This is a genomic window from Leclercia sp. AS011 (assembly GCF_037152535.1).
GTDB lineage: Bacteria > Pseudomonadota > Gammaproteobacteria > Enterobacterales > Enterobacteriaceae > Enterobacter.
This window is the reverse complement of sequence record NZ_JBBCMA010000005.1, coordinates 1-57,671: the sequence shown is the minus strand read 5'-3', so window position 1 is coordinate 57,671 and position 57,671 is coordinate 1. Positions and strand designations below refer to the sequence as shown.

52 protein-coding genes, 1 rRNA gene and 1 pseudogene (1 of these 54 running past the window's edge) are annotated in these 57,671 nt (G+C 55.3%); 24 read left to right on the top strand and 30 right to left on the bottom strand.

Annotated elements, in window-relative coordinates; genetic code table 11:
* The 3 genes in view from recF to dnaA are tightly spaced (at most 4 nt apart) and all read right to left on the bottom strand, a layout consistent with a single transcriptional unit that may run on beyond the window.
* On the bottom strand, positions 1-67 hold the 5' end (the start) of the coding sequence (recF, locus tag WFO70_RS17765; RefSeq protein WP_337017983.1) for a DNA replication/repair protein RecF. 1,007 nt of this gene lie to the left of the window's left edge; 67 of the gene's 1,074 nt are visible here — the first part of the coding sequence; the start codon lies at positions 65-67; its stop codon lies off the left edge, out of view.
* On the bottom strand, positions 67-1,170 hold the full coding sequence (gene dnaN / locus WFO70_RS17760) for a DNA polymerase III subunit beta (RefSeq protein WP_032615539.1): 1,104 nt from the start codon (positions 1,168-1,170) through the stop codon (positions 67-69). The genes recF and dnaN overlap by 1 nt, the downstream gene beginning before the upstream one ends.
* Positions 1,171-1,174: 4 nt before the next feature.
* Complete coding sequence (dnaA, locus tag WFO70_RS17755; protein WP_337017981.1) at positions 1,175-2,575, bottom strand: chromosomal replication initiator protein DnaA; 1,401 nt, start codon at positions 2,573-2,575, stop codon at positions 1,175-1,177.
* 320 nt (positions 2,576-2,895) lie between these two features.
* Between dnaA and WFO70_RS22550 the strand changes: the two are divergent.
* From WFO70_RS22550 to WFO70_RS17700, 13 genes and pseudogenes are all read left to right on the top strand, one after another.
* Positions 2,896-2,946, top strand: a pseudogene (locus WFO70_RS22550) (hypothetical protein); the annotation flags it as partial.
* A 230-nt stretch (positions 2,947-3,176) separates the two neighbouring features.
* Positions 3,177-3,317: a 50S ribosomal protein L34 gene (gene rpmH / locus WFO70_RS17750; RefSeq protein WP_000831330.1), complete on the top strand. Its 141-nt coding sequence runs from the start codon at positions 3,177-3,179 to the stop codon at positions 3,315-3,317.
* A 16-nt stretch (positions 3,318-3,333) separates the two neighbouring features.
* The gene (gene rnpA, locus WFO70_RS17745) at positions 3,334-3,693 is read left to right on the top strand and encodes a ribonuclease P protein component (protein WP_014072458.1); all 360 of its coding nucleotides are present in this window, start codon (positions 3,334-3,336) and stop codon (positions 3,691-3,693) included.
* Complete coding sequence (gene yidD, locus WFO70_RS17740; protein WP_015585463.1) at positions 3,657-3,914, top strand: membrane protein insertion efficiency factor YidD; 258 nt, start codon at positions 3,657-3,659, stop codon at positions 3,912-3,914. The genes rnpA and yidD overlap by 37 nt, the downstream gene beginning before the upstream one ends.
* A 2-nt stretch (positions 3,915-3,916) precedes the next feature.
* Positions 3,917-5,557: a membrane protein insertase YidC gene (yidC, locus tag WFO70_RS17735; RefSeq protein WP_337017979.1), complete on the top strand. Its 1,641-nt coding sequence runs from the start codon at positions 3,917-3,919 to the stop codon at positions 5,555-5,557.
* A 103-nt stretch (positions 5,558-5,660) separates the two neighbouring features.
* Positions 5,661-7,025 carry a tRNA uridine-5-carboxymethylaminomethyl(34) synthesis GTPase MnmE gene (gene mnmE, locus WFO70_RS17730; protein WP_337017977.1) on the top strand — a complete coding sequence of 455 codons (1,365 nt, stop codon included), beginning with the start codon at positions 5,661-5,663 and terminating at the stop codon, positions 7,023-7,025.
* A gap of 194 nt (positions 7,026-7,219) precedes the next feature.
* Positions 7,220-7,297: a tryptophanase leader peptide gene (tnaC, locus tag WFO70_RS22545; RefSeq protein ID WP_442913401.1), complete on the top strand. Its 78-nt coding sequence runs from the start codon at positions 7,220-7,222 to the stop codon at positions 7,295-7,297.
* 229 nt (positions 7,298-7,526) lie between these two features.
* Positions 7,527-8,942: a tryptophanase gene (gene tnaA, locus WFO70_RS17725; protein ID WP_337017975.1), complete on the top strand. Its 1,416-nt coding sequence runs from the start codon at positions 7,527-7,529 to the stop codon at positions 8,940-8,942.
* 89 nt (positions 8,943-9,031) lie between these two features.
* Positions 9,032-10,288, top strand: coding sequence for a low affinity tryptophan permease TnaB (gene tnaB / locus WFO70_RS17720; RefSeq protein WP_337017973.1), 1,257 nt, complete (start codon positions 9,032-9,034; stop codon positions 10,286-10,288).
* A gap of 111 nt (positions 10,289-10,399) precedes the next feature.
* Positions 10,400-11,575 (top strand): MFS transporter, encoded by a 1,176-nt coding sequence (locus WFO70_RS17715; protein WP_337017971.1) that lies wholly within the window; start codon positions 10,400-10,402, stop codon positions 11,573-11,575.
* A complete protein-coding gene (yidZ, locus tag WFO70_RS17710; RefSeq protein ID WP_337017969.1) occupies positions 11,544-12,506 on the top strand; it encodes an HTH-type transcriptional regulator YidZ in 963 nt (320 codons plus the stop codon). Before WFO70_RS17715 ends, yidZ begins: the two co-directional genes overlap by 32 nt.
* 143 nt (positions 12,507-12,649) lie before the next feature.
* Positions 12,650-13,396 (top strand): 4'-phosphopantetheinyl transferase family protein, encoded by a 747-nt coding sequence (locus WFO70_RS17705; protein ID WP_337017967.1) that lies wholly within the window; start codon positions 12,650-12,652, stop codon positions 13,394-13,396.
* Between the two features lie 20 nt (positions 13,397-13,416).
* Positions 13,417-13,983, top strand: coding sequence for an NADPH-dependent FMN reductase (locus tag WFO70_RS17700; protein WP_333852478.1), 567 nt, complete (start codon positions 13,417-13,419; stop codon positions 13,981-13,983).
* A 44-nt stretch (positions 13,984-14,027) separates the two neighbouring features.
* Here the strand turns inward: WFO70_RS17700 and WFO70_RS17695 are convergent, their stop codons facing one another.
* A complete protein-coding gene (locus WFO70_RS17695) occupies positions 14,028-15,362 on the bottom strand; it encodes an NCS2 family permease (RefSeq protein WP_141242333.1) in 1,335 nt (444 codons plus the stop codon).
* 168 nt (positions 15,363-15,530) lie between these two features.
* Between WFO70_RS17695 and yieH the strand changes: the two genes are divergently transcribed.
* Positions 15,531-16,196 carry a 6-phosphogluconate phosphatase gene (yieH, locus tag WFO70_RS17690; RefSeq protein WP_337017964.1) on the top strand — a complete coding sequence of 222 codons (666 nt, stop codon included), beginning with the start codon at positions 15,531-15,533 and terminating at the stop codon, positions 16,194-16,196.
* A 40-nt stretch (positions 16,197-16,236) separates the two neighbouring features.
* Here the strand turns inward: yieH and WFO70_RS17685 are convergent, their stop codons facing one another.
* From WFO70_RS17685 to glmU, 9 genes are all read right to left on the bottom strand, one after another.
* Positions 16,237-17,406, bottom strand: a complete 1,170-nt coding sequence (locus WFO70_RS17685; protein WP_442913399.1) for an alpha/beta hydrolase-fold protein — start codon at positions 17,404-17,406, stop codon at positions 16,237-16,239.
* Positions 17,407-17,431: 25 nt separating this feature from the next.
* Positions 17,432-18,970 carry a carbohydrate porin gene (locus WFO70_RS17680; protein ID WP_337017962.1) on the bottom strand — a complete coding sequence of 513 codons (1,539 nt, stop codon included), beginning with the start codon at positions 18,968-18,970 and terminating at the stop codon, positions 17,432-17,434.
* Between the two features lie 328 nt (positions 18,971-19,298).
* Positions 19,299-20,024 (bottom strand): phosphate signaling complex protein PhoU, encoded by a 726-nt coding sequence (gene phoU, locus WFO70_RS17675; protein ID WP_103177617.1) that lies wholly within the window; start codon positions 20,022-20,024, stop codon positions 19,299-19,301.
* 14 nt (positions 20,025-20,038) lie between these two features.
* Complete coding sequence (pstB, locus tag WFO70_RS17670; protein ID WP_337017960.1) at positions 20,039-20,812, bottom strand: phosphate ABC transporter ATP-binding protein PstB; 774 nt, start codon at positions 20,810-20,812, stop codon at positions 20,039-20,041.
* Between the two features lie 47 nt (positions 20,813-20,859).
* Positions 20,860-21,750, bottom strand: a complete 891-nt coding sequence (gene pstA / locus WFO70_RS17665; protein ID WP_142487648.1) for a phosphate ABC transporter permease PstA — start codon at positions 21,748-21,750, stop codon at positions 20,860-20,862.
* Positions 21,750-22,709 carry a phosphate ABC transporter permease PstC gene (pstC, locus tag WFO70_RS17660; RefSeq protein WP_032615515.1) on the bottom strand — a complete coding sequence of 320 codons (960 nt, stop codon included), beginning with the start codon at positions 22,707-22,709 and terminating at the stop codon, positions 21,750-21,752. The genes pstA and pstC overlap by 1 nt, the downstream gene beginning before the upstream one ends.
* 81 nt (positions 22,710-22,790) lie before the next feature.
* The gene (gene pstS, locus WFO70_RS17655; RefSeq protein WP_337017957.1) at positions 22,791-23,831 is read right to left on the bottom strand and encodes a phosphate ABC transporter substrate-binding protein PstS; all 1,041 of its coding nucleotides are present in this window, start codon (positions 23,829-23,831) and stop codon (positions 22,791-22,793) included.
* A gap of 290 nt (positions 23,832-24,121) precedes the next feature.
* Positions 24,122-25,951 carry a glutamine--fructose-6-phosphate transaminase (isomerizing) gene (glmS, locus tag WFO70_RS17650; protein WP_337017955.1) on the bottom strand — a complete coding sequence of 610 codons (1,830 nt, stop codon included), beginning with the start codon at positions 25,949-25,951 and terminating at the stop codon, positions 24,122-24,124.
* Positions 25,952-26,229: 278 nt separating this feature from the next.
* Positions 26,230-27,597: a bifunctional UDP-N-acetylglucosamine diphosphorylase/glucosamine-1-phosphate N-acetyltransferase GlmU gene (gene glmU / locus WFO70_RS17645; RefSeq protein WP_337017953.1), complete on the bottom strand. Its 1,368-nt coding sequence runs from the start codon at positions 27,595-27,597 to the stop codon at positions 26,230-26,232.
* 343 nt (positions 27,598-27,940) lie between these two features.
* On the opposite strand from glmU, the gene WFO70_RS17640 reads away from it, so the two are divergent.
* Positions 27,941-30,034: a right-handed parallel beta-helix repeat-containing protein gene (locus tag WFO70_RS17640; RefSeq protein WP_337017951.1), complete on the top strand. Its 2,094-nt coding sequence runs from the start codon at positions 27,941-27,943 to the stop codon at positions 30,032-30,034.
* Positions 30,035-30,372: 338 nt separating this feature from the next.
* On the opposite strand, the gene WFO70_RS17635 is transcribed toward WFO70_RS17640, so the two are convergent.
* The 13 genes from WFO70_RS17635 to asnC all read right to left on the bottom strand — a co-directional run bounded on the left by WFO70_RS17635 (position 30,373) and on the right by asnC (position 41,860).
* A complete protein-coding gene (locus WFO70_RS17635) occupies positions 30,373-30,792 on the bottom strand; it encodes a F0F1 ATP synthase subunit epsilon (RefSeq protein ID WP_039032217.1) in 420 nt (139 codons plus the stop codon).
* Positions 30,793-30,812: 20 nt separating this feature from the next.
* Positions 30,813-32,195, bottom strand: coding sequence for a F0F1 ATP synthase subunit beta (atpD, locus tag WFO70_RS17630; RefSeq protein ID WP_032615506.1), 1,383 nt, complete (start codon positions 32,193-32,195; stop codon positions 30,813-30,815).
* A gap of 26 nt (positions 32,196-32,221) precedes the next feature.
* Positions 32,222-33,085: a F0F1 ATP synthase subunit gamma gene (atpG, locus tag WFO70_RS17625; protein ID WP_250586703.1), complete on the bottom strand. Its 864-nt coding sequence runs from the start codon at positions 33,083-33,085 to the stop codon at positions 32,222-32,224.
* Positions 33,086-33,135: 50 nt separating this feature from the next.
* Positions 33,136-34,677 carry a F0F1 ATP synthase subunit alpha gene (gene atpA, locus WFO70_RS17620; protein WP_106995538.1) on the bottom strand — a complete coding sequence of 514 codons (1,542 nt, stop codon included), beginning with the start codon at positions 34,675-34,677 and terminating at the stop codon, positions 33,136-33,138.
* 12 nt (positions 34,678-34,689) lie between these two features.
* Positions 34,690-35,223, bottom strand: a complete 534-nt coding sequence (atpH, locus tag WFO70_RS17615; RefSeq protein ID WP_032615500.1) for a F0F1 ATP synthase subunit delta — start codon at positions 35,221-35,223, stop codon at positions 34,690-34,692.
* A 14-nt stretch (positions 35,224-35,237) separates the two neighbouring features.
* Positions 35,238-35,708: a F0F1 ATP synthase subunit B gene (gene atpF / locus WFO70_RS17610; protein ID WP_032615498.1), complete on the bottom strand. Its 471-nt coding sequence runs from the start codon at positions 35,706-35,708 to the stop codon at positions 35,238-35,240.
* A gap of 53 nt (positions 35,709-35,761) precedes the next feature.
* Complete coding sequence (gene atpE / locus WFO70_RS17605; RefSeq protein ID WP_000429386.1) at positions 35,762-36,001, bottom strand: F0F1 ATP synthase subunit C; 240 nt, start codon at positions 35,999-36,001, stop codon at positions 35,762-35,764.
* Positions 36,002-36,050: 49 nt separating this feature from the next.
* Positions 36,051-36,866, bottom strand: a complete 816-nt coding sequence (gene atpB / locus WFO70_RS17600; RefSeq protein WP_142487639.1) for a F0F1 ATP synthase subunit A — start codon at positions 36,864-36,866, stop codon at positions 36,051-36,053.
* Positions 36,867-36,874: 8 nt separating this feature from the next.
* The gene (atpI, locus tag WFO70_RS17595) at positions 36,875-37,255 is read right to left on the bottom strand and encodes a F0F1 ATP synthase subunit I (protein ID WP_271266132.1); all 381 of its coding nucleotides are present in this window, start codon (positions 37,253-37,255) and stop codon (positions 36,875-36,877) included.
* A gap of 615 nt (positions 37,256-37,870) precedes the next feature.
* Positions 37,871-38,494 (bottom strand): 16S rRNA (guanine(527)-N(7))-methyltransferase RsmG, encoded by a 624-nt coding sequence (rsmG, locus tag WFO70_RS17590; protein WP_337017945.1) that lies wholly within the window; start codon positions 38,492-38,494, stop codon positions 37,871-37,873.
* Between the two features lie 105 nt (positions 38,495-38,599).
* Positions 38,600-40,489 carry a tRNA uridine-5-carboxymethylaminomethyl(34) synthesis enzyme MnmG gene (mnmG, locus tag WFO70_RS17585; protein ID WP_337017943.1) on the bottom strand — a complete coding sequence of 630 codons (1,890 nt, stop codon included), beginning with the start codon at positions 40,487-40,489 and terminating at the stop codon, positions 38,600-38,602.
* Positions 40,490-40,862: 373 nt separating this feature from the next.
* The gene (mioC, locus tag WFO70_RS17580) at positions 40,863-41,312 is read right to left on the bottom strand and encodes an FMN-binding protein MioC (protein WP_337017941.1); all 450 of its coding nucleotides are present in this window, start codon (positions 41,310-41,312) and stop codon (positions 40,863-40,865) included.
* A gap of 89 nt (positions 41,313-41,401) precedes the next feature.
* Positions 41,402-41,860 (bottom strand): transcriptional regulator AsnC, encoded by a 459-nt coding sequence (gene asnC, locus WFO70_RS17575; protein ID WP_032615488.1) that lies wholly within the window; start codon positions 41,858-41,860, stop codon positions 41,402-41,404.
* 150 nt (positions 41,861-42,010) lie between these two features.
* Between asnC and asnA the strand changes: the two genes are divergently transcribed.
* A complete protein-coding gene (gene asnA / locus WFO70_RS17570) occupies positions 42,011-43,003 on the top strand; it encodes an aspartate--ammonia ligase (RefSeq protein WP_337017939.1) in 993 nt (330 codons plus the stop codon).
* Here asnA and viaA read toward each other — a convergent pair whose 3' ends face one another.
* Entirely contained in the window at positions 43,004-44,455 is a 1,452-nt protein-coding gene (viaA, locus tag WFO70_RS17565) for an ATPase RavA stimulator ViaA (RefSeq protein WP_337017937.1), read from the bottom strand.
* Positions 44,449-45,945: an ATPase RavA gene (ravA, locus tag WFO70_RS17560; RefSeq protein WP_337017935.1), complete on the bottom strand. Its 1,497-nt coding sequence runs from the start codon at positions 45,943-45,945 to the stop codon at positions 44,449-44,451. Before ravA ends, viaA begins: the two co-directional genes overlap by 7 nt.
* 222 nt (positions 45,946-46,167) lie before the next feature.
* On the opposite strand from ravA, the gene kup reads away from it, so the two are divergent.
* From kup to rbsR, 7 genes are all read left to right on the top strand, one after another.
* Entirely contained in the window at positions 46,168-48,036 is a 1,869-nt protein-coding gene (kup, locus tag WFO70_RS17555) for a low affinity potassium transporter Kup (RefSeq protein ID WP_337017934.1), read from the top strand.
* A 211-nt stretch (positions 48,037-48,247) separates the two neighbouring features.
* Positions 48,248-48,667, top strand: a complete 420-nt coding sequence (gene rbsD, locus WFO70_RS17550; protein WP_337017932.1) for a D-ribose pyranase — start codon at positions 48,248-48,250, stop codon at positions 48,665-48,667.
* Positions 48,668-48,674: 7 nt separating this feature from the next.
* Positions 48,675-50,180, top strand: a complete 1,506-nt coding sequence (rbsA, locus tag WFO70_RS17545) for a ribose ABC transporter ATP-binding protein RbsA (protein ID WP_337018284.1) — start codon at positions 48,675-48,677, stop codon at positions 50,178-50,180.
* Between the two features lie 4 nt (positions 50,181-50,184).
* On the top strand, positions 50,185-51,150 hold the full coding sequence (gene rbsC / locus WFO70_RS17540) for a ribose ABC transporter permease (RefSeq protein WP_337017930.1): 966 nt from the start codon (positions 50,185-50,187) through the stop codon (positions 51,148-51,150).
* A gap of 27 nt (positions 51,151-51,177) precedes the next feature.
* Positions 51,178-52,068 (top strand): ribose ABC transporter substrate-binding protein RbsB, encoded by an 891-nt coding sequence (gene rbsB / locus WFO70_RS17535; RefSeq protein ID WP_032615470.1) that lies wholly within the window; start codon positions 51,178-51,180, stop codon positions 52,066-52,068.
* Between the two features lie 107 nt (positions 52,069-52,175).
* On the top strand, positions 52,176-53,105 hold the full coding sequence (gene rbsK, locus WFO70_RS17530) for a ribokinase (RefSeq protein WP_337018283.1): 930 nt from the start codon (positions 52,176-52,178) through the stop codon (positions 53,103-53,105).
* Positions 53,106-53,108: 3 nt separating this feature from the next.
* Complete coding sequence (gene rbsR, locus WFO70_RS17525; protein WP_337017927.1) at positions 53,109-54,101, top strand: ribose operon transcriptional repressor RbsR; 993 nt, start codon at positions 53,109-53,111, stop codon at positions 54,099-54,101.
* Here rbsR and mdtD read toward each other — a convergent pair.
* A complete protein-coding gene (gene mdtD / locus WFO70_RS17520; protein WP_337017925.1) occupies positions 54,067-55,494 on the bottom strand; it encodes a multidrug transporter subunit MdtD in 1,428 nt (475 codons plus the stop codon). The two genes, rbsR and mdtD, sit on opposite strands and share 35 nt — an antisense overlap.
* 21 nt (positions 55,495-55,515) lie before the next feature.
* Positions 55,516-56,208: a FadR/GntR family transcriptional regulator gene (locus WFO70_RS17515; RefSeq protein WP_337017923.1), complete on the bottom strand. Its 693-nt coding sequence runs from the start codon at positions 56,206-56,208 to the stop codon at positions 55,516-55,518.
* 457 nt (positions 56,209-56,665) lie between these two features.
* Between WFO70_RS17515 and WFO70_RS17510 the strand changes: the two genes are divergently transcribed.
* Positions 56,666-57,671 (top strand): 16S ribosomal RNA (locus WFO70_RS17510); the annotation flags it as partial.

Here is a 57,671-nt window from a genome sequence, read left to right as displayed (position 1 = left end):
GGGATAAAGCGAGATCCGCGCTTTCGATATTGCGAAAGTCGCGGATCAACAGGCGGGTGAGCGACATTACAGTCTCATTGGCATGACAACGTAGGCTGCCGACTGTGATGCGGCATCTTCAATCTGTACGCTCGACACGGAGTCCGTCAGCAGAATGCGCACGTTCTCGCACTTCAGCGCGTTCAGCACATCCAGCACGTAACTGACGTTAAAGCCGATTTCCATTTCGGTGCCCGCTGCATAGGTGACATCGAGGATCTCTTCGGCCTCTTCCTGCTCCGGGTTGTTCGCCGTGATCTTCAGCTGATTTTCGCTGACATACAGGCGCACGCCGCGGAACTTCTCGTTAGAGAGGATCGCCGCACGGGCAAAGGCCTGCTTCAGGATATCGCAGCCCGCTTCCAGCGTTTTGTCCGGGTTCTTCGGCAAGACGCGACGATAGTCCGGGAAACGACCATCCACCAGTTTGGAGGTAAAGATGAAATCACCGACGTGGGCACGGATATTGTTGCTGCCGATCTGCACGCGCAGCGGGGTTTCGCCGCCGTCGAGCATACGCATCAGCTCAATCACGCCTTTACGCGGGACGATCACCGAATGGTTCGGCAGGCTCACGCCAATCGGCATGGAGCAGACCGCCAGGCGGTGGCCGTCGGTGGCCACGGTACGCAGCTCTTCCCCTTCGGTTTCGAACAGCATGCCGTTCAGGTAGTAACGAACGTCCTGATGCGCCATCGAGAACTGGGTGGCTTCAATCAGGCGCTTCATGGTCGCCTGCGGCAGGGTGAATTCAACTTCGCTCTGCCAGTCATCGAGGTTCGGGAAGTCGATAGCCGGGAGCGTGGAGAGCGAGAAGCGGCTGCGGCCAGAGCGCACCAGCATACGGTCGCCCTCCAGCTGCACGGCGATCTCTGCCCCTTCAGGCAGGCCACGGCAGATATCAAAGAACTTACGCGCCGGAACGGTGGTTGCGCCCGCTTCGTGAGGCTGAGAAAGCGTCACGCGTGCGACCATTTCCATCTCGAGATCGGTGCCGGTCAAAGACAGGGTGCCGTCCGCGACCTGCAGCAGCAGGTTACCGAGAATAGGCAGCGTCGGGCGGCCGCCTAAGGGGCCACTCACCTGTTGCAGCGGTTTTAATAAGTGTTCACGTTCAACGGTAAATTTCATAGCGTCACGAAGATAATGTTCTGATTAAATTGGAGAAGTCTTCTTTTATGTCGTGGCTTTCTTCACGCAGCTGCTCGATCTTACGACAGGCGTGCAGCACGGTAGTATGGTCACGGCCACCAAACGCATCGCCGATTTCCGGCAGGCTGTGGTTGGTCAGTTCCTTTGCCAGCGCCATCGCCATCTGGCGCGGTCTCGCTACCGAGCGGGAACGGCGTTTAGACAGCAAGTCCGCCACTTTAATTTTGTAGTACTCCGCCACCGTCTTCTGAATATTGTCGATGGTGACCAGTTTTTCCTGCAATGCCAGCAAATCGCGCAGCGCTTCACGCACGAAATCGATGGTGATCGCCCGTCCGGTAAAGTTGGCGTTAGCGATGACGCGGTTCAGTGCCCCTTCCAGCTCACGAACGTTGGAACGCAGGCGCTTGGCAATAAAGAACGCCACCTCGCCCGGCAGACGAATGTCGTTCTCGTCGGCCTTTTTCATCAGGATCGCCACGCGGGTTTCCAGCTCTGGCGGTTCGATCGCCACGGTCAGGCCCCAGCCGAAGCGGGATTTCAAACGATCCTCAACCCCGTTGATCTCTTTCGGATAGCGATCCGAGGTCAAGATGATCTGCTGATTGCCTTCCAGCAGGGCATTAAAGGTGTGGAAAAACTCTTCCTGGGATCGTTCTTTATTGGCAAAGAATTGAATGTCATCGATCAGCAGCGCATCAACGGAGCGGTAGTAGCGTTTAAACTCTTCGATCGCGTTGTTTTGCAGGGCTTTAACCATATCCTGAACGAAGCGCTCGGAGTGCATATACACCACTTTGGCATTTGGCTTGCGCGCCATGATGCCATTGCCGACCGCATGCAGCAGGTGCGTTTTACCCAGACCGGTGCCGCCATAAAGGAACAGCGGGTTATAGGCACCGCCCGGGTTATCCGCGACCTGGCGGGCCGCCGCGCGCGCCAGCTGGTTCGATTTACCTTCAACGAAGTTATCAAAGGTGTGTTTGACGTTAACGTTAGAGCGGTATGTCGGCTCTGCCGGAGCCGGGACGTTATCCCAGCCTGAGCGCGGCGCAGGGGCGACGCGCGGCATCTGAACCTGCGTGGTTTGCGCGGGCGCAGCAGCGACGTTAACGGTCTCTCTGAGGGTTTGGGTGACCGGTTTAGTGCCCACTTCGAAACGCAGCTGTGGGGCATCGGCACCGCAAAATTCGTTTAGCAGTCCATTGATGTTATTGAGGTATTTGTCCCTGACCCAATCGAGCACAAAACGGTTTGGCGCATACAAAGCCAGCGTGTTATCGCTCAGTTCCGCCTGCAACGGGCGGATCCACATACTGAATTCTGTGGCTGGTAACTCATCCTGCAATCGGGCAAGACACTGCTGCCAAAGCGAAAGTGACACGGCGGACTCCACTCGAACATAAAAAGAAAGCTATTGAATAGTCATGATTGTAGACACACGTCGAAAAGACCCGGCGTTTAAGGGGGACGTGCGAACCGCTCTTTGCGGTTTTAGTCCGACCAGGATCCTGGGATCCGATCGGGACCGCGGATCATAGCCTAAACTGAGCCAGAGATCTTCTGTTTCTCACAGTTTCTTCCCGATTTATCCACAGGAGGATCGAAACGGGGTAAGTGTAAACGATCCTGACGGAGCGCCCCCACGATTTAGGCCGCATATTGGAAAAATTAATGAGTAAAGACGATTTTTTGCTGAAATGATCTAACGAAGATCCTGGACGATCCTTGCGATTTACCCTGGAGCCCGTATAATTCCCCACCCGTCGCGTGGGACTCGAACACCTGCGTCTGACGCTGCTCAATTTGCACCCTAAAAACGTGCGGAAAGACGCGGGAAATAAGGAAAGAGAATTGACTCCGGAGTGTACAATTATTACAATCCGGCCTCTTTAATCACCCATGGCTTCGGCGTCCAGTGTTCGTTATTCGTTCGGACTCCATAAAAAGTCATTGAATTTATTCAAGTTTAGGTAGAAATCGCCATGAAACGCACTTTTCAACCGTCTGTACTGAAGCGCAACCGTTCTCACGGCTTCCGTGCTCGTATGGCTACTAAAAATGGTCGTCAGGTTCTGGCACGTCGTCGTGCTAAAGGCCGCGCTCGTCTGACCGTTTCCAAGTAATAAAGCTAACCCCTGCGTGGTTAAGCTAGCATTTCCCAGGGAGTTACGTTTGTTAACTCCCACTCATTTCACTTTCGTCTTCCAGCAGCCACAACGGGCTGGCACGCCGCAAATCACCATCCTCGGCCGCCAAAATTCGCTGGGGCATCCCCGTATCGGTCTTACTGTCGCCAAGAAAAACGTTAAGCGTGCGCATGAACGTAACCGGATTAAACGTCTGACGCGTGAAAGCTTCCGTTTACGTCAACATGAACTGCCTTCAATGGATTTCGTGGTGGTGGCTAAAAAAGGGGTTGCCGACCTCGATAACCGTGCTCTCTCGGAAGCGTTGGAAAAATTATGGCGCCGCCACTGTCGCCTGGCTCACGGGTCCTGATCGGCCTTATCCGGGTCTATCAACGCCTGATTAGTCCGCTACTCGGGCCACACTGCCGTTTCACACCGACATGCTCAAGCTACGGAATTGAGGCATTGCGCAGGTTTGGTGTGATAAAAGGCAGTTGGTTGACGGTGAAACGCGTATTAAAATGCCACCCTTTACACCCAGGTGGAGACGATCCCGTCCCTCCAGGACCTTTTGATACCAGAGAACACTAACGATGGATTCGCAACGCAATCTTCTTATCATCGCTTTGTTGTTCGTGTCTTTCATGATCTTCCAGGCTTGGGAGCAGGACAAAAATCCTCAACCTCAGCAGCAGGTCACGCAGACAACGACCACCGCAGCGGGTAGCGCCGCCGACCAGGGCGTACCGGCCAGTGGCCAGGGTAAACTGATTACGGTTAAGACCGATGTGCTTGAGCTGACTATCAACACCCGTGGTGGTGATGTTGAGCAAGCGCTGCTGGTAACTTACCCGAAAGAGCTCGGTTCTAACGAGCCGTTCCAGTTACTGGAAACCACGCCGCAGTTTATCTATCAGGCACAGAGCGGCCTGACCGGTCGTGATGGCCCGGATAACCCGGCTAATGGCGCACGTCCACTGTATAACGTCGATAAAGATGCGTTTGTCCTGGCTGATGGCCAGAACGAAATCGCGATCCCGATGACTTACACCGATGCAGCGGGCAACACCTTCACCAAAACCTTCACCCTGAAACGCGGTGAGTTTGCGGTGAACGTGGGCTATAGCGTGCAGAACACCAGCGAGAAACCGCTGGAGATCTCCACCTTTGGTCAGCTGAAGCAAACCATCAATCTGCCGACGCACCGTGACACCGGAAGCAACAACTTCGCGTTGCATACCTTCCGTGGCGCAGCGTACTCCACGCCAGATACCAAGTACGAGAAATACAAATTCGACACCATTGCCGATAACGAAAACCTGAACGTCAGCTCGAAAGGCGGTTGGGTGGCGATGCTGCAACAGTATTTCGCGACCGCCTGGGTGCCGAACAACGCCGGTTCCAACAACTTCTACACGGCAAACCTGAACGGCGTGGCCGCTATTGGCTATAAGTCTGAGCCAGTTCTGGTTCAGCCGGGTCAAACCGGTACCCTGGGCAGCACCCTGTGGGTTGGTCCGGAAATCCAGGACAAAATGGCTGCCGTGGCACCGCACCTGGATCTGACCGTAGACTACGGTTGGTTGTGGTTCATCTCTCAGCCGCTGTTCAAGCTGCTGAAGTTCATCCACAGCTTCCTGGGTAACTGGGGCTTCTCCATCATCGTTATCACCTTCATCGTTCGTGGCATCATGTACCCGCTGACCAAAGCGCAGTACACCTCCATGGCGAAGATGCGTATGCTGCAGCCGAAGATTGCGGCGATGCGTGAGCGTCTGGGCGATGATAAACAGCGTCAGAGCCAGGAGATGATGGCCCTGTATAAAGCCGAGAAAGTGAACCCACTGGGTGGCTGCTTCCCGCTGCTGATCCAGATGCCAATCTTCCTTGCGCTGTACTACATGCTGATGGGCTCCGTAGAGCTGCGCCATGCGCCGTTCGCCCTGTGGATCCATGACCTGTCCGCACAGGACCCGTACTACATCCTGCCGATCCTGATGGGCGTGACGATGTTCTTCATTCAGAAGATGTCGCCAACCACCGTGACCGACCCGATGCAGCAGAAGATCATGACCTTTATGCCGGTCATCTTCACCGTGTTCTTCCTGTGGTTCCCGTCAGGTCTGGTGCTGTACTATATCGTCAGCAACCTGGTAACCATCCTTCAGCAGCAGCTGATCTACCGTGGTCTGGAAAAACGTGGCCTGCATAGCCGCGAGAAGAAAAATTCCTGATTCTGAACAGGCCGGGTAAGCGAAGCGCCACCCGGCAAATGGAATATAAATTAAAGGGCGGTCTATGGACCGCCTTTTTTATTGGATTAAGAAGAGACAAACCATGAGCCATAACGACACTATCGTCGCCCAGGCAACCCCACCGGGACGCGGTGGTGTGGGCATCCTGCGTATCTCCGGCCTGAAGGCGCGCGAGGTAGCAGAAGCGGTGCTGGGTAAACTGCCCAAGCCGCGCTACGCCGACTATCTGCCGTTTAAAGATACCGACGGCACGGCGCTGGACCAGGGCATCGCGCTGTGGTTCCCGGGCCCGAACTCCTTTACCGGGGAAGACGTGCTCGAACTGCAGGGCCACGGCGGGCCGGTGATCCTCGACCTGCTGCTGAAGCGCATTCTGACCCTGCCGGGCCTGCGCATTGCGAAGCCGGGTGAGTTCTCCGAACGCGCCTTCCTGAACGATAAGCTGGATCTGGCCCAGGCCGAGGCGATTGCCGACCTGATCGACGCCAGCTCCGAACAGGCCGCCCGCTCGGCCCTGAACTCGTTACAGGGGGCCTTCTCTGCCCGTGTAAATCATCTTGTGGAAGCACTCACTCACCTGCGGATCTACGTGGAAGCGGCCATTGATTTCCCGGATGAGGAGATCGACTTCCTCTCCGATGGCAAAATCGAAGCCCAGCTTAACGACGTGATGGCCGATCTCGATGCCGTGCGTGCCGAAGCGCGTCAGGGTAGCCTGCTGCGCGAAGGGATGAAGGTGGTGATCGCCGGGCGTCCGAACGCCGGGAAATCGAGCCTGCTGAACGCCCTGGCGGGCCGTGAAGCGGCGATTGTCACCGACATTGCCGGCACCACCCGCGACGTGCTGCGCGAACATATTCATATCGACGGTATGCCGCTGCATATCATCGACACCGCCGGTCTGCGCGATGCCAGCGACGAAGTGGAGCGTATCGGTATCGAGCGCGCCTGGCAGGAGATCGAGCAGGCTGACCGGGTGCTGTTTATGGTGGACGGCACCACCACCGCGGCAGTGGACCCGGCGGAGATCTGGCCAGACTTTATCGCCCGTCTGCCGGCGAAACTGCCGATCACCGTGGTACGTAACAAAGCCGACGTCACCGGTGAAACGCTGGGCCTGAGTGATGTGAATGGTCACTCACTGATCCGCCTGTCGGCGCGTACCGGCGAGGGCGTGGAGGCGCTGCGCAACCATCTGAAACAGAGCATGGGCTTTGATACCAGCATGGAGGGCGGTTTCCTTGCCCGTCGTCGCCACCTGCAAGCGCTTGAACAGGCGGCGATGCATCTGGATCAGGGCAAAGCCCAGCTGCTGGGTGCCTGGGCCGGAGAGCTGCTGGCGGAGGAGCTGCGTCTGGCGCAGCAGGCGTTAAGCGAGATCACCGGCGAGTTTACCTCGGATGACCTGCTGGGGCGCATCTTCTCCAGCTTCTGCATCGGGAAATAAACCCCTTTCAGCCCTGTGCTAAAAAGCCGCATAACACCTTTGTTATTGCGGCTTTTTCCTTTTCTATATTGCCTGAATAAATACCAAATATATTTGTTATATTCTCTGTGATTACAATCACAATTAATATACCTGCACATAGACAAATATTCTCATTCGAATAGTGTAGTAGCGTGTCTAATGAGGATAAATCAATGATGATTATCTTAAATACATATCTCACTTCTAAGTGGTTCAATATTGACAATAAAATTGTCAATCACCATCCGTAATCTCCCTTTGCCTCTCATTCTCTATGCAACCAGAATAGATTAACACTCTATTTATTCGGTATGCCTGAAATCATTGCGCCCTTAAGGCTGCAATTGCGCCTCTGCACGCCGCTGTCGGTGGAATATATTCTCCCGGTTGCGTAGCGGTATGGCTCAATCAGGCACGCCTGACTTTATGGTTATTTAAAATAGCCACCAGCACCGCTGGGATAAAAACAGGAATTATATAATGGAAAACTTCAAACATTTACCAGAGCCATTTCGCATCAGAGTTATTGAGCCGGTTAAGCGCACCACAAGGGAGCATCGCGATAACGCGATTATTAAATCGGGAATGAACCCGTTCCTGCTGGATAGTGAAGACGTATTTATTGATTTACTGACCGACAGCGGCACCGGCGCGGTGACGCAAAATATGCAGGCCGCCATGCTGCGCGGTGACGAAGCCTATAGCGGAAGCCGCAGTTACTATGCCCTGTCCGACGCCGTGAAAAGCATTTTCGGGTACCAGTACACTATTCCGACCCACCAGGGGCGCGGCGCAGAGCAGATCTATATTCCGGTGCTCATTAAAAAGCGCGAGCAGGAGAAAGGCTTAGACCGCTCGAAAATGGTCGCCTTCTCTAACTACTTTTTTGATACCACCCAGGGGCATAGCCAGATAAATGGCTGCACCGTGCGCAACGTCTATATCAAGGAGGCCTTTGATACCGGCATCCGTTACGATTTTAAAGGCAACTTTGATCTGCAGGGTCTGGAAAACGGTATCGAAGAAGTGGGTCCGGAAAACGTCCCTTATATCGTCGCGACCATTACCAGCAACTCCGCCGGTGGGCAGCCGGTGTCGCTGGCGAACCTGAAGGCGATGTACGCGATTGCCAGAAAATATGACATCCCGGTGGTGATGGACTCCGCGCGCTTCGCCGAGAATGCGTACTTTATTCAAAAACGTGAAGCGGAATATAAAGACTGGACGATCGCGGAAATTACCCGCGAAACGTACAAGTACGCGGATATGCTGGCCATGTCGGCTAAGAAAGATGCCATGGTGCCGATGGGCGGCCTGCTGTGTATCAAGAATGACGACTATTTCGACGTCTATACCGAGTGCAGAACCTTGTGCGTCGTCCAGGAGGGCTTCCCGACCTACGGCGGCCTGGAAGGGGGCGCCATGGAGCGTCTGGCTGTCGGCCTGCACGACGGCATGGGCCAGGACTGGCTGGCATACCGTATTAATCAGGTGCAGTACCTGGTGGACGGTCTCGAAGCCATCGGCGTGGTTTGCCAGCAGGCGGGCGGCCATGCTGCCTTTGTGGATGCGGGCAAACTCTTACCGCATATTCCTGCCGAACAGTTCCCGGCGCAGGCGCTGGCCTGTGAGCTCTATAAAGTGGCCGGTATTCGGGCAGTGGAGATTGGTTCGTTCTTACTGGGGCGCGATCCGAAAACCGGTAAGCAGTTACCCTGCCCGGCGGAGCTGCTGCGTTTAACCATTCCGCGCGCCACCTATACGCAATCGCATATGGATTTCATCGTCGAAGCCTTTAAACACGTTAAAGAAAATGCGATGAACATTAAAGGATTAACCTTCACCTACGAACCTAAAGTATTACGTCACTTCACCGCCAAACTGAAAGAAGTTTAACCTTCTGTCCCTGGGTGGCTAAATAACTTTAGCCACCCGCAAAATAACTAGTTCAACAACGTCAGGCTTGCCACATTGATGGGGGCACCATGGATAACGCATTAGAATTAGAGACTAAACACTCGTCGGTATGGGGTGTTATGGTTATAGCGGGTACAGTTATTGGCGGGGGGATGTTTGCTTTACCCGTGGATCTGGCAGGAGCATGGTTTTTTTGGGGTGCGTTTATTTTAATTATCGCCTGGTTTTCAATGCTTCACTCCGGGCTGTTATTGTTAGAAGCGAATTTAAATTACCCGGTCGGGTCAAGTTTTAATACCATTACCAAAGATCTGATCGGCAGTAAGTGGAATATCGTCAGCGGTTTCACGGTTGCCTTTGTGCTTTATATTCTGACCTATGCCTATATCTCCGCAAACGGCGCCATCATCAGTGAAACCATCGCCATGAATCAGGGGACGCATGTTAATCCCCGGATAGTGGGGGTCTGTACGGCACTCTTCGTTGCGGCCGTATTGTGGTTTAGCTCGCTGGCGGCCAGCCGCATTACCTCGCTGTTTTTAGGCATCAAGATCATCGCCTTTATCGTGGTCTTTGGCTCCTTCTTCTTCCAGGTCGATTACTCAATCTTAAGAGACCTCAAGGTTACATCGGCCAGCAATACCACCTACTTCCCCTACATCTTTATGGCCCTGCCCGTCTGTCTGGCGTCGTTTGGGTTCCATGGCAACATTCCCAGCCTGATCATCTGCTACGGAAAGCGCAAAGATAAACTGATCAAAAGCATTGTCTATGGCTCGCTGCTGGCCCTGTTTATCTACCTGTTCTGGCTCTACTGCACGATGGGGAACATCACCCGCGACAGCTTCAGTGAAATCATTTCGTCCGGGGGCAATGTCGATTCGCTGGTGAAATCTTTCCTGGGCACCCGCCAGCATGGGGTGATCGAATTTTGCTTACTGGTTTTCTCCAATTTAGCGGTGGCCAGCTCGTTCTTCGGCGTCACCTTAGGCCTGTTCGACTATCTTGCCGACCTCTTTAAACTCGACAACTCACCGTCCGGTCGCCTGAAAACCATTATGCTCACCTTCCTGCCGCCGACTCTGCTCTACCTGATCTTCCCGAACGGCTTTATCTACGGCATTGGCGGGGCGGGATTGTGCGCCACCATTTGGGCGGTAATTGTCCCGGCGATCCTCGCGCTGAAAGCGAGACAGAAATTCCCGAATAAGAGCTTCACCGTCTGGGGCGGCAGGATTGTTCCCTCGCTGGTGATCCTGTTTGGGGTTGTGGTGATCATTTGCTGGTTCGGGAATACCTTCCATCTCTTACCGCGCTTTGGCTAAAGCCGCTCATCAAAAGGTGATTTCCTGACAGGAAATCACCTTTGTCCAAATGGCAACTCGCCACATTCCCTTTCTCCCCCTATGCTTCTTGCCTGACTTTATGGGGGTGTTATGGCTCGTTTTCTGTTTTGTAGTTTTGCGCTGGTGCTGCTTTATCCATCGGGCATTGATATGTATCTGGTGGGATTGCCGCACATCGCCCGCGATCTGGGCGCCAGCGAAGCGCAGCTGCATATCGCGTTTTCGGCCTACCTCGCGGGGATGGCGTCATCGATGGTATTTGCCGGCAAGATTGCTGACAAAGCCGGACGGCAGCCGGTCGCCATTACCGGGGCGGTGATTTTTGCGCTGGCCTCCGTGCTGTGTTCACTGGCACAAGAGAGTTCGTTGTTCCTTACCGGACGCTTTATCCAGGGCGTCGGCGCTGGTGGCTGTTACGTGGTGGCTTTTGCCATCCTGCGCGATACCTTAAGCGCCCAGCGTCGCGCCAAAGTGCTCTCCATGATGAACGGCATCACCTGCATTATCCCGGTGCTGGCACCGGTAGTGGGCTACCTGATTATGCTGCAGTTCCCGTGGCAGAGCCTGTTCTGGACGATGGCGGCGATGGGGATGCTGGTCTTTATCCTGTCGATCGCGGTGCTGAAAGAGACCCATCCCGGGGCGCAAAACCGGCATTCTGCTGCGTCGATCCCACCGGACGAGAAGCTGCTCAACCGCTTCTTCATCAGCCGGCTGCTGGTCACCACCCTGAGCGTGGCGGTGATCCTCACCTATGTAAACGTTTCCCCGGTATTGCTGATGGAAGTCATGGGCTTCGATCGCGGAGAATATTCCATGGTGATGGCGTCTACCGCGCTGGTCAGCATGGCCGTGTCGTTCTCGACGCCCTTTGCACTGAACCTCTTCCGCCAGCGCACCCTGATGCTGACCTCCCAGGCGCTGTTTCTGGCGGCAGGCGTGATCCTGGCGACCGCCAGTTCCCATGCCCTGATGCTGACAGGCATTACGTTGATTTGCGCCGGGTTCTCGGTGGGCTTTGGCGTGGCGATGAGCCAGGCCCTGGGCCCGTTCGCGCTGCGTGCCGGGGTAGCCAGCTCGGTACTGGGCATAGCCCAGGTCTGCGGCTCTTCCCTGTGGATTTGGCTGGCAGCCATCATGGGGCTCAATGCGCTGAATATGCTGATCGGGGTGCTGATTGGCTGTAGCATGCTCTGCATTCTCCTCCTTTTGCTTATCCGGCCCGCGGCGCATCATGAAGAAGCCCCTCAGCAGTCTCGATCTTAACCTGTTGCTGTGCCTGCAGCTTTTGCTGCAGGAGCGCAGCGTCACCAAAGCCGCGAAACGGATGAACGTCACCCCGTCCGCGGTGAGTAAATCCCTGGCGAAGCTGCGCGACTGGTTTGACGATCCGCTGTTTGTGAAGACGCCGCTGGGGCTGCTGCCGACACCGCTGACGACGAGTCTGGAGCAGGATCTGGCCGACTGGATGCAGATTGGCAACCAGATCCTCGATAAATTCCACCATGACTCCCCCGGCGGCCTGACGTTTGAGCTGGCGGCAGAAACGCCGCTGATGCTGATCCACTTCAACGCCCTGCTGGAACAGGTGAACCAGCGTTATCCGCAGGCGACGGTGAAGATGCGCCACTGGGATTACGATTCGCTGGACGCCATTACCCGCGGGGAGATCGAGCTTGGCTTTACCGGGCGCGAAACCCATCCCCGCTCCCGGGAGCTGTTAAAGCTGATGCCGTGGTTTATCGATTATGAAATCCTGTTCAGCGACCGCCCGTGCGTCTATCTGCGGGAAGACCATCCCGCGCTGCAGGAGGAGTGGAACCTTGAGACCTTCCTGCGCTACCCGCATATCAGCATCTTCTGGGAGCGCAGCGACACCTGGGCGCTGGATGAAGTGCTTACAGAGATGGGCCGTACCCGCAATATCGCCATGAGCCTGCCCGGGTTCGAGCAATCGATGTTTATGGCGGCGCAGCCAGGCCATAACTACATTGCCACCGCCCCGCACTACTGCCATCACTACAATCAGCTCCACCAGCGGAAGCTGATCGCCCTGCCGATCCCCATTGATGAGGCGCAGGCGCAGAAGCTCACCGTACCCTTCACCCTGATCTGGCATAAGCGTAACAGCCACAACCCCAAAATCCTCTGGCTGAGGGAAACCATCAAGGCGTTGTACGGCCCGCCGCTGCGCTAGCCGCCCTGTTTTCGCCTAAGAAAATGTAAAGTTCCGCAGCAAAACTTCCCTTACTTCCATTTAGCCATTAAAACAGTAAGCGAGTTAAGCGATAATCATGTAAACGTTTAACCTGACTTCTGACCATTATCATGGAGTGAAAAATGGCTACGCATTTTGCAAGAGGGACGCTGACCGAGGGACGACTGGTTTCAAACCGACTCCCTTCATCCTGTTATAACGAAGCATGGAAACATCCTGAGCATCGCCGCGCACGGTTTTTGGCCTCCCGGGCGCTGCTCGCTGAACTTTTGTTTATGCTTTATGGCACCAGCGAGCTGCCGGAAGAGATAATCGAATCCGAGGGTCGCCCTGCGTTTGCCGATCCGCAGCTTCCCCGTTTTTCCATTGCCTACGCCGGCAATATCGTGGGCCTGGCGCTGACCACTGAAGGCGATTGCGGTCTGGATATGGAGCTGCAGCGGGCGCCGCGCAGCCCGGACGGCACTCACGCCCATGATACCTACCCGCTCTCCAGCAACGAGAACTTATGGGTGCGTAACCAGGACGATCCCCAGGAAGCCAGAGCGCAGCTGATTACCCTGCGTCAGAGCATCCGTAAGCTTTCAGGCGAGGCCAGCGACTGTGCCAGCCAGCTGCAGCTGTTACCGAGTTCCGGCCGCCTGCGGGCCGCCAGAGCCGCACAGGTAGAAGCGTTAAGCGACGCCGAGGATGTCCTGATCTGGTCTATCGCCGTTACCCCCGCCATTGAACGGTTAAAAATTTGGGAGTTCGACAGCCGCCTCGGATGGCATAGCCTGCCGGACGTCCCCGCCCGCGCGAACGAGCCGGACGCACGCCTGATGCGCCTGACCAGTTTACCGGCAGAAAAAGCGATTATTCTCACCTGACCTTTCAAGAAGGAGTTGTGATGTCTGATACGTTAAAGGTTGTTACGTTACTGGGAAGCCTGCGCAAGGGTTCATTCAACGGGATGGTTGCCCGCACGCTGCCGAAGCTGGCACCTGAGGGTATGGAGATCACCGCCCTGCCGTCGATTGGCGATATTCCGCTGTACGACGCGGATGTGCAGCAGGAAGAGGGGTTCCCGGCTACCGTAGAAGCGCTGGCAGCGCAGATCCGCGAAGCGGACGGCGTGGTGATTGTCACCCCGGAATATAACTACTCCGTGCCGGGTGGCCTGAAGAACGCCATTGACTGGCTCTCCCGTCTGCCGGAACAGCCGCTGGCGGGTAAACCGGTGCTGATCCAGACCAGCTCCATGGGGGCGATTGGCGGCGCGCGCTGCCAGTATCATCTGCGCCAGATCCTGGTCTTCCTGGATGCGATGGTGTTGAACAAGCCGGAGTTTATGGGCGGGGTGATTCAGAACAAGGTCGACCCGCAGGCGGGTGAAGTGATTGACCAGAGCACCCTGGACCATCTGACCGGTCAGCTGAGCGCCTTTGGGAAGTATATTCAGCGGGTTAAAGCGTAAGCACCATTAAAAACGGCAACCCTTGGGTTGCCGTTTTGCTTTTATCAGGCATCAATAAACGCAATCTTCAGCACGAACAGCAGGGCAACAACCATCACGCACGGGCTGATTTCACGCCAGCGTCCGGTGCCCGCCTTCATCACGCAGTAAGAGATAAAGCCCAGCGCAATCCCTTCGGTGATGGAGAAGCTGAACGGCATCATCACCGCGGTAATAAACGCCGGAACCGCTTCGGTCAGGTCGTCCCACTTCACGCGCGACAGGCTGGAGGTCATCAGCACGCCCACGTAGATCAGCGCGCCAGCGGCGGCATACGGCGGCACCATGCCCGCCAGCGGTGACAGGAAGATCACCAGCAGGAACAGCAGGCCAACCACGACCGCAGTCAGACCGGTACGGCCACCAACGGACACGCCGGAAGAGGATTCGATGTAGGCGGTGACGGACGAGGTCCCGATAAAGGAGCCGGTCACGGAAGAGATACTGTCCACGAACAGCGCCTGCTTCATGCGCGGGAATTTGCCCTTCTCATCCGCCAGACCGGCTTTATCGGTCACGCCAATCAGCGTTCCGGAGGAGTCAAACAGGTTCACCAGCATGAAGGAGAAGATCACCCCGGCCAGGCCCAGGTTCAGCGAGCCCGCCAGATCGACGTGGCCAATCACGGTGGTCACGCTTGGCGGCGCGGAGACGATGCCGTTGTAGTGCACATCGCCCAGCATCCAGCCCAGCAGGGTGGTGACGATAATGGAGACCAGCACCGCCGCATGGATGTTGCGTGAGGCGAGGATCGCGATGATGAAGAAGCCCAGCACGCCCAGCAGCACGCTGTGGGAGGTCAGCTTACCGATGCTGACCAGGGTTTCCGGGTTTGCGACGATCACACCGGCGTTTTTCAGCCCCATCATACCGATGAACAGACCGATACCGCTGGTGATGCCCACGCGCAGGCTGACCGGGATATTGGCAATCATCCAGTAACGCACGCGGAAAATGGTCAGGATCAGCAGACCAACGGCGCCCCAGAAGATCGCGCCCATCCCCACCTGCCACGGCAGGCCCATCGCCTGAACCACGACGAAGGCAAAGAAGGCATTGAGGCCCATCGCCGGTGCCAGGGCAACCGGCAGGTTAGCAAACAGCCCCATCAGGATGCTGCCGAAGGCGGCGATCAGACAGGTGGTCACGAAGACGGCGCTGGTATCCATGCCAGCAACGCCCAGAATTTGTGGGTTCACGAAAACGATATAGACCATCGTCAGGAAGGTGGTGAAACCGGCGATCACTTCGGTGCGTGCCGTCGTGCCGTGTTCGCGCAGTTTAAACACGCGCTCAAGCAAACCCGCGCCAGAAGACTGGGTAGTGTGTTGTTGACTCATCATCTATTTCCGAACAAGGAGGGAAAATTCGTCGCTATCCTATACCAAAATGCGACAATAGGGGCGGTTGAGAGGCACTTTTTTTCATTGAATTTGCTTATACGGCAACGATTGCGTCTCAATGTTAGGCGGTACGTAAACGTTAAACTTGTTAAGAAAGGGAAATGCATGTCTCAGATTGATGCAGTATTTTTCGACTGCGACGGTACGCTGGTCGACAGTGAGGTCATCTGTTCCCGGGCGTATGTCACCATGTTCCAGGAATTTGGTATCACGCTCGATCTCGAAGAGACCTTCAAACGCTTTAAGGGCGTGAAGCTCTACGAAATCATCGACATCATTAACGCCGAACACGGCGTCAGCCTCGCGAAAGCGGATCTGGAGCCTGTTTACCGCGCCGAGGTCGCACGCCTCTTCGACTCCGAACTGGAGGCCATCAAGGGGGCCAGCGCCCTGCTGGATTCGATGGCGGTGCCGATGTGCGTGGTCTCTAACGGCCCGGTAAGCAAAATGCAGCACTCCCTTGGCAAGCTGCAGATGCTGCACCATTTCCCGGAAAAACTGTTTAGCGGCTACGATATTCAGCGCTGGAAGCCCGATCCGGCGATGATGTTCCACGCGGCGAAAGCGATGAACGTCAACGTAGAGAACTGCATTCTGGTGGATGACTCCAGCGCAGGCGCCCAGGCAGGGATTGCCGCAGGCATGGAGGTGTTCTACTTCTGCGCCGATCCGCACAACCCGCCGCTCGACCATCCGAAGGTGACGACCTTTACCGATCTGGCCCAGCTGCCGGAACTGTGGAAGGCCCGCGGCTGGCAGCTTACCCGCTAAAACTGATAAGCCGTAAAGCGAGTCGCTTTACGGCTTTTTGCTATTTAAACAGCTTCTGCACGAACTCCGCATAGGCCGGTCGCCAGACATCCATCTCATGGTTCAGACCCGGATACTCGTGATACTCGAAGTTGATCTGGCGTTTCTCCAGCTCCTGCTTCAACCCGGCGATATCTTTGCCCGTCACGGCATCTTTCTCGCCCACCACGACGGTGAAATTGCGTAGCTGTTTATTAATGGCCTGCGGATCGTTGAGCCGCGCGCTGACGCCCGCGTCCGGCACCGTGGTAGTGGTGACGCCGCTAAAGGTACCCAGCCAGCCAAAGCGTTCAAGATGATTCATCCCCGAGACCAGCGCCTGATAGCCGCCCTGGGACAGTCCCGCCAGCGCGCGCCCTTCAGCATCGTCGCGCACGTTAAACCGCTGGTTTATCAGCGGAATGATGTCGTTCATCAGCTCCCGATCGGCTGCCTGGGCATTCAGCGGATAGAAGGCTTTGCGTCGCTCATTCGGTACGAAGGTTTCAGGAACAATCCCTTCAGCATCGGTTTCCGTATCCGGCACTACCACCAGCATCAGGGTAATCTTTCCGGCTGCCAGCAGGTTATCCATGATCTGCGCGATACGCCCCTGATCGATAGCCGAACGTCCCGTATCACCGAAGCCATGATAGAAGTAGAGCACCGGCAGCGGTTTGCCCTGTCCGCTGTAGCCCGGCGGCGTCCAGACGAAAAGCTGCCGCTCCGATTTCAGCGCCGCCGAATGATAGGTCAGGGTAATAAGATCGCCATGCGGGACCGGGTTAACGTCCAGAATACTGCCAGGCACCAGCACCATGCTGGTGTTCACCTGGCGCTGTGGCTTGGTCATCGCCGTGCCGGTATCAATGCTGCGCACACCGTCGACGTTGAAGAAGTATTCATACAGATTGGGCTGCATCACTGGCCCTCGCCAGCTCCAGATCCCCGAGGCGTCTTTGGTCATGGGATGGATGTTTTCCGGGGTCGGGCTCCCTACCACCACCGCTACGCTTTTCGCCGCCGGAGCGAAGTAGCGATACGTCACCGTATTGTCGGCATTCACCTGGGTGACATACTGGCTCAGCGGGTGAGCGGGATCCGGGGCGGCGGGGAGGTCTGCCGCAAACGCCGATGGCCCGAGAGATAAACAGAGCGTAATAACGGATAAAGCAGTTTTCATTATTTTCATTAACAGAGTCCTTGATGCGATCCGATTACCACCAGATTTCAGCCTGCGCGCCAATGGCAAACTGATCCTTTTTTTGGTCTTCAAAGGTGAAATTATCTAATTCCGTCTCGTCCGCTTTAATGTACGTTCCATAAAAACGCAATTCCGGGCGGGAGGTCAACATACTGGTATTAACTTTGAAGGTATGGAACAGCGTGGTTTTATAGCCTGACTCATAATATTTGTTGCCGGTGAGATCGGTATTTTGCTGTCTGAAATAACCCAGCTCAACGCCGGTCTGATTATATTGATCCCAGATATAGGCCGGGCGTACAACGGCGCGAATGGACTCAAAATCGGAATGGGCACCGGTTTCATAGCTGTAAACGTCATTGCCGAAGGAGTAGACCAGCGCATTGGCCATGATCACGTTATCCCGCAGGTACATTTCCCCCTGCGAGGTCACCCGCACCGCCGTCCCGTTGGTGTGATCGCCATAATATCTGCCGTTAAAGGTGGTATAGGGGCTGGAACCGGCATAACGCGAGAAACTGCTGGCAATGGAGTTATTCGCCAGCAGGACGGAAAACTCATTGAAACCGCCGGTAGCCAGTTTTTGCGTTAAGGTGGTGCCGACCATCCAGGTGTCTTTCCACGGATAATAGCCGTTATTGTCCTGATTATACTTCTCGCTGGAGCTTTGATTGGCCGCGACGTAGCGCCCGCTGACCATCAGCGAGGCTCTGTCCCACAGCGGCAATTCTTTGTAACGCAGGTCGATGGTGTTGGTATTCAGTTGCTGCTTGTTTTTGAGCTGACGGTCATAGTCATCCACGTCTTCACGCACCAGCGCAATATCCACCTTGCCAGGGCCGACTTTCCAGTTTTCCAGCCCGACGCCCGCAGCAGCATCCGTTCGTTGGGTTTTCCAGTCCAGCATCTGGATTTCGATTTTCGGCGCACCGTGCTTCCCGACCCAGAAATCCGCCTCAGGGGCAAACGGCAGGAAGCCCTGGGTGGTTACGTACATATCGGAGAACTGCAGATAGTTTTCCCCGCCCGCGTTATCGCCAAACCAGCCGGTGGAGTACTGCTGGCCCACGTTGCCATCCAGCATCACAATGGCATCAACGCGTTTATTGCCTTCGTTATAGACCCGCTGCTTGAGCTGTAAATCGAACCAGCCAGAATATTCATTGCCGAATCGCCCCAGGGAGCCAATGGCCCAGGATTTTGGCGAACCATGGGATGCGGTGCCCCAGCCGGAGCGGAAATAGCCGTTATAGCTGAAGCCAATTTCATCCTTCACGAATTTACTGAAGTCTTTCAGGGTGACAGACGAATAAATATCCCCGGTATGGGTGTCCTCCGTTTTAACCAGTACGGCATCGGGCTTTTTCGCCGGGCTGGTGGCCTGCGTTTTGACGATCTCCTTATCTTTATACTGCTGAAGCTCTGCCTGAGTCTCTTTTAATGCCTTTTCCAGTAATTCAAGGCGCTGCTCCACGGTTAATGATGCCGCCCCGGCCTGAGCGAGGGGAGTCATCATTAAAATGGCCGAGGTAATAAGGGTTCTCCTGAACATAATATTAGTCCCTGTTAATTTATCTTTTAAAATAAAAAAACCTGAAAGCGACTCACCTCCGTAAGGAGATAATCACTTTCAGGTTTTGCCCGCGTAATAGCGGTAACAATCCAGTTTTGCTTAATAACGTTATTAACGCATTAACGTATTTCTGGGGCTCGCGTTAATATCGGGATGTTTTAGGGGAGAAGAAAAAAGAAAACAACCGGAAAAAAGGTGAAATGTGACTGACGGCAATATTATTGCGCGGGGGAGAGAAGAGTTATTCGCAGGGAGAATATTTTGATATTTAAATATAACGCCAGCTTGGCTGGCGTTACGGGAGACATTACTCTTTCGGATCTTTTCCGGCGAGCATTTTGTCCAGCTCATCCCCGCCGACGTGACGGAAATCCTGGCCCTTCACGAAGTAGAAGATGTATTCGCAAATGTTCTGGCAACGGTCACCGATACGTTCGATAGAGCGGGCGCAGAACAGGGCGGTCAGGACGCTAGGGATAGTGCGCGTGTCTTCCATCATGTAGGTCATCAGCTGACGCACAATGCCTTCGTACTCCTGGTCGACCTTCTTGTCTTCACGGTAGATGCGCACCGCTTCGTCCAGATCCATACGCGCAAAGGCATCCAGCACGTCGTGCAGCATCTGCACGGTGTGGCGACCCAGCGACTCCAGGCTCACCAGCAGCGGCTGGTGCTGCTGAGAGAACTTCTCCAGCGCGGTGCGGCAGATTTTGTCCGCCACGTCGCCGATACGTTCCAGCTCGGCGATGGTTTTGATGATCGCCATCACCAGACGCAGGTCGCTCGCCGTCGGCTGACGCTTGGCGATGATGCGCACGCAGGCTTCGTCGATCGCCACTTCCATCATGTTAACGTGTTTGTCGCCTTCCACCACGCGCTTCGCCAGCTCGCTGTCCTGGTTGTGCATCGCGGTGATCGCGTCAGACAGCTGCTGCTCGACCATTCCGCCCATGGTCATCACCTGGGTGCGGATACTTTCCAGCTCGGCGTTAAACTGGCCGGAAATGTGTTTGTTAAGATTGAGATTATCCATTGCGCACTCCTGAATCAGCCGTAGCGTCCGGTGATGTAGTCTTCTGTTTGTTTCTTCGCGGGCCTGGTGAAGAGCGCATCCGTATCGCTGAACTCAATCAACTCGCCCAGGTACATAAACGCCGTGTGATCGGAACAACGCGCAGCCTGCTGCATGTTGTGGGTGACGATCACCACGGTGTAATCCTGTTTTAACTCGGTGATCAGCTCTTCGATACGGCCGGTAGAGATCGGATCCAGCGCTGAACACGGCTCATCCAGCAATAACACTTCCGGGCGAATGGCGATACCACGCGCAATGCACAGACGCTGCTGCTGACCACCAGAGAGAGAGTATCCGCTCTGGTGAAGTTTATCTTTGGTTTCGTTCCATAATGCGGCCTTGGTCAAGGCCCACTGCACGCGCTCGTCCATATCGGCACGGGAGAGCTTCTCAAACAGGCGCACACCAAAGGCGATGTTGTCATAGATGGACATCGGGAACGGCGTCGGTTTCTGGAACACCATGCCCACTTTCGCACGCAGCAGGGCGATATCCTGGGTATTGGTCAGAATATTGTCGCCGTCCAGCAGGATCTCGCCTTCGGCGCGCTGCTCCGGATAGAGCGAATACATTTTGTTAAAGGTACGCAGCAGCGTGGATTTCCCGCAGCCAGACGGACCGATGAATGCCGTGACCTGGTTTTTAGCGATATCCAGGTTGATGTTTTTCAGGGCATGGAACTTGCCGTAGTAGAAGTTCAGATCACGAACCGCAAGTTTACCCGGGGCAGTATCGACCATACTCATTGACTCATTTCCTCATCCGGCGCCGCAGTGAGCCACGCCGTCAATAATTAACCGTGTTTCTTCTTCGCGAAAATAACGCGCGCCAGAATGTTCAGTAACAGTACGCACAGGGTAATAATCAGTACCCCGGCCCAGGCCAGTGACTGCCATTCGGCAAACGGGCTCATCGCAAATTTAAAGATGGTGACCGGCAGGTTGGCGATCGGCTGCATCATGTCCGTGCTCCAGAACTGGTTGGACAGCGCGGTAAAGAGCAGCGGTGCGGTTTCACCGGCAATACGGGCCACGGCCAGCAGTACGCCGGTCAGGATCCCGGAGATGGACGCCTTCAGGGTGATGGCAGAGATCATCTTCCACTTCGGCGTACCCAGCGCGTAGGCCGCTTCACGCAGGCTGTCCGGCACCAGTTTCAGCATGTTCTCGGTGGTACGGATGACGATAGGCACCTGCAGCAGCGCCAGCGCAATCACCCCAGCCCAACCGGAGAAGTGTTCCATCTGCGCCACCACGATGGTGTAGACGAACAGACCGACCACAATCGACGGGGCAGAGAGCAGAATGTCGTTAATGAAGCGGATCACTTCCGCAATCCAGGATTTACGGCCGTACTCCGCCAGATAGATCCCCGCCATGATGCCGAGCGGCGTACCAAATACGGTCGCCCACAGGATCAGCAGGCCGCTGCCCGCCAGGGCGTTGGCCAGACCGCCGCCTGCGGTATTCGGCGGAGGGGTCATCTCGGTGAACAGCGCCAGCGACATGCCGTCGATACCGCGCGTTACCGTAGAGAACAGGATCCAGACCAGCCAGAACAGGCCAAAGGCCATGGTCGCCATCGACAGCGTCAACGCGAGGCGGTTCTTCATGCGGCGCTTCGCCTGCATTTTGCGGCGTGATTCTGCCAGCTCCACGGTGTTTTGCATTTCGAGCGTTGCCATTAGCGTGCCCCCTCATTTTTCGCCAGGCGCATGATCATCACTTTGGAGATCGCCAGCACGATGAAGGTGATAACAAACAGAATTAAGCCCAGCTCCATCAGCGCGGCAACGTGCAGGCCCGATTCCGCTTCAGCGAATTCGTTAGCCAGCGCCGAGGTGATGCTGTTGCCCGGCATGTAGAGCGAGGCGCTGTCGAGCTGGTAGGTGTTACCGATGATAAAGGTCACGGCCATGGTTTCACCCAGCGCGCGGCCCAGACCCAGCATGATGCCACCGATCACCCCATTTTTGGTGAACGGCAGGACGATACGCCAGATAACTTCCCAGGTGGTGCAGCCGATGCCGTAGGCCGACTCTTTCATCATCACCGGGGTCTGTTCGAAGACATCGCGCATCACCGCCGCGATGTAAGGAATAATCATGATGGCGAGGATCACGCCTGCGGCCAGAATACCGATACCGAATGCCGGGCCGGAGAAAAGCGCACCCACAAACGGGATGGCGGAGAGAACGTTGCCCACCGGCTCCTGGAAGTACGTCGCGAACAGCGGCGCAAAGATAAACAGGCCCCACATGCCGTAAACGATACTCGGGATCGCCGCCAGCAGTTCGATGGCAATACCCAGCGGACGCTTCAGCCAGTTCGGTGCCAGTTCAGTCAGGAACAGGGCGATACCGAAGCTCACCGGCACGGCAATCAGCAGGGCGATAAACGAGGTCACCAGCGTGCCGTAGATTGGCACCAGCGCACCGTAGATATCGTTCGGGGCATCCCACTCTTTGGTCCACAGGAAGGAGAAACCGAATTTCTGGATGCTCGGCCAGGAGGAGAAAATCAGAGACACGATAATGCCGCCCAGCAGCAATAGCACAATCAGCGCAGCCAGTTTTACCAGCGCGCTGAAAATCATGTCACCTTTTTTACCCGGCGGGTTAAATGCAGGCTTGGTTGCAGCCATAAATTACTCTTCTGTTTGAGACGTCTTACGAAAGTTGGCGGGAAAGCTCACGCCCCCGCCATCTTCGTCAAAAATATCCTGTTAGTACAGCGCTTTACCGCTGCTGTCTTTCACGTTGGTTTTCCATGCAGCACGAATCTGCTCAACCACGCTGTCCGGCAGGCTGGCGTAATCCAGGTCGTTAGCCTGTTTGCCGCCGTTTTTGTATGCCCAGTCGAAGAACTTCAGCACTTCTGCGCCCTGCTCAGGTTTCTTCTGATCTTTGTGGACCAGGATGAAGGTGGTGGAGGTGATTGGCCACGCGCCTTCGCCTTTCTGGTTAGTCAGGTCCTGAGCGAAGGATTTGCTCCAGTCCGCGCCTTTCGCCGCGTTAGCAAAGTTCTCTTCGGTCGGGCTTACTGGTTTACCGTCAGCAGAGACCAGTTTGGTGTATGCCAGGTTGTTCTGCTTGGCGTAAGCGTACTCTACGTAGCCGATTGAGCCAGGCAGACGCTGTACGAAAGCGGCGATACCGTCGTTACCTTTACCGCCCAGACCGGTAGGCCAGTTCACGGTAGAGCCAGAACCGACTTTGGATTTCCACTCTTCGTTCACTTTCGCCAGGTAGCTGGTGAAGACGAAGGAGGTGCCGGAACCGTCAGCGCGACGAACCACAGCGATGTTCTGCGAAGGCAGCTTAACGCCCGGGTTCAGTTTGGTGATGGCTTCGTCATCCCATTTTTTGATTTTGCCGAGGTAGATATCGCCCAGGGTTTTGCCATCCAGCACCAGTTCGCCGGACTTCAGGCCAGGGATATTCACCGCCAGCACAACACCACCGATAACGGTCGGGAACTGGAACAGGCCTTCCTGCGTCAGTTTTTCATCCGACAGCGGCGCATCAGATGCACCGAAATCAACGGTATTCGCGGTAATTTGTTTAACGCCACCGGAGGAGCCGATACCCTGGTAGTTCACCTTGTTACCAGTCTCTTTCTGGTAGGTATCAGCCCATTTGGCATACACCGGCGCAGGGAAGGTTGCACCAGCGCCAGTCAGGCTTGCCTCTGCAAAGACAGAGAACGCGCTCATCGATAAGGTCGCGGCGACAACAGTTGCGACAGTGGTACGCATAACTTTCATAATGTCTCCTGCAAGATTTTCGTAAATCGTTGTTTAGTGGCTACGATGAGCAAAATAGGACAAACAGGTGACAGATAAATGTACGAATTATGACAGTTTTATGACAGCGAGAATTTCGCTTTGGGAAAGTTTAAATAAAGATTAAAAATCAGCATGTTAGATATGATTATGACGCTAAGATTTCAGAAAAATTTTCTTTCCGTGACACTGAAAAAGTTAGCTGAAGATGACAGTTTGTCATTAAAAAATGCGGATAAAAAAGCTCCACCCGAAGGTGGAGCCTGAGGGGATTACTCTACGGTAACGGACTTCGCCAGGTTACGCGGCTGGTCAACGTCGGTACCTTTGATCAGCGCGACGTGATACGACAGCAGCTGCAGCGGTACGGTATAGAAGATTGGCGCGATCACCTCTTCCACATGCGGCATCTCGATGATGTGCATGTTGTCGCTGCTGACGAAACCGGCATCTTTATCGGCGAAGACAAACAGAACGCCGCCACGGGCGCGAACTTCTTCGATGTTGGATTTCAGTTTTTCCAGCAGTTCGTTGTTAGGTGCCACCACGATCACCGGCATATCCGCGTCGATCAGCGCCAGCGGGCCGTGTTTCAGCTCGCCTGCGGCGTAGGCTTCCGCGTGGATGTAGGAGATCTCTTTCAGCTTCAGGGCACCTTCCAGCGCGATCGGGTACTGATCGCCACGACCGAGGAACAGGGCGTGATGCTTGTCGGAGAAGGATTCCGCCAGGGCTTCAATGCGTTTGTCCTGAGAGAGCATCTGCTCAATACGGCTCGGCAGCGCCTGCAGGCCATGCACGATGTCATGCTCAACAGAGGCATCCTGGCCTTTCAGGCGGGCCAGTTTCGCCACCAGCATCAGCAGAACCGTCAGCTGGGTGGTGAACGCTTTGGTGGAGGCCACGCCGATTTCGGTGCCAGCTTTAGTCATCAGCGCCAGATCGGATTCACGCACCAGCGAGGAGCCCGGCACGTTACAGATCGCCAGCGAACCGAGGTAACCCAGCTCTTTAGAGAGACGCAGCGCCGCCAGGGTATCGGCGGTTTCACCGGACTGGGACAGGGTGATCATCAGGCTGTTACGGCGCACGGCCGATTTGCGATAGCGGAATTCAGAGGCGATTTCCACGTCGCACGGCACGCCGGCCAGCGCTTCAAACCAGTAGCGGGAGACCATACCGGAGTTGTAGGAGGTGCCGCAGGCGACGATCTGAATATGCTCGACGTTAGCCAGCATCTCGTTGGCGTTAGCACCCAGTTCGCTCAGATCCACCTGACCGTGGCTGATGCGCCCGGTCAGGGTGTTTTTGATGGCGTTTGGCTGTTCGTAGATCTCTTTCTGCATGTAGTGACGGTAAGCGCCTTTGTCACCGGCGTCGTACTGCAGGCTGGATTCGATGTCCTGACGCTTCACCGGCTCGCCAGTTTTATCAAAAATCTTCACGTCACGACGGGTTACTTCCGCAATATCACCCTCTTCCATGAAGATAAAGCGACGGGTTACCGGCAGCAGCGCCAGCTGATCGGAAGCGATAAAGTTTTCGCCCATCCCCAGACCAATCACCATCGGGCTACCCGAGCGGGCGGCCAGCAGGGTGGACGGGTCACGGCTGTCCATGATCACGGTGCCGTAGGCGCCGCGCAGCTGTGGGATCGCACGCAGTACGGCTTCACGCAGCGTACCGCCCTGCTCCAGCTCCCAGTGAACCAGATGAGCGATGACTTCGGTGTCGGTTTCGGACACGAAGGTATAGCCGCGCTCGGTGAGTTGTTCGCGCAACGGCTCGTGGTTTTCGATGATGCCGTTATGCACCACCACAATGTGTTCAGAGACATGCGGGTGCGCGTTGCCTTCAGAAGGTTCACCGTGGGTCGCCCAACGGGTATGGGCAATGCCTGTGCCGCCGTGCAGCGGGGTTTCTTCCGCGGCCTGTGACAGCATGTTTACCTTACCGAGGCGGCGCAGACGGGTCATGTGCCCTTCTGCATCGACCACTGCCAGACCGGCAGAGTCGTAACCACGGTATTCCAGACGACGTAACCCTTCGAGAAGGATTTCAGCAATATCACGCTGCGCGACTGCGCCAACAATTCCACACATAGTTTTAGATTCCGAATAGAGGCTTTACGCCTGCGTTGTCGCTGACCTGTATTTACCCTTCGTCTTTCACGCCGTGACTGCGTTGGCTTCACGTCTTCGCCACGGTCACTTACTTAAGTAAGCTCCCATGGACTCATACGCTTGCCGCCTTGCCACAACGCGAAATCCGTTGGGTATGCCCTTTTCGGGCGCCCCGAGCCTTGTAGAGAGTGGGGTTATTTTTATGGGTACTGCTTATGGGAGGGGGATTATGTTATCCCCTCATCCCGAAAATACTTTTACTTCTTCACCGGGCGTTTCCAGCCCTGCTTGTGAACCTGTGGCACGCGGCTGATCACCAGCTCGTTTTCCGCCACATCGCGCGTCACGGTCGTGCCCGCGGCAATGGTCACGCCTTTGCCGATAGTGACAGGAGCCACCAGCTGCGAATCGGAACCGACAAACACGTCGTCGCCAATAATGGTTTTAAACTTGTTCGCGCCGTCGTAGTTGCAGGTAATGGTTCCGGCCCCGATATTCACGTTATCGCCAATCTCCGCATCGCCCAGATAGCTAAGATGCCCTGCTTTAGAGCCTTTACCCAGACGCGCTTTTTTCATTTCGACGAAGTTGCCAACGTGAGCACCTTCCAGCAGTTCAGCGCCCGGACGCAGACGGGCGAACGGCCCGATAGTGCAGGCGGCTTCCAGATGGGCATCTTCCACCACGCTGTACGGGCTGATTTCGCAGTCGTCGCCAATCACGCTGTTTTTGATCACGCAACCGGTGCCAATTTTGACGCGGTTACCCAGCGTTACGTTGCCTTCCAGAATAACGTTAGTATCAATCTCGACGTCGCGCCCGTGAATAAGCACCCCACGCAGATCGAAACGCGACGGATCGCGCAACATTACGCCCGCCAGCAGCAGTTTTTCGGCCTGCTCGGACTGATAAATACGCTCGAGACGGGAGAGCTGCAGGCGGTTATTCACGCCGTCCGTTTCGCTGATGCGCGCCGGATGAACGGCAGCAATCTCACGTCCTTCCTGATACGCCATCGCGATGATATCGGTGATATAGAATTCGCCCTGCGCATTGTTGTTATCCAACTGCGACAGCCAGCGCTTCATGTCTGCGCCATTGGCGATCAGAATACCGGTGTTAATTTCCTGGATTTCACGCTGCGCATCGGTGGCGTCTTTGTGCTCGACAATGCCCGTCACCTTGCCGTTTTCACGGGTGATTCGGCCATAACCGGTGGGATCGTCCAGCTTAACGGTCAGCAGGCCAATGCCGCCCTGCGGCTTCGCGGCACGCAGGCGAACCAGCGTCTCCACGGAGATCAGCGGTACGTCGCCGTAGAGCATCAGAATGTCTTCGTCGTCGGAGAAGAACGGGGCGGCCTGCTGCATGGCGTGACCGGTACCCAGCTGTTCTGCCTGCAATACCCAGTTGAGCTTGTCATCACGCAGCGTCTGCTTCAGCAGATCGCCACCGTGACCGTAGACCAGGTGAACCTGGTTCGCGCCCATTTCATTAGCGGCATCAATGACATGCTGCACCATCGCTTTCCCTGCCAGGGTATGCAGCACTTTAGGAAGATCGGAATACATGCGGGTGCCTTTGCCTGCGGCAAGAATGACCACGCTCATTGCGTTGTTCAACATACACGTCCTGACTGTAATTTGAGTGAAAAGTAAAACCCTTTGGCGTTGAAAATTCTACATATTTTGCGCCATAAAATGGAGAGGCGGTAAAACGCACAATCTCGCCGGTTTCGGGCCGTTTAAAGGTACTTTTTACAGCAGAGTAAAGGACTTTGCCTATGGAATATAGCGCCCTTTGAGGAAGTCTCCAGCCCGCACAACATGTTAACTGTTGTTTCGCTTCATGAATAAAGACCACCCTAACCAAAACACTGTTTTAATTATCGAAATATGTGACCCACAAAAAAGAAACACTGTTTTATTCTGATAATAATAGCGCTCAATTATTACTCAGGAGAATAAGATGAAGTCTAAAATACCTCTGGCCCTGATGATGTGTAGCGCTTTTTCCGCCACGGCTGCCGAACAGCCTCATGTCTGGAAAGCCATTGCGTTTGGGCAATCCACGGATGCGAATTTTTCATCCAACGTGCTACCGGAAAAAATTGGCGTCAATGATGTCACTATCGACGGGAAAAAGCTCACGCCGCAGGAGAGTGCCGACCTGTCAAAAGCCATCACTCTGGAGAGCCGTGGCGGCAAAATAGCCAACTCCCACGACGGGTTAACCTTTTTCTATACCGAACTTCCGGCGAACGAGAATTTCGTCCTGCAGGCCAACGTCCGGGTGGATCAGTTTGGACCGGAGAATGGTGCCAAACCCGCCGCGCAGGAAGGGGCCGGGCTGCTGGTGCGGGATGTCCTCGGCAACCCGCGTCAGCTGCCGCTGAAAATCGGGTATGAGGAGTTCCCCGCGGCGTCGAACCTGGTGATGAATGCCATCATGACCCAGGATAAAAAAGATCATCAGCGGGTAAAAATGCAGGCCATCACCCGGGAGGGGATCACTCAGCCGTGGGGTAATGCCGGGGCAGCCATTAAAAAACAGAGTTACAAGGAAGAGGTAGACCTGAGTCAGACCCCGGAGTTTCGTCTCAAGCTGCAGCGCACGGACGACGGGTTTATTACCGCATGGGCCCCGGTAGACAGCGACAGCTGGGTGAGCAAGAGCGTGCCGCGCGCAGATCTGATTTCGGTGCAAAATCCGGATCGCTATTACGTCGGCTTCTTCGCCTCGCGGAATGCCAGAATCACGGTGTCCAACGCCTCGCTGACCACTACGCCCGCCCATACCCTCCCTTCAACGCCATGGCAGGCAGAGCCGCTGCCGGTGGTGGTGCAGCTGGCTTCCGGGAACATCAGCGCTTCCGGGGATTACCTGTTGCAGGCCCGCGCCAATGCAGACGGGGTATTCAGCGTCCGGCAAAACGAAGTGGTGATCGGTAATGAGAAAGCGGTAAAAGCGGGAGAGATGTACACCCTGCCCGCACGCCTTGAGCAGACCAGCACCTTTACGCTGACTTTTACCCCGTCTCAGGGCGAGCCGGTGAACCAGCAACTGACCGTTGAGCGCGTCGCCGACAGGGATACGGCGCTGCTGTATGCCGCACCGGACGGTAAAGCGGAGGCGAAAGGCACCGCCGATGCGCCGCTGGATCTCGCCACCGCCATCGCGCTGCTGGCCCCCGGCGGTAAGCTGGTGCTGAAAAGCGGCGATTATCCTCGCAGCGAGATCCCGCTCTCGGCCAGCGGCAGCAGCGACAGGATCAAGGCCCTGCAGGCAGAGGGTAAAGTGGTGGTCCGCGGCCTGCTGCTGGACGCCAGCTACTGGCATATCCAGGGTATCGACGTCACTGAGAAGAGCCTGCGCGTGCAGGGCAGCCATAATCTGATCGAGCGCGTCACCGCGTACCGCAATGACGACACCGGGATCCAGATCTCCTCTCCGGAGAAGATTGGCCGACCGTTATGGGCAAGCTATAACCGGGTGGTGGATTCCGAATCCTATGCCAATGAGGATCCCGGCAAGATTAACGCCGATGGCTTTGCGGTGAAGATGCGCGTAGGGGAAGGCAACCGACTGGAGCATTGCTATGCCCACGACAATATCGACGACGGTTTCGACCTGTTCAATAAGATCGAGGATGGTGCGAACGGCGTGGTGGTGATCGAGAACTCTGTTGCCAGCAACAATACCAGTAACGGCTTCAAGCTCGGCGGGGAAGGGCAGCCAGTGGCGCACCAGATCCGCAACAGCAAAGCCACCGGCAATCATCTGGACGGCTTCACCGATAACTTTAACCCGGGCAAGCTGGTGGTAGAGAACAACATCGCGGTGGATAACCAGCGCTTTAACTATATTTTCCGCCCGAGCCCGTACGGCGACGTCACGACTCAGGGGACCTTTACTGGCAACCTGTCGATCCGTAATCAGCCGGGTGAGTATGATGATGCGGTCATGGGGACCATCGATAATACGAACTACTTTATCGTGAAGGGTAAAAGCGTGAATGCAGACGGGAAGGAGTTAGACAAAACGCAGGTACAGACCCAATAACCAGAGCGGCGCTTCGCTTATCACACGACGGTAAGCGTGGCGCCACCCGGCACATCAGCACTTAGTGGTTGAACGTACCGAAAGAAACGCTCATGTTGCTGAAGAGGGCGATGATTTTGTTGATAAGTTTCATGATGGCATCCTGATATTGTTTGAGTTCAGTTTTGTGACATTCATCACAAAACGAAGTCTACTCCTGACCATTTCGCCGATCAATCTTTTTTGTGATCTAAATCAAAAAATAATAAAACCTCGTTTTAGTTTCAGATTTACTGAAACAGCGCCATAAAAAAAGCCAGTCTGGAGACCAGACTGGCTTTCGTACTTTCAAGCCGGTGTTACATCGCTTTTTTGGTCAACTCGATAACGCGCAGTTTCGCGATCGCTTTGGCCAGCTCTGCAGACGCCTGAGCGTAATCCACGTCGCCATGAGAGCTCTTAATGTGCTCTTCTGCTTTACGCTTCGATTCCAGAGCTCGCGCTTCGTCGAGATCCTGGCCACGAATTGCGGTATCAGCCAGCACGGTCACGCTGCCAGGTTGCACTTCAATAATGCCACCAGACAGATAGATAAACTCTTCATGACCGAACTGTTTAACGATGCGGATCATACCAGGCTTAATGGCGGTGAGCAGCGGGGCGTGTCCCGGGAAGATACCCAGTTCACCTTCGCTACCCGTTACCTGGATTTTCTCGACCAGACCAGAGAACATTTGTTGCTCTGCGCTGACGACGTCCAGGTGGTAAGTCATTGCCATATCACCCTCCGATTAAGGCGTTAAAGTTTTTTGGCTTTTTCCACGGCTTCGTCGATGGAACCCACCATATAGAACGCCTGCTCCGGCAGGTGATCGTATTCGCCTTCCATGATGCCTTTAAAGCCACGGATGGTGTCTTTCAGCGCAACGTATTTGCCCGGGGAACCGGTAAATACTTCTGCAACGAAGAACGGCTGGGACAGGAAGCGCTGGATCTTACGCGCACGTGCTACCACCAGTTTGTCTTCTTCTGACAGTTCATCCATACCCAGGATGGCGATGATGTCTTTCAGTTCCTGATAACGCTGCAGCAGGGACTGTACGCCACGCGCGGTGTCGTAGTGTTCCTGACCAACAACCAGTGGATCCAGCTGACGGCTGGTGGAGTCCAGCGGGTCAACGGCCGGGTAGATACCCAGAGACGCGATCTGACGGCTCAGTACCACGGTTGCATCTAAGTGCGCAAAGGTGGTGGCTGGAGATGGGTCAGTCAAGTCATCCGCAGGTACGTATACCGCCTGAACGGAGGTGATAGAACCGGTTTTGGTAGAGGTGATACGTTCCTGCAGAACACCCATCTCTTCCGCCAGGGTCGGCTGGTAGCCTACCGCTGATGGCATACGACCCAGCAGTGCGGATACTTCCGTACCGGCCAGGGTGTAACGGTAGATGTTGTCAACGAACAGCAGTACGTCACGACCTTCGTCACGGAACTTCTCAGCCATGGTCAGGCCGGTCAGCGCAACGCGCAGACGGTTTCCTGGTGGCTCGTTCATCTGGCCGTAAACCAGGGATACTTTGTCCAGAACGTTGGAGTCGGTCATTTCGTGGTAGAAGTCGTTACCCTCACGAGTACGCTCACCCACGCCTGCAAACACGGAATAACCGGAGTGCTCGATCGCGATGTTACGGATCAGCTCCATCATGTTTACGGTTTTACCTACACCCGCACCGCCGAACAGACCGACTTTACCGCCCTTCGCGAACGGACACATCAGGTCGATAACTTTGATGCCGGTTTCCAGCAGTTCCTGAGAGCTGGACAGCTCTTCATAGGAAGGTGCTGAACGGTGGATAGCCCAACGCTCTTCTTCGCCGATGTCGCCTTTCATGTCGATCGGCTGACCCAGGACGTTCATGATACGACCCAGGGTTGCTTTACCTACTGGTACTTCGATTGGGTGTTCGAGGTCTTTAACTTCCAGACCACGACGCAGACCATCGGAAGAACCCATGGCGATGGTACGCACGATACCGCCGCCGAGCTGCTGCTGAACTTCCAGCACCAGGCTCTCATTACCATTCTGAACCTCAAGAGCATCGTACACGCGCGGTACGGCATCCTGAGGGAACTCGACGTCAACCACGGCGCCGATTACCTGGACAATTTTTCCAGTAGCCATCTTGAATCCTCTACGAATTAACCTGGTTATACCGCGGATGCACCACCGACGATCTCGGTGAGTTCCTGAGTAATGCTGGCCTGACGAGCTTTGTTGTATACCAACTGCAGCTCTTTAATCAGGCTGCCGCCATTGTCGGTCGCGGCTTTCATCGCCACCATACGTGCGGCCTGCTCGCTGGCCAGGTTTTCTACCACGCCCTGATAAACCTGAGATTCAACATAACGACGCAGCAGGGTATCCAGCAGCGGTTTTGGATCGGGTTCATACAGGTAATCCCAAGATTTTTGCTTCAACTCTGGCTCGTCTGATGCCGGTAATGGCAGCAGTTGAGTAAGGGTCGGAACCTGAGACATGGTGTTAATAAATTTGTTGCTGACAACGTACAGCCTGTCCAGACGGCCTTCATCATAGGCCTGCAACATCACTTTTACCGGGCCGATCAGTTCGGACAGGGACGGGTTATCACCCATACCAGTCACCTGGGCGACAATATTGCCGCCGACGGAATTGAAGAAAGAGACGCCCTTGGAGCCGATCATCGCGATATCGCTCTGAACGCCTTTATCGGACCATGCTTTCATATCCGCCAGCAGTTTTTTGAACAGGTTAATGTTCAAGCCGCCACACAGACCACGGTCGGTCGACACCACCAGGTAGCCCACGCGCTTAACGTCGCGTTCTTCCAGGTAAGGGTGCTTATATTCCAGATTACCGCTCGCAAGGTGACCAATCACTTTGCGCATGGTATCTGCATAAGGACGGCTGGCCGCCATACGCTCCTGCGATTTACGCATTTTGGAAGCGGCGACCATCTCCATCGCTTTAGTGATCTTTTGCGTGTTCTGGACGCTTGCGATCTTACTACGTATCTCTTTTGCGCCGGCCATGAGCTTCTCCTCAATGCCTTGCGGTCTGCCCTAAGACAGACCGCCAGACTTTACCAGGACTGGGTTGCTTTGAAGGAATCGAGCAGGCTCTTCAGCTTGCCTTCGATTTCGTCGTTATAGCCACCGGACTGGTTGATCTCTTGCATCAGCGGAGCATGGTCACGGTCAGCGAAAGCCAACAGAGCGGCTTCGAAGCTACCGATTTTCGCCAGTTCTACATCCCCCAGATAACCACGTTCTGCTGCGAACAGTACCAGGCCCTGCTGTGCGACTGACATAGGGGCATACTGTTTCTGTTTCAGCAGCTCGGTCACTTTCTGACCGTGGTCAAGCTGTTTACGGGTTGCATCGTCAAGGTCAGATGCAAACTGGGAGAACGCTGCAAGTTCACGATACTGTGCCAGCGCGGTACGGATACCACCGGACAGTTTTTTGATGATCTTGGTCTGCGCTGCACCACCCACACGGGATACGGAGATACCCGGGTTAACTGCCGGACGAATACCGGAGTTAAACAGGTTGGTTTCCAGGAAGATCTGACCATCGGTAATGGAGATTACGTTGGTCGGAACGAACGCAGAAACGTCACCCGCCTGGGTTTCGATGATCGGCAGTGCGGTCAGAGAACCGGTCTGGCCTTTCACTTCACCTTTAGTGAAGTTCTCAACGTATTCCGCGTTAACGCGGGATGCACGCTCCAGCAGACGGGAGTGCAGGTAGAATACGTCGCCCGGGAATGCTTCACGTCCTGGTGGACGACGGAGCAGCAGGGAAACCTGACGGTATGCAACGGCCTGTTTGGACAGGTCATCATAAACGATCAGCGCATCTTCACCGCGGTCACGGAAGTATTCGCCCATTGCGCAACCGGCATACGGAGCCAGGTATTGCAGTGCAGCAGATTCAGAAGCGGTAGCCACAACAACGATGGTGTTAGCCAGCGCGCCGTGCTCTTCCAGTTTACGAACCACGTTAGAAATGGTGGACGCTTTCTGGCCGATAGCCACGTACACACATTTGATGCCGGAGTCGCGCTGGTTGATGATCGCATCGATTGCCATCGCGGTTTTACCGGTCTGACGGTCACCGATGATCAGCTCACGCTGGCCACGGCCGATTGGGATCATGGCGTCGACGGATTTATAACCGGTCTGCACTGGCTGGTCGACGGACTGACGGTCGATTACGCCCGGTGCGATAACTTCGATTGGCGAGAAGCCATCGTTATCAACCGGACCTTTACCGTCGATTGGCGCACCCAGGGTGTTCACCACGCGACCCAGCAGGCCGCGGCCAACTGGAACTTCAAGAATACGGCCAGTACACTTAACCTTCATGCCTTCGGCGAGGTCAGCGTAAGGACCCATCACAACTGCACCTACGGAGTCGCGCTCCAGGTTCAGTGCGATAGCGTAACGGTTACCCGGCAGGGAAATCATTTCACCCTGCATACAATCGGCCAGGCCGTGGATGCGGATAACACCGTCGCTTACAGAAACAATAGTACCTTCGTTGTGAGCTTCACTCACAACACTGAACTGAGCAATGCGCTGCTTGATCAGTTCGCTGATTTCGGTGGAATTCAGTTGCATGCTCCAGTCCCCTTAAGACTGCAAGACGTCTGCAAGGCGCTCAAGACGGCCGCGTACGCTGCCATCAATGACCATATCACCCGCACGGATGATTACGCCCGCCATTACAGACTTATCGATATTGCAATTCAGCTTCACTTTGCGTGACAGACGTTTTTCCATCGCGGCGGTGATTTTCGCAAGCTGTTCGTTACTCAGCTCAGTCGCAGAAGTTACGTGAACTTCAACGGTGGCTTCACTGAGGGCACGCAGGTGCTCGAACTGCTCAAGAACATCCGGGAGCGCTTTCAGACGACCATTTTCTGCCATTACCCGAATCAGGTTCTGACCGTTGGTGTCCAGCTGCTCACCGCAAATGGCGATGAACGAACTGGCGAGGGTTTCTGGTGCCAGTGCACCTGAAAGCATCTCAGCCATATGTTCGTTTTTCGTTACCTCAGCGGCAAACGCCAGCATGTTCTGCCAGCGATCGACATTTTGGTGTTCGATAGCAAAGTCAAAAGCTGCTTTGGCGTAGGGGCGAGCTACCGTAACAAATTCAGACATCAGCCCCTCCCTCCTTACAGTTCAGCGACAAGTTTGTCCACGATGTCGCTGTTAGCAGCTTCATCCACGGAACGTTCGATGATCTTCTCGGCGCCAGCAACAGCCAGAATCGCGACCTGCTTACGCAGCTCTTCGCGAGCACGTTTACGCTCGGCATCAATTTCTGCCTGCGCTTGCGTCACGATTTTAGTACGTTCCTGTTCTGCTTCCGCTTTCGCTTCGTCCAGGATCTGAGAACGACGTTTGTTCGCCTGCTCGATGATTACCTGGGCTTCCGCTTTCGCTTTTTTCAGCTGGTCGGTCGCGTTGGCCTGTGCAAGGTCCAAATCTTTCTTAGCGCGTTCTGCAGAAGCCAGGCCGTCAGAAATTTCTTTCTGACGTTTTTCGATGGCTGCCATTAATGGCGGCCATACATACTTCATGCAGAACCAGACAAAGATAACAAACGCGATGGCCTGGCCGAGGATTGTTGCGTTCATGTTCACAGCACAATACCTCTTTAAATTTACAACTGTGGCTTAGGGTTTAAATCTACTTACTACGCGACAGCAAACATCACGTACAGACCCAGACCTACAGCGATCATCGGGATAGCATCCACCAGACCCATAACGATAAAGAACTGAGTACGCAGCAGAGGAATCAGATCCGGTTGACGCGCTGCGCCTTCCAGGAATTTGCCCCCGAGGATGCCGATACCGATCGCAGCACCGATAGCCGCCAGACCCATCATCACAGCGGCAGCCATGTACAGCAGATCCATATTCAGGTTTTCCATGACAGTCTCCAGTTTGTTTCAGTTAAAACGTAGTAGTGTTGGTAAAGAATCAGTGCTCTTCAGACGCCATCGACAGATAGACGATCGTCAGAACCATGAAGATAAAGGCTTGCAGCGTAATAATCAGGATGTGGAAAATGGCCCATGGCACATTCAGAACCCACTGTGACCACCACGGCAGAAGACCCGCGATCAGAATGAAAATCAGCTCACCCGCATACATGTTGCCGAACAGTCGCAGACCGAGAGAAATCGGTTTGGACAGCAGGCTAACGCCTTCCAGGATCAGGTTGACCGGAATAAACGCCCAGTGGTTGAACGGCTGCAAGGTAAGCTCTTTCACGAAGCCGCCTACGCCTTTCATTTTGATGCTGTAGAAAAGAATCAGGATGAACACGCCCAGTGCCATAGACAGGGTAATGTTGACGTCAGCAGACGGCACCACACGCAGGGCAGGCAGACCGAAGATATGCTCGCCGATAAACGGCAGCAGGTCGATCGGCAGCAGGTCCATCAAGTTCATCAGGAAGACCCACACAAAGACGGTAAGCGCCAGCGGTGCAATCACCTTGCTCTTGCCGTGGTACATGTCTTTGACGCTGCCATGGACGAAGCCAATGATCATTTCGATGAAGGTCTGGAATTTCCCTGGAACGCCGCTGGTTGCACGTTTCGCAACGCCGCGGAAAATGGCCAGGAACAACAGACCCAGTACCACCGAGAAGAACATGGAGTCGATATTGATCGTCCAGAAGGTGGCTGGGGGGTTATGCGGATCCACCAGCGAGAATGTACGCAGGTCGATCTGAAGGTTGTTCAGATGGTGACCTATGTAATCCTGCGGCGTCATATTTTCTGAAGCCATGATGCCTTTTACCCTTTGTTATTGATTACAGCTGGCGCCAGAACTTGTACCACCAGCACCAAAACCCACGTCACTATCAGCGGCAAAAATACCACTTTAAAAACCGCCAGCGCCACCACCAGAAGGGCAAAGGTCAGCAACACCTTACACACTTCGCCCAGAGCGAAGGACCAGGCCATGCGGCCTTTGGCAGGTGTATGCGCCTGATGACGCCAGGCAAAAATCATAAACAACATATTTGGCACAACAACTGCCAAACCTCCGCTTACCGCAGAGATGCCCCAGAAGGGGTCTTTGAGGCAGAACAGCAATCCGCTTGCTATCACCGCCAGAAACTGAATGAACAGAAGCTTACGAGCAACGTTTCGACTCAAGAGCGACACAGACATCACGTTTTTACTCCTGCTCCCTTCGAGGTATGCCGCGTGTCGTATAAAACGTCCTTTAAGGCTCAGAGTCAAGCAGCAAAAAGCGGTCAAATTATACGGTGCGTCCCCGTGATTTCAAACAATAAGTAGCGAAAAGGTGAATAAATGTTTAAATATTTTTCCCCGGCGCTATTTCTTAACTTTTCATCAAACTGTGAATGACGCGTCAAAACTGCAAACTGCGCGGAAACGTTGGCGATAAAGCGTGCACGAGATCACAAAATACACATTTACGATAAGGTCGAATAAATTAAATCAGTAAATCGTCATATTTCAACTTTATGATATTAAAGCTTAATTTCAGCAACTATTTTCAAAACAGCCCTGTATACAACGGAAACCTTTTATTGACATTTATAATAAATATTTAACATTGCAATCTGGTTACCCTTTCCTACTTTTAGCACGCTGATATTTTCAAAGTTGATTATATTGTGGGTTAACTACGCACTCAGGTTAACCCAAAGAAAATCCATAGTAAAAAAGCGGTTAAATAAGCGCTGTATATTTCTTAGCCCGACGCCTGTTTTTTAACATACTAAGAACAGCACAAATTCCACATTTTTTATTATTTTTTTAAAAATTGTTTGGCTTAACGATCACCAGATGACGTTCACCTTCCAGCTGCGGAACGCGCAATTTAATGGCAGCCTCCACCTCAAACCCGGCAGGCAATTGTGCAATTTCATCTTCCGGCAGGATCCCTTTCAGGGCATAGAAGCGCCCGTTCTGCGCAGGCAGATGCTTACACCAGTCAATCATGTCATTGAGCGAGGCAAACGCCCGGCTGATCACGCCATCAAATGGCGGTTCGGCGGGAAACTCCTCTACCCTACTCTGCACCGGATGAATATTTTCCAGCTTCAGTTCATGTTGAACCTGGCGCAGGAAGCGCACACGCTTGCCCAGGCTGTCCAGCAGCGTGAACTGGCACTCAGGGCGTACGATAGAGAGCGGAATACCTGGCAGGCCCGGGCCGGTACCCACATCGATAAAACGCTCGCCCTGGAGGTGAGGCGCTACGACGATGCTGTCGAGAATATGACGCACCAGCATCTCATTCGGGTCGCGAACCGAGGTGAGGTTATAGGCCTTGTTCCATTTGTGCAGCATATCGACATACCCCACCAGCTGATTTTTCTGGTGATCGGTGAGCGAAATACCGGCTTGATCCAGCAGACGAGTGAGTTTGTTGAGCACGGTGAATACCTGTTGAGATGCGTTTTGGCGGGTGGCGCTATGCTTACCCGCGCTACGGAGTTCTGTCGGCCCGGATCGCTACGCATCACCGGGCAGTTCTTACGATTACGCGCTGCGGCGCAGCATACCCTGTTTTTTCAGCCACACCAGCAGAATGGAGATGGCCGCAGGGGTGACGCCGGAGATACGCGATGCCTGGCCGATGGATGACGGCTTATGGTCATTCAGCTTGGCAATCACCTCGTTGGAGAGGCCGTTAACCTGGCGGTAATCCAGCGTGGCCGGGAGGATCGTACTCTCGTTGCGCTGCTGTTTCTCGATCTCATCCTGCTGACGGGCGATGTAACCTTCGTATTTCACCTGGATTTCGACCTGCTCAGCGGCCTGCACGTCTTCCAGACCCGGCGCGAACGGCGTCATCTGGATCAGCTGGTCGTAGGTCATCTCCGGACGACGGAGCAAATCTTCCCCGCTGGCTTCACGCGACAGCGGCGCAGACAGGTGAGCATTCACTTCGTCTACAGAGCCGGTGGTTGGGTTGACCCAGGTGGACTTCAGGCGCTGACGTTCGCGCTCGATGTTCTCCAGCTTCTCGTTGAAACGCGCCCAGCGCGCGTCATCCACCAGACCCAGCTCACGACCGATTTCGGTCAGGCGCAGGTCGGCGTTATCTTCACGCAGCATCAGACGATATTCCGCACGAGAGGTAAACATGCGGTACGGCTCTTTGGTCCCCAGGGTGCAAAGGTCATCCACCAGCACGCCCAGGTAAGCCTGAGAACGACCCGGCGCCCAGCCCTCTTTCTCGGCTGAGCAGCGCGCGGCGTTCAGACCGGCCAGCAGACCCTGCGCAGCCGCTTCTTCGTAACCGGTGGTGCCGTTGATCTGGCCCGCGAAGAACAGCCCCTGGATATATTTGCTCTCGAGGGTCGGCTTCAGGTCACGCGGATCGAAGAAGTCGTACTCGATGGCATAGCCCGGACGCACGATCTTCGCATTCTCCATCCCCTGCATCGAACGGACGATCTGCATCTGTACGTCGAAAGGCAGGCTGGTGGAGATACCGTTCGGGTAGATCTCGTTGGAGGTCAGCCCTTCCGGTTCAAGGAAGATCTGGTGCTGGTTACGATCGGCAAAGCGCATCACCTTGTCTTCGATCGACGGACAGTAGCGTGGGCCGATCCCTTCGATCACCCCGGCATACATTGGGCTGCGATCGAGGTTATTGCGGATCACGTCATGGGTTTTCTCGTTGGTGTGCGTGACATAGCACGGCACCTGGCGCGGATGTTGATCCACGTTGCCCATGAACGAGAAGACCGGCATTGGGTTATCGCCGTGCTGTTTTGCCAGCACGCTGAAATCAATGGTGCGGGCGTCAATGCGCGGTGGTGTACCGGTTTTCAGGCGGCTGACGCGCAGCGGCAGCTCGCGCAGACGGCGCGACAGCGGAATGGACGGCGGATCGCCAGCACGGCCACCGCTGTAGTTATCCATTCCGATATGAATTTTGCCGTCGAGGAAGGTCCCGACGGTCAGCACGACGGCTTTGGCACGAAACTTCAGACCCATCTGGGTCACGGCGCCAACGACACGATCGTTTTCGACGATCAGATCTTCAACCGCCTGCTGGAAGATCATCAGGTTCGGCTGATTCTCCAGCGCGGTACGCACCGCCTGACGATAGAGCACGCGGTCTGCCTGTGCACGGGTGGCACGAACGGCAGGTCCTTTGCTCGCGTTTAGTATCCTAAACTGGATGCCCGCATGGTCGATTGCGGTTGCCATCAGGCCGCCAAGCGCATCCACTTCTTTTACCAGGTGTCCTTTCCCAATGCCGCCAATCGCCGGATTACAGGACATCTGTCCTAGCGTGTCGATATTGTGTGTCAAAAGCAGGGTCTGTTGACCCATTCGCGCCGCGGCCATTGCGGCCTCGGTGCCTGCATGACCCCCGCCAATGATGATGACGTCAAAAGGATCCTGATAAAACATGGTGGTCTGCCTCGCGTAAAGCGGTAAGAAAATGGATTGAAGCCCGGGCCGTGGATTCTACTCAACTTTAGTCGATCGAGAAAGCACTGGGATCCTGGCTATTAAAAAGAAGATCTTTTTATTTAGAGATCTGTTTTATTGTGATCTCTTATTAGGATCGCGGATTTCTGTGGATAAGCCGGATCTCCCGAAGAAGATCATGCGTTTAGAGAGGATCGTTTGCTGTGAATGATCGGTGATCCTGCAACGTATAAGCTGGGATCAGATCGCGTAGTTATACACAGCACAAAAAGTCGTCACGGGTTGTTATTGGGATAACTACCGGTTGATCCAAGCTTTTAACCAGAGTTATCCACATCTGATCGCACGATCTTTAATCGTTTTTGAGTAAATTTTTCCATTCAGCCAGCCAAAGTTCGGCTGGATCCTCCGGAATATCGTGATCGAGGATGTTGATCTTCAGCGTTTCGCCGATCTGTTGTGCCCCACAGGCCTTCAGTTCGATCTCGACTTTCTCAACGGCACCGCAGAAGGTGTCATATTCCCGGCTGCCAATGCCAATCGCCCCAAAACGGACGTTCGCCAGGTTGGGCTGCTGCTCTTTTAACTCTTCATATAAAGGAAGAAGGTTATCCGGAAGATCGCCCGCACCGTGGGTGGAGGTGATCAACAGCCAGATCCCGTCGATCGGCAGATCTTCTAATAACGGCCCGTGCAGCGTTTCAGTGGAAAAACCGGCGTCTTCCAGCTTTTCAGCCAGGTGTTCCGCGACATATTCAGCCCCGCCAAGGGTACTGCCGCTGATAAGAGTAATATCTGCCATGGATCGCTCGCTCATATAAAGAGGGATCATTGTACGCTGTGAGCGAGCTGGGATCTACCTGTGGAAAATGTGGGTATGAATTTGCCCGATCAGGGGCGGATGGTGCGCATGATCGGGTTCTGCAGGGAGATCAACGTCTCGGTGGACTGAATTTCATCGATTGTTTGGATCTTGTTGATAAGTACCTGCTGCAGGGCGTCGATCGATCGGCACATCACCTTAATAAAGATGCTGTAGTGGCCGGTGGTGTAGTAGGCCTCGGTCACCTCATCCAGCGCATTGAGCTTTGCCAGCGCCGAAGGATAATCTTTCGCGCTCTTGAGGATAATGCCGATAAAGCAGCAGACGTCGTACCCCAGCTGTTTCGGACTGACGTCGATATGCGCCCCGGTAATGATCCCCGCCTGCTTCATCTTCTCTACGCGCACATGAATGGTGCCCGGGCTGACGCCAAACTGTTTGGCCAGTTCGGCATAGGCAGTACGGGCATTAGCCATCAGGGCCTCGAGGATGCCGCGGTCCAGATTGTCGATCTGATAATTTTCCATAGCTTTTTCTTATGAAGATTAATGATTCATTCTATTTTAGCGTTTAATTTTATCGAATCAAAAGTGATAGCGGAGTTTTATTGTTGGATTATTGAAAGTGATACTTTTTTATTGCTTAATCAATGCCAACAGGACGCAGGAGTATAAAAAATGAAAACCGCTTACATCGCACAACAACGCCAGATCAGTTTCGTAAAATCCCATTTTTCCCGCCAGCTGGAAGAGAAGCTTGGTCTTATTGAAGTCCAGGCTCCGATCTTAAGCCGCGTGGGCGACGGGACGCAGGACAACCTGTCTGGTTGCGAAAAAGCGGTACAGGTGAAAGTGAAAACACTGCCAGATGCCCAGTTCGAAGTGGTTCATTCCCTGGCGAAGTGGAAGCGTCAAACCCTGGGACAACACGACTTCAGCGCGGGCGAAGGGCTTTACACGCACATGAAAGCCCTTCGCCCCGATGAAGACCGCCTTACCGCCATTCACTCTGTTTACGTTGACCAGTGGGACTGGGAACGCGTGATGGGGGATGGCGAACGTCATACCCGTACGCTGAAGGCGACGGTAGAAGCCATTTATGCCGGGATCAAAGAGACCGAAGCGGCGGTCAGCAAAGAGTTTGGTCTGACCCCGTTCCTGCCGGAGAAGATCCAGTTTGTTCACAGCCAGGAACTGCTGACCCGCTTCCCGGATCTGGATGCCAAAGGTCGTGAGCGGGCGATCGCGAAAGAATTAGGGGCCGTATTCCTGATTGGGATCGGCGGCAAGCTGTCTCATGGTCAGCGCCACGACGTTCGTGCGCCAGATTATGATGACTGGAGCAGCGAAGGTGAGAGCGGCCTGGCGGGTCTGAACGGCGATATCCTGGTGTGGAACCCGGTTCTGGAAGATGCGTTTGAGCTCTCTTCCATGGGGATCCGCGTCGATGCCGAAGCCCTGCAGCGTCAGCTGGCAATCACCGGTGATGAAGATCGCCTCAAGCTGGAGTGGCACCAGGCGCTGCTGCGCGGTGAGATGCCGCAGACTATCGGCGGCGGCATTGGCCAGTCTCGTCTGACCATGCTACTGCTGCAGCTCTCCCACATCGGCCAGGTGCAGTGTGGCGTATGGCCACAGCAGGTGCGTGACAGCGTGGATGCGCTGCTGTAATTAACGTTTCCAGCGCCGCAGCAGGCGGCTACGCAGCCCGGTATCAAAGCGCCAGATATGATCGAAGATGCGCATGATGCCGGGTTTTCCATGGGTGGACATCGCCACCGCGTGAAAACGATGCTGATGCTCCCGCTGCAACACCTTCACTTTACTCACCACCTCATCCGGCAGCCGCTGGGCAATAAAATCCGAGATCACCACCGCGTCGGCGTCATACCACTCTCCGCCCTGCATCCGCTCGATAATGGCGCGAAAACAGCTGGCGAGATCGGTCCCGCCGCGAAAGCGCTGGCTTAAGAAGCGGATCGCCTGCTCGAGGCCGTGCTGGCCCGACAGCTCGTAGCCCACCACCTCGCTGGAAAACAGCATGATAAAGCAGCGCCGCCTGTCGGCCAGCGCCACCCGCATCAGCGCCAGGCAAAAGGCTTTGGCGCACTGTTCATTGAAGCCGCCCATCGACCCCGAGGTGTCCACGCAGACGATAAACGGCCCGCGGGGCTGTTCGTCGAAATCCTGATGCACAGCCGGACGCTGGCTGACCTTCTCCCGCCAGGCATCCCCATGCAGGCGATAGGTCAGGAGCTGCTTCTCCACCAGCCGCCGGTAAAACTCATACTCCAGCTCGGTGATACCCAGGGTGGCCAGTTCGGGCGGAAGCAGGCGCAGAATGTCGTCGCTCTGCTGCAGGCCGTCCACCTGCTCTGGTACCGTCGCCGGTTCGCGCACCAGGGTACGGAAGGTTTCCAGCGGCGCATCCTTTTTTGGCACCGACTTCGCCTCCCGGGAACGGCCCAGTTGTTCAGCCAGCTGCATCAGCTCCGGCTGCTGCGCAAGGAAGTCGCCATAGCGGACGATAAGCTGATAATCCCCGCGTTTGAGCTGACCAGCGCTCATATCCCACAGGCGACCGGCGGCGTTTTCGTTCTCCACCAGCACCGGCTCCAGCGCCCCGGCCAGGGTCATACGCTCCTGCACTTCGCTGAGCAGCTGTTCGCGCTCCTCTTCCAGCAGCTGCTGATTCAGGGAGGTGGCCTGCACCACCAGGCTCAAACGCCAGCGCTGTAAAAAGAGGGTATGCAGGGCGGGCGTAAAGGTGGCGTTATCCACCACCAGCTGCCGGGCCTGGCTGGCGTACGGGGAGTGCACCTTATCCAGCAGGGTTAAAATCTGCGGCAATTGGACAATCAGCTGGGGTGTGGAGAGCAACTGGCTCTGCTGATAGCACATCACCTCTTCGGTAAGTTCTGGCGGGACGCGGGTATCTTTCAGCCTTTTGCGTAAATTGTCCCGCCAGCGCGGGAGATCGTCGGTGATGGCCGTTTTAAGCCGGGGGAATTTTTCGAAAAAGATCGCCAGCTGTGGCGAGGCCAGCAGGGTCAGGATGATCTCTTCAATCATCCCCTCCTCGCCGACGGCGAGCATAACGTTGAGCGTATCCAGCGTCAGCATTGACGCGCCTGTTTGATCTGCGCGCTCACGTCCTGCAGGCTCGATTCAATCCGACCCAGCCAGTCGCTGTGAATAAACAGACATTTTTGCTGCTCGCTGAAGCGGGTGTGCTGCAGATGCCACTGGTTATCCAGCGCTTCCAGCTGCTGTTTGATCTCTTCCGGGACGCTGTCAGAGGTGGTGCCCGGCAGGGCAAGACGCGATCCCTGCAGGCTGACGTCGCGGATCACCAGATGCAGACTGCCGTCCACTTCCATATTGAGCAGCTGGGCAAAGCCGATCCCGTTGAGTTTGCCGCGGATCTCGCCGCCTTTGGACAGCCACTGCGACAGGGCTTCGCGCTCAATGGTGATGTGAATCACCTGCATATCATGGAGCTTAAGCGGCTGCTGGAGGAGCAGCGTCAGGGTGGTCTCGCTCAGTTCTGCCGGTAATTCATAGTGTGGACGCCGGGCAAACATGCCGCTCTGACGGCTGACACGCAGGGCAGTTTTATCGCTTTGCTGCTGCTGAAGCTGAAGACGACGTTGGGTGATGGCCCCAAGCTGGTTCAGCATCTCCTGCTGCCCCCAGGCGTGCCCGGTCATCAATATTTCCAGCTGCTGCTGCATCAGGTTCATACCGTTGGCGTCATGCCACAGACAATCCTTCAGCAGGATCAGATCGATTGGGGCAACCGCATCGCGGCCGCTGAACAGAGCGCTGGCCTGCAACAGGCGAATGGCTTTCTTCCAGCGCCGATCGGAGACGTAAGGCGCCCCCGGCAGGGCATCCAGCTGCTGGCGCAGCATAAAGACCAGATCGAATACCGCATCCGGCAGCTTGATTTTGCCAATGTCCTGCTGCCACTGCTGGTACTCTTCGTCCGTTACCTGCAAAGCGGCAGGTACCGGGTTATCGTTTTCATCCTGCTGGCTAATCAGCAGCGAGCGGAAGTTCGCTTTATCCTGCACCTTATCGAGCCACAGGCGGATCAGCATGCGGTCATATAAGGCTTCGAGGCTGCTGTCGGCTTCCGGCAGTTCGTTAGAAGCCGCCACCAGCAGGCGCATCGGGATTTTTCCCTCATACGCGCCATTGCGGAACCGGCGTTCATTGATGGCGGTGAGCAGGGTATTGAGGATCGCCGGACCGGCTTTCCAGATTTCATCGAGAAACACAATCTCCGCTTCCGGGAGATAACCTGCCGTCAAACGCTCATAGCGTCCTTCATCTTTAAGCGCCTGGATGGAGAGCGGGCCGAATACCTCTTCCGGCGTGGAAAAGCGGGTCATCAGATACTCAAAGGCTCTGGCGTGCTGAAACGCGAATTTCAGCCGGCGGGCAATCAGGCTTTTTGCGATACCGGGTGGCCCCAGCAGAAAGACGCTTTCGCCGCTCAGTGCCGCCAGTAAACAGAGGCGGATGGCGTGGCTACGTTCAAATAGCCCTTTTTCCAGCGCGCCGCTGAGACGGGAAATTCTTTCTGCTAATAAATGAGTGTGAGCCATAATTGTTTTGCATCCTTTCGCCGTAAACCCGGCTAATTGAAGCGAGTATAGACGTTTCGTTCGGGGCTGGTAATAGACTGAACTACGGTGCTATTTTCTTTGCGCTACGTTAACGACGGCGCATTTAGGGGTACGATTCTACGATTAATCGTGCATACTGTGCGCTTTTTGTGGGCCAAGGGACTAAGCACACATTTGTTATATAAACGAAAAGACTAGTCTATGAGCACTGATAATAAGCAATCATTACCCGCAATCACGCTCGCGGCGATTGGGGTTGTCTACGGTGATATCGGCACCAGCCCGCTTTATACGCTTCGTGAATGTTTGTCCGGTCAGTTTGGTTTTGGCGTTGAACGCGACGCTGTTTTTGGTTTTTTGTCTCTCATTTTTTGGCTCCTGATCTTAGTGGTCTCCGTTAAATATCTCTCCTTTGTCATGCGCGCGGATAACGCCGGTGAAGGTGGGATCCTGACCCTGATGTCGCTGGCCGGGCGCAACACCTCGCCCAAAATGACCTCCTTCCTGGTGATTATCGGGCTGATTGGCGGCAGCTTCTTCTATGGAGAAGTGGTGATCACACCGGCGATCTCCGTGCTGTCGGCAATCGAAGGGCTGGAGATTGTTGCCCCACAGCTCGATGAGTGGGTGGTTCCGCTCGCCATTATTGTGCTGACTCTGCTGTTTGTGATTCAGAAACACGGTACCGGGCTGGTGGGGAAACTCTTCGCGCCGATTATGCTGGCCTGGTTCCTGATCCTTGCGGTACTGGGGTTACGCAGCATTATTGCTAACCCGGATGTGCTGCATGCGCTGAACCCTATGTGGGCGGTGCACTTCTTCCTCGAATACAAAACCGTGTCGTTTATCGCGCTGGGGGCCGTGGTGCTGTCCATCACCGGGGTTGAGGCGCTGTATGCGGATATGGGGCACTTCGGCAAACTGCCTATCCGCGTGGCCTGGTTTATTGTGGTGCTGCCGTCGCTGGTGCTGAACTACTTCGGACAGGGGGCGCTGCTGCTCAAACATCCGGAAGCGATTAAAAACCCGTTCTTCCTGCTGGCACCGGACTGGGCGCTGGTACCGATGCTGATCCTCGCGACCCTGGCGACGGTAATTGCCTCTCAGGCGGTGATTTCAGGCGTCTTCTCCCTGACCCGTCAGGCGGTGCGTCTGGGCTATCTCTCCCCGATGCGCATCATTCATACGTCGGAGATGGAGTCGGGCCAGATCTACATCCCGTTCATTAACTGGCTGCTCTACTTCGCGGTAGTGATTGTTATTGTCAGCTTCGAGCACTCCAGCAACCTGGCGGCAGCCTACGGTATTGCCGTGACGGGGACGATGGTGCTGACCTCTATCCTCTCCACCACGGTGGCGTACCGGAACTGGCACTGGAATAAATTCCTCGTGGGGATGATTCTGGTCGGCTTCCTGTGCATCGACGTGCCGCTGTTCTCGGCGAACCTCGACAAGATTGTCTCCGGCGGCTGGCTGCCGCTGACGCTGGGTCTGGTGATGTTCATTGTGATGACCACCTGGAAAAGCGAGCGTTTCCGCCTGCTGCGCCGCATGCACGAACACGGTAATTCTCTGGAGGCGATGATCGCCTCGCTGGAGAAGTCCCCGCCGGTACGCGTGCCGGGCACCGCGGTCTATATGTCCCGTGCCCTGAACGTGATCCCGTTTGCGCTGATGCATAACCTCAAGCACAACAAAGTGCTGCACGAACGGGTGATCCTGCTGACGCTGCGTACCGAAGATGCGCCCTATGTGCATAACGTCCGCCGGGTGCAGATAGAGCAGCTGTCGCCGACCTTCTGGCGGGTAGTGGCCAGCTACGGCTGGCGCGAAACCCCGAACGTGGAAGAGGTGTTCCACCGCTGCGGTCTGGAGGGGCTGAGCTGCCGGATGATGGAGACCTCGTTCTTTATGTCGCACGAGTCGCTGATCATCGGTAAACGTCCGTGGTATCTGCGCCTGCGCGGCAAGCTCTACCTTATTCTCCAGCGTAACGCCCTGCGCGCGCCCGACCAGTTCGAGATCCCGCCTAACCGCGTGATTGAGCTAGGGACCCAGGTCGAGATTTAATTCTGCAACATGCCGGGTGGCGCTTCGCTTACCCGGCCTACCACACCCGTAGGCCCGCGCAAGCGAAGCGCCGCCGGGCAATTCTTCGCTCTACATTTCACTTAGCGAAACGTTTCGACGACGATCACAAATCTGCAACGCCATGGTGGTTTTCTGCGCATCGGTAAGATTAAACTGACGCCAGCGAAACGTTTCGCTAGTGGAGCAGAATATGAAGAAAGGCACGGTACTCAACTCTGAAGTCTCATCGGTCATCTCCCGTCTTGGGCATACCGATACGCTGGTGGTGTGTGATGCGGGTTTACCCATTCCCCACAGCACAACGCGTATTGATCTGGCGTTAACGCAGGGCGTGCCCTCGTTTATGCAGGTGCTGGATGTGGTGACAGCCGAGATGCAGGTTGAAGAGGCCATTCTCGCAACGGAAATCCAACAACATAATCCGCAGCTCCACGAAACGTTGCTTGGGCATATCAAGCAGCTGCAACAACACCAGGGCAACACCATAAAAATAAGTTACATAACGCACGAACAGTTCAAGAAAAACACCGCTGACAGCCAGGCGGTTATCCGCAGCGGGGAGTGTTCCCCGTATGCGAATATCATTCTCTGTGCTGGCGTCACCTTCTGAGGCCATCATGGACGCACTCCTGCAACTGAAAGGGATCGATAAGTCGTTCCCGGGCGTCAAAGCCCTCTCCGGTGCCGCACTGAACGTCTATGCCGGGCGCGTAATGGCGCTGGTGGGGGAAAACGGTGCCGGCAAATCGACGATGATGAAAGTGCTGACCGGTATCTATCAACGCGACGCCGGTTCGCTGCTGTGGCTGGGTAAAGAGACCACCTTTAACGGCCCGAAATCCTCCCAGGAAGCGGGGATTGGCATCATCCACCAGGAGCTGAACCTGATCCCGCAGCTCTCCATCGCGGAGAACATCTTCCTGGGGCGTGAGTTCGTTAACCGCTTTGGCAAAATTGACTGGAAACGGATGTATGCCGAAGCCGACAAGCTGCTGGCGAAGCTGAATCTGCGCTTCAAAAGCGATCGGCTGGTGGGCGAACTCTCCATCGGCGACCAGCAGATGGTGGAGATCGCGAAGGTTCTGAGCTTCGAATCCCGGGTTATCGTGATGGATGAGCCGACCGACGCCCTCACCGATACCGAAACCGACTCCCTGTTCCGCGTGATCCGCGAGCTGAAAGCGCAGGGGCGCGGCATTGTTTATATCTCCCACCGCATGAAAGAGATCTTCGAGATCTGCGATGACGTCACCGTCTTCCGCGACGGGCAGTTTATTGCCGAGCGTGAAGTGGTGACCCTCACCGAAGACACGCTGATTGAGATGATGGTGGGACGTAAGCTGGAAGACCAGTATCCGCGCATCGATAAGGCCCCGGGCGCTATCCGCCTGAAGGTCGATAATCTGTGCGGCCCTGGGGTGCATGACGTCAGCTTTACCCTGCGCCAGGGCGAAATCCTCGGCGTGGCCGGGCTGATGGGTGCCGGACGCACCGAGCTGATGAAGGTGCTGTACGGGGCCAATCCACGCGCCAGCGGATACGTCACCCTTGATGGTCATGAGGTGGTCACCCGTACACCGCAGGATGGCCTGGCGAACGGTATCGTCTATATCTCCGAAGACCGCAAACGCGACGGCTTAGTGCTCGGCATGTCGGTGAAAGAGAACATGTCCCTGACCGCGCTGCGCTACTTCAGCCGCAGCGGCGGTGGCCTTAAGCATAAAGACGAGCAGCAGGCCGTCAGCGATTTTATCCGCCTCTTCAACGTCAAAACGCCATCGATGGAACAGGCTATCGGCCTGCTTTCCGGCGGTAACCAGCAGAAAGTGGCGATTGCCCGCGGCCTGATGACCCGTCCGAAAGTGCTGATCCTCGATGAGCCAACCCGCGGCGTGGACGTTGGCGCGAAGAAAGAGATTTATCAGCTTATCAACCAGTTTAAGGCTGACGGGCTGAGCATCATTCTGGTCTCCTCCGAGATGCCAGAGGTATTAGGCATGAGCGATCGCATTATCGTCATGCATGAAGGGCATCTCGGCGGTGAATTCAGTCGCGAGCAGGCCACCCAGGAAATTCTGATGGCTGCCGCTGTGGGCAAGCTTAATCGCGTGGATCAGGAGTAAGAAGATGACTACCCAGGCTGTTTCTGGACGCCGTTATTTCACTAAGGCATGGCTGCTGGAACAAAAATCGCTGATTGCCCTGCTGGTGCTGATCGCGATTGTCTCCACCATGAGCCCGAACTTTTTTACCGTTAATAACCTGTTCAACATCCTCCAGCAGACGTCCGTGAACGCCATTATGGCGGTAGGGATGACGCTGGTGATTTTGACATCGGGTATCGACCTGTCCGTCGGTTCCCTGCTGGCGCTCACCGGCGCGGTTGCTGCTTCAATTGTAGGGGTTGAAGTCAACGCGCTGGTGGCCGTAGCAGCGGCGCTGGCGCTGGGTGCCGCAATTGGTGCTGTCACCGGGATGATTGTAGCGAAGGGCCGCGTGCAGGCCTTTATCGCCACCCTGGTGATGATGCTGCTGCTGCGCGGTGTGACCATGGTCTATACCAACGGCAGTCCGGTGAACACGGGCTTTACTGATAACGCCGATCTGTTTGGCTGGTTCGGTATCGGTCGCCCGCTGGGTATCCCGACGCCGGTCTGGATCATGGGCCTGGTGTTCCTCGCGGCGTGGTACATGCTGCATCACACCCGTCTGGGTCGCTATATCTATGCTCTGGGCGGTAACGAAGCGGCGACGCGTCTGTCCGGCATCAGCGTCAATAAAGTCAAAATTATCGTCTACTCCCTGTGCGGACTGCTGGCCTCGCTGGCGGGCATTATCGAAGTGGCACGTCTCTCCTCTGCCCAGCCGACGGCGGGTACTGGCTATGAGCTGGACGCCATCGCTGCGGTGGTGCTCGGCGGCACCAGCCTGGCGGGGGGCAAAGGTCGTATCGTGGGGACGCTGATCGGTGCGCTGATCCTCGGCTTCCTGAACAATGGTTTGAATTTGTTAGGTGTTTCTTCCTATTACCAGATGATCGTCAAAGCGGTAGTGATTTTGCTGGCGGTACTGGTAGACAACAAAAAACAGTAACTGACGACACTACAGGACATCTTTGATATGAACATGAAAAAACTGGCTACCCTGGTTTCTGCTGTCGCGCTGAGCGCAACTGTGAGTGCAAACGCCATGGCGAAAGATACCATCGCGCTGGTGGTTTCTACTCTAAACAACCCGTTCTTCGTCTCCCTGAAGGATGGCGCGCAGAAAGAAGCCGACAAACTGGGCTACAACCTGGTGATCCTCGACTCCCAGAACAACCCGGCGAAAGAGCTGGCTAACGTGCAGGACTTAACCGTTCGCGGCACCAAAATCCTGCTGATCAACCCGACCGATTCCGATGCGGTAGGGAATGCCGTGAAGATGGCAAACCAGGCTAACATCCCGGTGATCACCCTGGACCGTCAGGCGTCTAAAGGCGAAGTGGTCAGCCACATTGCGTCTGATAACGTGCTGGGCGGCAAAATCGCCGGTGACTACATCGCCAAGAAAGCGGGTGAAGGCGCCAAAGTTATCGAACTGCAGGGCATTGCCGGGACTTCCGCAGCGCGTGAGCGTGGCGAAGGCTTCCAGCAGGCCGTTGCTGCTCACAAATTCAACGTACTGGCCAGCCAGCCGGCCGACTTCGACCGTACTAAAGGTCTGAACGTTATGCAGAACCTGCTGACCGCTCACCCGGACGTTAAAGCCGTCTTCGCCCAGAACGACGAAATGGCGCTGGGTGCGCTGCGCGCCCTGCAGACTGCAGGCAAATCTGATGTGATGGTGGTCGGATTTGACGGCACGCCGGATGGTGAAAAAGCGGTAAACGATGGCAAACTGGCTGCGACCATTGCTCAGCTTCCGGAGCAGATCGGCGCCACCGGCGTGCAGACTGCCGACAAAGTGCTGAAGGGCGAGAAAGTTCAGGCTAAATACCCTGTTGACCTGAAACTGGTCATCAAGCAGTAATATGCGATTCAGGCAGCTCCCCGCTGCCTGAAGGACAACATATAAAGAAAAGCGTGGCATACGCCACCGGGTAATACCGGTGGCGATCTCAGATGGACACCTCAATGATGAAAACCGCAGGCAAGCTCGTCGTCCTTGGCAGTATTAATGCCGATCACATTCTCAACCTTGACGCTTTCCCGACGCCGGGCGAGACCGTAACGGGCAATCGCTATCAGGTCGCCTTTGGCGGCAAGGGCGCAAACCAGGCCGTCGCCGCCGGACGCAGCGGGGCGAACATCGCCTTTATCGCCTGTACCGGCGATGACGATACCGGTGAGCGCGTGCGCAAACAGCTGGCAAGCGACAACATCGATATTGCGCCGGTCAGCGTGGTGGATGGCGAATCAACCGGCGTGGCGCTGATTTTTGTCAACGCGGAAGGTGAGAATGTTATCGGTATTCATGCGGGTGCCAACGCGGCGCTGACGCCGGAACGCGTAGCGGCGCAACAGGCGCGTATCGCCGACGCCGACGCGCTGCTGATGCAGCTGGAATCGCCGGTCGAAAGCGTGCTGGCAGCGGCGCAAATTGCCCATGAAAATCATACCACTGTCGTACTTAATCCAGCGCCTGCCCGTGTATTATCAGACGAGTTGCTGGCGCTGGTGGATATCATCACCCCTAACGAAACCGAAGCTGAAAAGCTGACGGGCATTCGCGTTGAAAACGATGACGATGCGGCGCGTGCGGCGCAAGCCCTGCACCAGAAAGGCATCAGTACGGTCATCATTACTCTTGGCAGCCGCGGCGTATGGGCCAGCGTCGAGGGAGAAGGTCGTCGCGTTCCCGGCTTTAAGGTGAAAGCTGTTGATACCATCGCGGCGGGCGATACCTTTAATGGTGCGCTGGTCACGGCCCTGCTGGAAGGTGAGCCACTGGATACTGCGATCCGTTTTGCCCATGCGGCGGCGGCCATTGCGGTAACGCGTCCAGGCGCGCAGCCTTCTGTACCATGGCGCAATGAGATCGATGAATTTTTAAGTCAGCAGAGGTAGCGTTTGGCCACAATGAAAGATGTCGCTCGCATGGCGGGCGTCTCTACGTCGACGGTCTCCCATGTCATTAATAACGATCGCTTCGTCAGCGAGGCGATCCGGGAGAAGGTCGAAGCCGCAGTTAAATCCCTCAATTATGCGCCTTCCGCTCTGGCGCGCAGTCTGAAGCTCAACCAGACCCGCACCATCGGTATGCTCATCACTGCCAGTACCAACCCCTTTTATTCTGAGCTGGTGCGTGGCGTGGAACGCAGCTGCTTTGAGCGCGGCTACAGCCTGGTGCTGTGCAATACCGAAGGCGACGAGCAGCGTATGAACCGTAATCTGGAGACGCTGATGCAAAAGCGTGTCGACGGGTTACTGCTACTGTGTACCGAAACGCACCAGCCCTCCCCCGAGATTATGCAGCGCTACCCTTCCGTTCCCACGGTGATGATGGACTGGGCACCGTTCGACGGTACCAGCGATCTGATTCAGGATAACTCCCTGCTGGGCGGGGACATGGCGACGCAGCATCTGATTGATAAAGGCCATACCCGCATCGCCTGCATTACGGGTCCGCTGGATAAAACCCCTGCCCGCCTGCGGCTGGAGGGCTTTCTGGTCGCCATGGACCGCGCCGGTCTGCCGGTGCCTGACGGGTATCAAATTACCGGTGACTTTGAATTCAGCGGCGGGTTTGAGGCGATGCAGTCTCTTCTGGCGCAGAAAGACCGGCCGCAGGCGGTCTTTATTGGTAATGATGCGATGGCTGTGGGTGCCTATCAGGCGCTCTATCAGGCGGGGCTCCGTGTTCCGGACGATATCGCCGTGGTGGGCTATGACGATATCGAACTGGCGCAGTACATGACGCCGCCGCTCACCACTATTCATCAGCCAAAGGATGAACTGGGCGAACTGGCGATTGACGTATTGATCCATCGAATCGCCCAGCCCGGGCTGCAACCACAGCGGCTGCAGCTTACTCCTGTTCTGATGGAACGCGGGTCGGTTTAGGTTTATGCCGTTCTTTAATGAGGTTACGACCGTCTTTGGGTTTTAACAGCATAAACACCAGGGCAGAGACCACCGTCAGCGCGCCCATGGTGATAAAGGTGGAGTGGAACTGTTCGACAGTGTTATTGCTGTCGAATCCTTCGTAAAAACGCAGCACCGCCGCACTGACCGCTACCCCCAGACTGATTGACAGCTGCTGCGTGACTGCCAGCATGCTGTTGCCGCCGCTGGCGTTCTCGTCGCTGAGATCGGCAAGGGTAATGGTGTTCATCGAGGTAAACTGGATGGACATCGCCATCCCCAGCACAAACAGCGGCAGGATCAGCATCCATACCGGCAACTCTGCCGACTGCAGTGAAAATTGCGCAATCATCACGCCAATAAACACCGTCACCCCAACCAGCGTCCGGCGGTATCCCAGGCGGCGTAACAGTTGGGTCACGCCGGATTTAGCCAGAATCGAACCCACCGCCGTCGGAGCCATCATGCAACCCGCAATCAGCGCCGGATAACCAAACCCGACCTGCAGCATCAGCGGCATCAGGAAAGGAACACAGCCGGTGCCCAGTCGTGAAGCGATGTTTCCGGCAATGCCTACCGAGAAGGTGCGGGTGTTAAACAGGTTGAGCGAAATCAGCGGTGTAGGATGGCGACGCGCATGACGTATATAAAGAAGGAAAAGAAGAACACCGCTGAAGATGATGGAGACGGCCAGCCAGGTGGACACCACTTTCTCACCGAACAGCTCCATTCCGCTGGAGAACAGCACCAGGCTCAGACCAAACAGGAAGAACCCGCCCATATCGAATTTGCGCCGCGGGGTGGTGAAGTTCGGCATAAATTTACGGGCATAGAAAATGCCGGCGATCCCAATCGGAATATTAATGAGGAATATCCAGTGCCAGCTGGCCCAGGTGACCAGCACGCCTCCCAGCACCGGGCCGAGGATCGGCCCGACTAAACCCGGCATGGTAACGAAGTTAAGCACCGGTAACAGCTCGCTGCGCGGATAGGCCCTGAGTAGCGCCAGGCGTGCGACCGGCATCATCATCGCCCCGCCAATTCCCTGAATCACCCGGAACACAACCAGCTCACCCAGCGAGCTGGAGAGCGCACAGGCCAGCGACCCCAGCGTAAATAAGGTCACTGCCAGCATAAAGACCCGCCGGGTGCCGAAGCGATCCGCCAGCCAGCCACTCACCGGGATCAGCATCGCAACGGTCAGGGTATAACTGATGATGGCTGACTGCATGGCCAGCGGAGAACGATTAAGGCTTTCGGCAATCGCCGGAAGCGCGGTGTTAAGGATGGTGGCATCCAGCGCCTGCATAAAGAAAGCCATTGCCGCGATCCATGGCAAACCCGCCATGCTGCGTGCTTTTTTTACTGTCATTCGAATTCCTGTTGTATGTTGCTACCGTGCCGGTGCGGCAAGCAGAGCCTGGCTGGCCGTCATGGCGAGCAGCCCGTCGCTATCCTGAATGGCGTCAACGATAGCCTGATGTAAATCCAGCTTCACCACCTCGTCCTGAGTAATAGACGTAAAGTAGGTGTGATAAACAGAGTGAAAGAGCGAGGCAAAAGAGGTCAGGAAGGGATTGCCGCTCATCTCATAGATATGCTCGTGCCAGGCCATATCCACTTCGATCCAGCGTTCCCGGTTGAAGTGCTTTTTCAGATGCACCATCTCATCCATCAGGGTATTTAATCGCGCTTTTTGCTCTGCCGTTCCGATGGTGGCAGCCAGCAGGCAGGCCTGCGGCTCCAGGCTGCTGCGCATCACCAGAAAATGGTCGATGACCTGATGGAAGTTATCTTCCGTCATCCACCAGGATAGCAGCTCCTGATCGAGGAAGTTCCAGTTGCTCTGAGGCATCACCCGCGTACCGATGCGTGGGCGGGGAAGAACCATCCCTTTCGCGGTTAAGGTTTTCACAGCTTCACGCACGGCAGTTCGGCTTACGCCAAACTGCTCACCCAGTTCCAGTTCGCCCGGCAAGATGCTGCCTGGCAGATATTCACCCGCCAGGATCCGCTGGGCCAGTTTTTCTGCCAGCACATAGGAGAGGTTTTTTTGTGCCGCCAGCTGTTGCGCGCTCAATGGCATAACGCATATTCCTTGATTCTTAATGCTAGTAAGTATGCCATCTGCAGGATAGTTGTGGTTGGTAAAACGACAATTAGCGCAATTTCTGGCTAAAAGACGGGTCTTTTGGTGAAAAAAAGTACGGTTGATTATTTTTTTCAAATTTACTCTTGTCACCGCCGAAGAACTCCCTATAATGCGCCTCCACTGACACGGAACAACGGCAAACAAGCCGCCGGGTCAGCAGGGAAAAGCGCGAAATAATCGCTTGACTCTGAAAGAGGAAAACGTATTATACGGGACCTCGCAACGGTGAGCGAAAGCCGCGTTGCACTGCTCTTTAACAATTTATCAGACAATCTGTGTGGGCACTCAAAGTGACATGGATTCTTAATGTCGAAAGACAATAAATGAATACCAAGTCTCTGAGTGAACATACGTAATTCATTACGAAGTTTAATTCACGAGCATCAAACTTAAATTGAAGAGTTTGATCATGGCTCAGATTGAACGCTGGCGGCAGGCCTAACACATGCAAGTCGAGCGGTAGCACAGGGAGCTTGCTCCTGGGTGACGAGCGGCGGACGGGTGAGTAATGTCTGGGAAACTGCCTGATGGAGGGGGATAACTACTGGAAACGGTAGCTAATACCGCATAACGTCGCAAGACCAAAGAGGGGGACCTTCGGGCCTCTTGCCATCAGATGTGCCCAGATGGGATTAGCTAGTAGGTGGGGTAACGGCTCACCTAGGCGACGATCCCTAGCTGGTCTGAGAGGATGACCAGCCACACTGGAACTGAGACACGGTCCAGACTCCTACGGGAGGCAGCAGTGGGGAATATTGCACAATGGGCGCAAGCCTGATGCAGCCATGCCGCGTGTATGAAGAAGGCCTTCGGGTTGTAAAGTACTTTCAGCGGGGAGGAAGGTGTTGAGGTTAATAACCTCAGCAATTGACGTTACCCGCAGAAGAAGCACCGGCTAACTCCGTGCCAGCAGCCGCGGTAATACGGAGGGTGCAAGCGTTAATCGGAATTACTGGGCGTAAAGCGCACGCAGGCGGTCTGTCAAGTCGGATGTGAAATCCCCGGGCTCAACCTGGGAACTGCATTCGAAACTGGCAGGCTAGAGTCTTGTAGAGGGGGGTAGAATTCCAGGTGTAGCGGTGAAATGCGTAGAGATCTGGAGGAATACCGGTGGCGAAGGCGGCCCCCTGGACAAAGACTGACGCTCAGGTGCGAAAGCGTGGGGAGCAAACAGGATTAGATACCCTGGTAGTCCACGCCGTAAACGATGTCGACTTGGAGGTTGTGCCCTTGAGGCGTGGCTTCCGGAGCTAACGCGTTAAGTCGACCGCCTGGGGAGTACGGCCGCAAGGTTAAAACTCAAATGAATTGACGGGGGCCCGCACAAGCGGTGGAGCATGTGGTTTAATTCGATGCAACGCGAAGAACCTTACCTACTCTTGACATCCAGAGAACTT

What these genes read in the sequence shown, in the direction of transcription:
- dnaN (WP_032615539.1), bottom strand. Translation starts at nt 1,170, where the DNA reads ATGAAATTTACCGTTGAACGTGAACACTTATTAAAACCGCTGCAACAG.
- rpmH (WP_000831330.1), top strand. Translation starts at nt 3,177, where the DNA reads ATGAAACGCACTTTTCAACCGTCTGTACTGAAGCGCAACCGTTCTCAC.
- yidD (WP_015585463.1), top strand. Translation starts at nt 3,657, where the DNA reads ATGGCGCCGCCACTGTCGCCTGGCTCACGGGTCCTGATCGGCCTTATC.
- yidC (WP_337017979.1), top strand. Translation starts at nt 3,917, where the DNA reads ATGGATTCGCAACGCAATCTTCTTATCATCGCTTTGTTGTTCGTGTCT.
- mnmE (WP_337017977.1), top strand. Translation starts at nt 5,661, where the DNA reads ATGAGCCATAACGACACTATCGTCGCCCAGGCAACCCCACCGGGACGC.
- tnaC (WP_442913401.1), top strand. Translation starts at nt 7,220, where the DNA reads ATGATGATTATCTTAAATACATATCTCACTTCTAAGTGGTTCAATATT.
- tnaA (WP_337017975.1), top strand. Translation starts at nt 7,527, where the DNA reads ATGGAAAACTTCAAACATTTACCAGAGCCATTTCGCATCAGAGTTATT.
- tnaB (WP_337017973.1), top strand. Translation starts at nt 9,032, where the DNA reads ATGGATAACGCATTAGAATTAGAGACTAAACACTCGTCGGTATGGGGT.
- WFO70_RS17715 (WP_337017971.1), top strand. Translation starts at nt 10,400, where the DNA reads ATGGCTCGTTTTCTGTTTTGTAGTTTTGCGCTGGTGCTGCTTTATCCA.
- yidZ (WP_337017969.1), top strand. Translation starts at nt 11,544, where the DNA reads ATGAAGAAGCCCCTCAGCAGTCTCGATCTTAACCTGTTGCTGTGCCTG.
- WFO70_RS17705 (WP_337017967.1), top strand. Translation starts at nt 12,650, where the DNA reads ATGGCTACGCATTTTGCAAGAGGGACGCTGACCGAGGGACGACTGGTT.
- WFO70_RS17700 (WP_333852478.1), top strand. Translation starts at nt 13,417, where the DNA reads ATGTCTGATACGTTAAAGGTTGTTACGTTACTGGGAAGCCTGCGCAAG.
- WFO70_RS17695 (WP_141242333.1), bottom strand. Translation starts at nt 15,362, where the DNA reads ATGAGTCAACAACACACTACCCAGTCTTCTGGCGCGGGTTTGCTTGAG.
- yieH (WP_337017964.1), top strand. Translation starts at nt 15,531, where the DNA reads ATGTCTCAGATTGATGCAGTATTTTTCGACTGCGACGGTACGCTGGTC.
- WFO70_RS17685 (WP_442913399.1), bottom strand. Translation starts at nt 17,406, where the DNA reads ATGAAAATAATGAAAACTGCTTTATCCGTTATTACGCTCTGTTTATCT.
- WFO70_RS17680 (WP_337017962.1), bottom strand. Translation starts at nt 18,970, where the DNA reads ATGTTCAGGAGAACCCTTATTACCTCGGCCATTTTAATGATGACTCCC.
- phoU (WP_103177617.1), bottom strand. Translation starts at nt 20,024, where the DNA reads ATGGATAATCTCAATCTTAACAAACACATTTCCGGCCAGTTTAACGCC.
- pstB (WP_337017960.1), bottom strand. Translation starts at nt 20,812, where the DNA reads ATGAGTATGGTCGATACTGCCCCGGGTAAACTTGCGGTTCGTGATCTG.
- pstA (WP_142487648.1), bottom strand. Translation starts at nt 21,750, where the DNA reads ATGGCAACGCTCGAAATGCAAAACACCGTGGAGCTGGCAGAATCACGC.
- pstC (WP_032615515.1), bottom strand. Translation starts at nt 22,709, where the DNA reads ATGGCTGCAACCAAGCCTGCATTTAACCCGCCGGGTAAAAAAGGTGAC.
- pstS (WP_337017957.1), bottom strand. Translation starts at nt 23,831, where the DNA reads ATGAAAGTTATGCGTACCACTGTCGCAACTGTTGTCGCCGCGACCTTA.
- glmS (WP_337017955.1), bottom strand. Translation starts at nt 25,951, where the DNA reads ATGTGTGGAATTGTTGGCGCAGTCGCGCAGCGTGATATTGCTGAAATC.
- glmU (WP_337017953.1), bottom strand. Translation starts at nt 27,597, where the DNA reads ATGTTGAACAACGCAATGAGCGTGGTCATTCTTGCCGCAGGCAAAGGC.
- WFO70_RS17640 (WP_337017951.1), top strand. Translation starts at nt 27,941, where the DNA reads ATGAAGTCTAAAATACCTCTGGCCCTGATGATGTGTAGCGCTTTTTCC.
- WFO70_RS17635 (WP_039032217.1), bottom strand. Translation starts at nt 30,792, where the DNA reads ATGGCAATGACTTACCACCTGGACGTCGTCAGCGCAGAGCAACAAATG.
- atpD (WP_032615506.1), bottom strand. Translation starts at nt 32,195, where the DNA reads ATGGCTACTGGAAAAATTGTCCAGGTAATCGGCGCCGTGGTTGACGTC.
- atpG (WP_250586703.1), bottom strand. Translation starts at nt 33,085, where the DNA reads ATGGCCGGCGCAAAAGAGATACGTAGTAAGATCGCAAGCGTCCAGAAC.
- atpA (WP_106995538.1), bottom strand. Translation starts at nt 34,677, where the DNA reads ATGCAACTGAATTCCACCGAAATCAGCGAACTGATCAAGCAGCGCATT.
- atpH (WP_032615500.1), bottom strand. Translation starts at nt 35,223, where the DNA reads ATGTCTGAATTTGTTACGGTAGCTCGCCCCTACGCCAAAGCAGCTTTT.
- atpE (WP_000429386.1), bottom strand. Translation starts at nt 36,001, where the DNA reads ATGGAAAACCTGAATATGGATCTGCTGTACATGGCTGCCGCTGTGATG.
- atpB (WP_142487639.1), bottom strand. Translation starts at nt 36,866, where the DNA reads ATGGCTTCAGAAAATATGACGCCGCAGGATTACATAGGTCACCATCTG.
- atpI (WP_271266132.1), bottom strand. Translation starts at nt 37,255, where the DNA reads ATGTCTGTGTCGCTCTTGAGTCGAAACGTTGCTCGTAAGCTTCTGTTC.
- mnmG (WP_337017943.1), bottom strand. Translation starts at nt 40,489, where the DNA reads ATGTTTTATCAGGATCCTTTTGACGTCATCATCATTGGCGGGGGTCAT.
- mioC (WP_337017941.1), bottom strand. Translation starts at nt 41,312, where the DNA reads ATGGCAGATATTACTCTTATCAGCGGCAGTACCCTTGGCGGGGCTGAA.
- asnC (WP_032615488.1), bottom strand. Translation starts at nt 41,860, where the DNA reads ATGGAAAATTATCAGATCGACAATCTGGACCGCGGCATCCTCGAGGCC.
- asnA (WP_337017939.1), top strand. Translation starts at nt 42,011, where the DNA reads ATGAAAACCGCTTACATCGCACAACAACGCCAGATCAGTTTCGTAAAA.
- viaA (WP_337017937.1), bottom strand. Translation starts at nt 44,455, where the DNA reads ATGCTGACGCTGGATACGCTCAACGTTATGCTCGCCGTCGGCGAGGAG.
- ravA (WP_337017935.1), bottom strand. Translation starts at nt 45,945, where the DNA reads ATGGCTCACACTCATTTATTAGCAGAAAGAATTTCCCGTCTCAGCGGC.
- kup (WP_337017934.1), top strand. Translation starts at nt 46,168, where the DNA reads ATGAGCACTGATAATAAGCAATCATTACCCGCAATCACGCTCGCGGCG.
- rbsD (WP_337017932.1), top strand. Translation starts at nt 48,248, where the DNA reads ATGAAGAAAGGCACGGTACTCAACTCTGAAGTCTCATCGGTCATCTCC.
- rbsA (WP_337018284.1), top strand. Translation starts at nt 48,675, where the DNA reads ATGGACGCACTCCTGCAACTGAAAGGGATCGATAAGTCGTTCCCGGGC.
- rbsC (WP_337017930.1), top strand. Translation starts at nt 50,185, where the DNA reads ATGACTACCCAGGCTGTTTCTGGACGCCGTTATTTCACTAAGGCATGG.
- rbsB (WP_032615470.1), top strand. Translation starts at nt 51,178, where the DNA reads ATGAACATGAAAAAACTGGCTACCCTGGTTTCTGCTGTCGCGCTGAGC.
- rbsK (WP_337018283.1), top strand. Translation starts at nt 52,176, where the DNA reads ATGAAAACCGCAGGCAAGCTCGTCGTCCTTGGCAGTATTAATGCCGAT.
- mdtD (WP_337017925.1), bottom strand. Translation starts at nt 55,494, where the DNA reads ATGACAGTAAAAAAAGCACGCAGCATGGCGGGTTTGCCATGGATCGCG.
- WFO70_RS17515 (WP_337017923.1), bottom strand. Translation starts at nt 56,208, where the DNA reads ATGCCATTGAGCGCGCAACAGCTGGCGGCACAAAAAAACCTCTCCTAT.